51 protein-coding genes and 1 riboswitch (2 of these 52 cut by a window edge) are annotated in these 57671 nt (G+C 47.6%); of the genes, 33 read left to right on the top strand and 18 right to left on the bottom strand.

Features of this window, described 5'->3' with window-relative positions; all coding sequences use genetic code 11:
- Positions 1 to 839, top strand: the 3' portion of a protein-coding gene (locus ACYVGO_RS14560; protein ID WP_460969889.1) for a DUF1501 domain-containing protein. It extends 733 nt beyond the left edge of the window; only the last 839 of its 1572 coding nucleotides appear in the window; the start codon falls outside the window, past its left edge; the stop codon is at positions 837 to 839.
- Positions 840 to 847: 8 nt separating this feature from the next.
- Here ACYVGO_RS14560 and ACYVGO_RS14555 read toward each other — a convergent pair whose 3' ends face one another.
- Positions 848 to 1762, bottom strand: a complete 915-nt coding sequence (locus tag ACYVGO_RS14555) for an LEA type 2 family protein (protein ID WP_460969888.1) — start codon at positions 1760 to 1762, stop codon at positions 848 to 850.
- Positions 1763 to 1976: 214 nt separating this feature from the next.
- On the opposite strand from ACYVGO_RS14555, the gene ACYVGO_RS14550 reads away from it, so the two are divergent.
- The 4 genes from ACYVGO_RS14550 (at position 1977) to ACYVGO_RS14535 (ending at position 8981) form a co-directional block, all read left to right on the top strand.
- Positions 1977 to 2747, top strand: coding sequence for an META domain-containing protein (locus ACYVGO_RS14550; RefSeq protein WP_460969887.1), 771 nt, complete (start codon positions 1977 to 1979; stop codon positions 2745 to 2747).
- Between the two features lie 124 nt (positions 2748 to 2871).
- Positions 2872 to 6303, top strand: a complete 3432-nt coding sequence (locus tag ACYVGO_RS14545) for a ThuA domain-containing protein (RefSeq protein ID WP_460969886.1) — start codon at positions 2872 to 2874, stop codon at positions 6301 to 6303.
- Between the two features lie 118 nt (positions 6304 to 6421).
- Entirely contained in the window at positions 6422 to 8059 is a 1638-nt protein-coding gene (locus ACYVGO_RS14540; protein ID WP_460969885.1) for a CotH kinase family protein, read from the top strand.
- A gap of 52 nt (positions 8060 to 8111) precedes the next feature.
- A complete protein-coding gene (locus ACYVGO_RS14535) occupies positions 8112 to 8981 on the top strand; it encodes a glycosyltransferase family protein (RefSeq protein ID WP_460969884.1) in 870 nt (289 codons plus the stop codon).
- 94 nt (positions 8982 to 9075) lie between these two features.
- On the opposite strand, the gene ACYVGO_RS14530 is transcribed toward ACYVGO_RS14535, so the two are convergent.
- Together ACYVGO_RS14530 and ACYVGO_RS14525 are read right to left on the bottom strand one after the other, a co-directional pair.
- Positions 9076 to 9957, bottom strand: a complete 882-nt coding sequence (locus ACYVGO_RS14530) for a hydroxypyruvate isomerase family protein (RefSeq protein ID WP_460969883.1) — start codon at positions 9955 to 9957, stop codon at positions 9076 to 9078.
- Between the two features lie 93 nt (positions 9958 to 10050).
- Entirely contained in the window at positions 10051 to 10818 is a 768-nt protein-coding gene (locus ACYVGO_RS14525) for a 3-keto-disaccharide hydrolase (protein WP_460969882.1), read from the bottom strand.
- Positions 10819 to 10983: 165 nt separating this feature from the next.
- Between ACYVGO_RS14525 and moeB the strand changes: the two genes are divergently transcribed.
- From moeB to ACYVGO_RS14500, 5 genes are all read left to right on the top strand, one after another.
- On the top strand, positions 10984 to 12123 hold the full coding sequence (moeB, locus tag ACYVGO_RS14520) for a molybdopterin-synthase adenylyltransferase MoeB (protein WP_142775034.1): 1140 nt from the start codon (positions 10984 to 10986) through the stop codon (positions 12121 to 12123).
- A gap of 161 nt (positions 12124 to 12284) precedes the next feature.
- A complete protein-coding gene (locus tag ACYVGO_RS14515; protein ID WP_460969881.1) occupies positions 12285 to 13337 on the top strand; it encodes a lysylphosphatidylglycerol synthase transmembrane domain-containing protein in 1053 nt (350 codons plus the stop codon).
- A 4-nt stretch (positions 13338 to 13341) separates the two neighbouring features.
- Positions 13342 to 13821: a D-glycero-beta-D-manno-heptose 1-phosphate adenylyltransferase gene (gene rfaE2, locus ACYVGO_RS14510; RefSeq protein WP_460969880.1), complete on the top strand. Its 480-nt coding sequence runs from the start codon at positions 13342 to 13344 to the stop codon at positions 13819 to 13821.
- 187 nt (positions 13822 to 14008) lie between these two features.
- Positions 14009 to 14431 carry a DUF2147 domain-containing protein gene (locus ACYVGO_RS14505; protein WP_460969879.1) on the top strand — a complete coding sequence of 141 codons (423 nt, stop codon included), beginning with the start codon at positions 14009 to 14011 and terminating at the stop codon, positions 14429 to 14431.
- 214 nt (positions 14432 to 14645) lie between these two features.
- Positions 14646 to 15311 carry a zinc metallopeptidase gene (locus tag ACYVGO_RS14500; RefSeq protein ID WP_460969878.1) on the top strand — a complete coding sequence of 222 codons (666 nt, stop codon included), beginning with the start codon at positions 14646 to 14648 and terminating at the stop codon, positions 15309 to 15311.
- Between the two features lie 90 nt (positions 15312 to 15401).
- On the opposite strand, the gene ACYVGO_RS14495 is transcribed toward ACYVGO_RS14500, so the two are convergent.
- Positions 15402 to 15800 (bottom strand): phage holin family protein, encoded by a 399-nt coding sequence (locus ACYVGO_RS14495; RefSeq protein WP_460969877.1) that lies wholly within the window; start codon positions 15798 to 15800, stop codon positions 15402 to 15404.
- 77 nt (positions 15801 to 15877) lie between these two features.
- Between ACYVGO_RS14495 and ACYVGO_RS14490 the strand changes: the two genes are divergently transcribed.
- Both ACYVGO_RS14490 and ACYVGO_RS14485 read left to right on the top strand, forming a co-directional pair.
- The gene (locus tag ACYVGO_RS14490; RefSeq protein WP_460969876.1) at positions 15878 to 16606 is read left to right on the top strand and encodes a class I SAM-dependent methyltransferase; all 729 of its coding nucleotides are present in this window, start codon (positions 15878 to 15880) and stop codon (positions 16604 to 16606) included.
- 95 nt (positions 16607 to 16701) lie between these two features.
- A complete protein-coding gene (locus ACYVGO_RS14485; protein ID WP_460969875.1) occupies positions 16702 to 17511 on the top strand; it encodes a hypothetical protein in 810 nt (269 codons plus the stop codon).
- Between the two features lie 37 nt (positions 17512 to 17548).
- Here ACYVGO_RS14485 and ACYVGO_RS14480 read toward each other — a convergent pair whose 3' ends face one another.
- Entirely contained in the window at positions 17549 to 19213 is a 1665-nt protein-coding gene (locus tag ACYVGO_RS14480; protein ID WP_142775043.1) for an amino acid permease, read from the bottom strand.
- Between the two features lie 144 nt (positions 19214 to 19357).
- On the opposite strand from ACYVGO_RS14480, the gene gldA reads away from it, so the two are divergent.
- On the top strand, positions 19358 to 20275 hold the full coding sequence (gene gldA, locus ACYVGO_RS14475; protein ID WP_142775044.1) for a gliding motility-associated ABC transporter ATP-binding subunit GldA: 918 nt from the start codon (positions 19358 to 19360) through the stop codon (positions 20273 to 20275).
- A gap of 79 nt (positions 20276 to 20354) precedes the next feature.
- Here the strand turns inward: gldA and ACYVGO_RS14470 are convergent, their stop codons facing one another.
- The 4 genes from ACYVGO_RS14470 to ACYVGO_RS14455 all read right to left on the bottom strand — a co-directional run bounded on the left by ACYVGO_RS14470 (position 20355) and on the right by ACYVGO_RS14455 (position 26727).
- The gene (locus ACYVGO_RS14470; protein WP_210422410.1) at positions 20355 to 20888 is read right to left on the bottom strand and encodes a DUF4136 domain-containing protein; all 534 of its coding nucleotides are present in this window, start codon (positions 20886 to 20888) and stop codon (positions 20355 to 20357) included.
- Between the two features lie 120 nt (positions 20889 to 21008).
- A complete protein-coding gene (gene aroB, locus ACYVGO_RS14465) occupies positions 21009 to 22049 on the bottom strand; it encodes a 3-dehydroquinate synthase (protein WP_460969874.1) in 1041 nt (346 codons plus the stop codon).
- A gap of 134 nt (positions 22050 to 22183) precedes the next feature.
- Positions 22184 to 22993, bottom strand: a complete 810-nt coding sequence (locus ACYVGO_RS14460) for a gasdermin (protein WP_460969873.1) — start codon at positions 22991 to 22993, stop codon at positions 22184 to 22186.
- 20 nt (positions 22994 to 23013) lie between these two features.
- A complete protein-coding gene (locus tag ACYVGO_RS14455) occupies positions 23014 to 26727 on the bottom strand; it encodes a CHAT domain-containing tetratricopeptide repeat protein (RefSeq protein ID WP_460969872.1) in 3714 nt (1237 codons plus the stop codon).
- Between the two features lie 297 nt (positions 26728 to 27024).
- Between ACYVGO_RS14455 and ACYVGO_RS14450 the strand changes: the two genes are divergently transcribed.
- The 8 genes from ACYVGO_RS14450 (at position 27025) to ACYVGO_RS14415 (ending at position 36911) form a co-directional block, all read left to right on the top strand.
- Entirely contained in the window at positions 27025 to 27375 is a 351-nt protein-coding gene (locus ACYVGO_RS14450; protein ID WP_460969871.1) for a winged helix-turn-helix transcriptional regulator, read from the top strand.
- Positions 27376 to 27456: 81 nt separating this feature from the next.
- Entirely contained in the window at positions 27457 to 28698 is a 1242-nt protein-coding gene (locus tag ACYVGO_RS14445; protein WP_142775048.1) for an MFS transporter, read from the top strand.
- A 33-nt stretch (positions 28699 to 28731) separates the two neighbouring features.
- Positions 28732 to 29244 (top strand): hypothetical protein, encoded by a 513-nt coding sequence (locus ACYVGO_RS14440; protein WP_460969870.1) that lies wholly within the window; start codon positions 28732 to 28734, stop codon positions 29242 to 29244.
- A gap of 287 nt (positions 29245 to 29531) precedes the next feature.
- On the top strand, positions 29532 to 30089 hold the full coding sequence (locus tag ACYVGO_RS14435; protein ID WP_460969869.1) for a hypothetical protein: 558 nt from the start codon (positions 29532 to 29534) through the stop codon (positions 30087 to 30089).
- A 349-nt stretch (positions 30090 to 30438) separates the two neighbouring features.
- Complete coding sequence (locus ACYVGO_RS14430) at positions 30439 to 31131, top strand: response regulator transcription factor (protein ID WP_142775049.1); 693 nt, start codon at positions 30439 to 30441, stop codon at positions 31129 to 31131.
- Between the two features lie 106 nt (positions 31132 to 31237).
- The gene (locus ACYVGO_RS14425; protein ID WP_460969868.1) at positions 31238 to 32506 is read left to right on the top strand and encodes a TolC family protein; all 1269 of its coding nucleotides are present in this window, start codon (positions 31238 to 31240) and stop codon (positions 32504 to 32506) included.
- 94 nt (positions 32507 to 32600) lie between these two features.
- Positions 32601 to 33680: an efflux RND transporter periplasmic adaptor subunit gene (locus ACYVGO_RS14420; RefSeq protein WP_460969867.1), complete on the top strand. Its 1080-nt coding sequence runs from the start codon at positions 32601 to 32603 to the stop codon at positions 33678 to 33680.
- 105 nt (positions 33681 to 33785) lie between these two features.
- On the top strand, positions 33786 to 36911 hold the full coding sequence (locus ACYVGO_RS14415) for an efflux RND transporter permease subunit (RefSeq protein WP_460969866.1): 3126 nt from the start codon (positions 33786 to 33788) through the stop codon (positions 36909 to 36911).
- A 98-nt stretch (positions 36912 to 37009) separates the two neighbouring features.
- Here the strand turns inward: ACYVGO_RS14415 and ACYVGO_RS14410 are convergent, their stop codons facing one another.
- Positions 37010 to 38152: a pyridoxal phosphate-dependent aminotransferase gene (locus ACYVGO_RS14410; RefSeq protein ID WP_460969865.1), complete on the bottom strand. Its 1143-nt coding sequence runs from the start codon at positions 38150 to 38152 to the stop codon at positions 37010 to 37012.
- Positions 38153 to 38555: 403 nt separating this feature from the next.
- Between ACYVGO_RS14410 and ACYVGO_RS14405 the strand changes: the two genes are divergently transcribed.
- The gene (locus ACYVGO_RS14405) at positions 38556 to 38903 is read left to right on the top strand and encodes a hypothetical protein (protein WP_460969864.1); all 348 of its coding nucleotides are present in this window, start codon (positions 38556 to 38558) and stop codon (positions 38901 to 38903) included.
- On the opposite strand, the gene ACYVGO_RS14400 is transcribed toward ACYVGO_RS14405, so the two are convergent.
- On the bottom strand, positions 38898 to 39908 hold the full coding sequence (locus ACYVGO_RS14400; RefSeq protein ID WP_460969862.1) for a glycosyltransferase family 9 protein: 1011 nt from the start codon (positions 39906 to 39908) through the stop codon (positions 38898 to 38900). The two genes, ACYVGO_RS14405 and ACYVGO_RS14400, sit on opposite strands and share 6 nt — an antisense overlap.
- 43 nt (positions 39909 to 39951) lie before the next feature.
- Here ACYVGO_RS14400 and ACYVGO_RS14395 point away from each other — a divergent pair, with 43 nt between their 5' ends.
- A complete protein-coding gene (locus ACYVGO_RS14395) occupies positions 39952 to 41187 on the top strand; it encodes a M16 family metallopeptidase (RefSeq protein ID WP_142775056.1) in 1236 nt (411 codons plus the stop codon).
- Positions 41188 to 41279: 92 nt separating this feature from the next.
- Positions 41280 to 41606 (top strand): nucleotide pyrophosphohydrolase, encoded by a 327-nt coding sequence (locus ACYVGO_RS14390; protein ID WP_142775057.1) that lies wholly within the window; start codon positions 41280 to 41282, stop codon positions 41604 to 41606.
- Between the two features lie 89 nt (positions 41607 to 41695).
- Here ACYVGO_RS14390 and ACYVGO_RS14385 read toward each other — a convergent pair whose 3' ends face one another.
- From ACYVGO_RS14385 to bshA, 3 genes are all read right to left on the bottom strand, one after another.
- Positions 41696 to 42343, bottom strand: a complete 648-nt coding sequence (locus tag ACYVGO_RS14385) for a sterol desaturase family protein (RefSeq protein WP_142775058.1) — start codon at positions 42341 to 42343, stop codon at positions 41696 to 41698.
- Positions 42344 to 42428: 85 nt separating this feature from the next.
- Positions 42429 to 43766, bottom strand: coding sequence for an NAD(P)/FAD-dependent oxidoreductase (locus ACYVGO_RS14380; RefSeq protein WP_460969861.1), 1338 nt, complete (start codon positions 43764 to 43766; stop codon positions 42429 to 42431).
- A gap of 155 nt (positions 43767 to 43921) precedes the next feature.
- Complete coding sequence (gene bshA / locus ACYVGO_RS14375) at positions 43922 to 45061, bottom strand: N-acetyl-alpha-D-glucosaminyl L-malate synthase BshA (protein ID WP_142775060.1); 1140 nt, start codon at positions 45059 to 45061, stop codon at positions 43922 to 43924.
- Positions 45062 to 45242: 181 nt separating this feature from the next.
- On the opposite strand from bshA, the gene ACYVGO_RS14370 reads away from it, so the two are divergent.
- From ACYVGO_RS14370 to ACYVGO_RS14360, 3 genes are all read left to right on the top strand, one after another.
- Positions 45243 to 46118, top strand: coding sequence for a geranylgeranylglycerol-phosphate geranylgeranyltransferase (locus ACYVGO_RS14370; protein ID WP_142775061.1), 876 nt, complete (start codon positions 45243 to 45245; stop codon positions 46116 to 46118).
- Between the two features lie 159 nt (positions 46119 to 46277).
- Entirely contained in the window at positions 46278 to 46982 is a 705-nt protein-coding gene (locus ACYVGO_RS14365; protein WP_142775062.1) for a TapB family protein, read from the top strand.
- Positions 46983 to 47138: 156 nt separating this feature from the next.
- Positions 47139 to 47519, top strand: coding sequence for a MerC domain-containing protein (locus ACYVGO_RS14360; protein WP_142775063.1), 381 nt, complete (start codon positions 47139 to 47141; stop codon positions 47517 to 47519).
- Here the strand turns inward: ACYVGO_RS14360 and ACYVGO_RS14355 are convergent.
- The 3 genes from ACYVGO_RS14355 to ACYVGO_RS14345 all read right to left on the bottom strand — a co-directional run bounded on the left by ACYVGO_RS14355 (position 47516) and on the right by ACYVGO_RS14345 (position 50490).
- A complete protein-coding gene (locus tag ACYVGO_RS14355) occupies positions 47516 to 48622 on the bottom strand; it encodes a cytochrome-c peroxidase (RefSeq protein ID WP_460969860.1) in 1107 nt (368 codons plus the stop codon). The genes ACYVGO_RS14360 and ACYVGO_RS14355 overlap by 4 nt on opposite strands.
- Complete coding sequence (locus ACYVGO_RS14350) at positions 48619 to 49422, bottom strand: MbnP family protein (protein ID WP_460969859.1); 804 nt, start codon at positions 49420 to 49422, stop codon at positions 48619 to 48621. Before ACYVGO_RS14350 ends, ACYVGO_RS14355 begins: the two co-directional genes overlap by 4 nt.
- A gap of 222 nt (positions 49423 to 49644) precedes the next feature.
- Positions 49645 to 50490: a sugar phosphate isomerase/epimerase family protein gene (locus ACYVGO_RS14345; protein ID WP_460969858.1), complete on the bottom strand. Its 846-nt coding sequence runs from the start codon at positions 50488 to 50490 to the stop codon at positions 49645 to 49647.
- Between the two features lie 678 nt (positions 50491 to 51168).
- Here ACYVGO_RS14345 and ACYVGO_RS14340 point away from each other — a divergent pair.
- From ACYVGO_RS14340 to ACYVGO_RS14330, 3 genes are all read left to right on the top strand, one after another.
- Complete coding sequence (locus tag ACYVGO_RS14340; RefSeq protein WP_460969857.1) at positions 51169 to 52179, top strand: ScyD/ScyE family protein; 1011 nt, start codon at positions 51169 to 51171, stop codon at positions 52177 to 52179.
- A 302-nt stretch (positions 52180 to 52481) separates the two neighbouring features.
- On the top strand, positions 52482 to 53333 hold the full coding sequence (locus tag ACYVGO_RS14335; protein WP_460969856.1) for a DUF6597 domain-containing transcriptional factor: 852 nt from the start codon (positions 52482 to 52484) through the stop codon (positions 53331 to 53333).
- Between the two features lie 70 nt (positions 53334 to 53403).
- Positions 53404 to 54021, top strand: coding sequence for a hypothetical protein (locus tag ACYVGO_RS14330; protein ID WP_460969855.1), 618 nt, complete (start codon positions 53404 to 53406; stop codon positions 54019 to 54021).
- A gap of 305 nt (positions 54022 to 54326) precedes the next feature.
- Here ACYVGO_RS14330 and ACYVGO_RS14325 read toward each other — a convergent pair whose 3' ends face one another.
- Entirely contained in the window at positions 54327 to 55628 is a 1302-nt protein-coding gene (locus tag ACYVGO_RS14325) for an alpha/beta hydrolase family protein (RefSeq protein ID WP_460969854.1), read from the bottom strand.
- A 111-nt stretch (positions 55629 to 55739) separates the two neighbouring features.
- A riboswitch (TPP riboswitch) is annotated at positions 55740 to 55842 on the top strand.
- Positions 55843 to 55888: 46 nt separating this feature from the next.
- On the opposite strand from ACYVGO_RS14325, the gene thiM reads away from it, so the two are divergent.
- The 3 genes from thiM to thiD all read left to right on the top strand — a co-directional run.
- Positions 55889 to 56695 (top strand): hydroxyethylthiazole kinase, encoded by an 807-nt coding sequence (gene thiM, locus ACYVGO_RS14320; RefSeq protein ID WP_460970085.1) that lies wholly within the window; start codon positions 55889 to 55891, stop codon positions 56693 to 56695.
- Positions 56692 to 57333 (top strand): thiamine phosphate synthase, encoded by a 642-nt coding sequence (gene thiE, locus ACYVGO_RS14315; RefSeq protein WP_460969853.1) that lies wholly within the window; start codon positions 56692 to 56694, stop codon positions 57331 to 57333. The genes thiM and thiE overlap by 4 nt, the downstream gene beginning before the upstream one ends.
- Positions 57334 to 57456: 123 nt before the next feature.
- Positions 57457 to 57671, top strand: partial view of a bifunctional hydroxymethylpyrimidine kinase/phosphomethylpyrimidine kinase gene (gene thiD / locus ACYVGO_RS14310; protein WP_460969852.1) — the 5' portion only. The gene runs 592 nt beyond the window's last position; only the first 215 of its 807 coding nucleotides appear in the window; the start codon lies at positions 57457 to 57459; its stop codon lies off the right edge, out of view.

Here is a 57671-nt window from a genome sequence, read left to right as displayed (position 1 = left end):
AGATTAAAACGGCGGCTGGCAAAGGGAAAAATCTGGCAACCTATCCTACCGCAAATGCCCTCGGCGATCAATTGAAAATCATTGCCCGGCTTATTTCGGGTGGCCTGCAAACCAAAGTTTATTACGTAACACTAGGCGGTTTCGACAACCATGCTGCTCAGGTAGTTGCTACTGATACCACCACAGGCACTCATGCCAACCTGCTCAAAACGCTCTCCGACGCCGTGTCGGCTTTCCAGAACGACCTGACGCAGTTGAAAGTAGACGACCGAGTGGTAGGCATGACCTTCTCGGAGTTTGGTCGACGGGCAATTTCAAACGGCAGCTACGGAACCGACCACGGTACTTCAGCTCCGATGTTTGTCTTTGGCACGGCCATTAAATCGCCAATGGTGGGGAAAAACCCAAACCTGAGCGATCTGGATAACAACAACCTGAAAATGCAGACCGATTTCCGGCAAGTGTACGCAGCCATCCTAACCGATTGGTTTGGTACCGACGCCAGTACTGAAACGGCTACCTTGTTTAAAGACTTTCCAGTTGCTACCGTGTTCCGCGCACCAGCGGTGGTTACCGCAATTGATCCCGGCGCAACCGAAGCAAAGCTCTTTCCAAATCCCGCATCGGCAGAAGTCGTACTGGAATCAGACTGGCTGGTACAGGGGGTAAAATCGGTGCAGGTGGCCAACATGCAGGGGCGGTTTTTATCGATAGATAGCTCGCGTCCAACGCCAACATCCGTGTTGTTAAATGTAGGCAGTTTACCAACCGGCGATTATGTATTACGGGTTGAAACGGCGCAGGGATTACTGACAAAACGGATGGTTATAGCGCGTTGAGGGTTCGTTCACTTCTTCAGCTTCTTAAAATCATCAAGAGTACCTGTTATCGTCGAGACGAACTTGCTGTGCTGAATCATTGGGTTATTTTTGGGATCGATGAGTTTGCTTCGGAACTTAACTTCATAAGGAGTGTCCTTTTTATCGAACAGCATTTTGGGGAGCACACTCAATGTTTTACCGGGTCGGGCTGTTACAGGGAAAACGACGGGTGTAGTGGACTGGGCTTTTATCAGGATCGGCTCCGGCTGATAACCATCCGCAATGGTCTTCCCTGCAATTGTGACGGTATAATGTGCATCTGTAAGATTGAATGGGAATTTGTTCTTGTTCGTAATACTAACTTTAGCCGCGATATCAGTTCGTTTTAACCCCAATTTCCCGAAGTCAATATCATCGATTTTAACCTTTGGTAAATAAAAAGTCGGCATTCGCTTGTCAACGGTTGTCTCTAATGTTTTTTGTCCCAGAATGGGGATATCCAGGGCAAATTTTGTCCGCATTTTATAGTTGGTACTATCAATATCCTTTCGGTCAAGTGTTTCAAGGACTTTTGTCAGCTTCTTTAGCAGTAGCTTGGCTGGCAACATCACGACCGTACTATCACCAGCTTTCACCTCAATAGGCTTTTTATAGGCATCAACCATCACTGGCGTATTAGCGATATAGAATGTATAATCCATATTGGGCGACTTAAAGCCAACTGGCAAAGGATTATCAATCAGCATATACAGATTCATTCGGACGGTATCCTCACTAATATCTGTAATCGCAAAGCGGGTCATCTCTAACCTGGGTTTCAGCGTATTATCGTACGCACCACCTTCGGCAGCAGCCTCATGCTTTAAACGACTATACCATATATACGCTCCCAGTGCCCCTAGTAACAACAGAGCCAGTGCAATAATCCATCCTTTTTTCATAACGTTCTGTCTATAAGACAATGTAACTTATGGTAGAATCAGACTGTTCATAAAACCGTTTTATACTGAGAATCAGGACTTATTCCATCAACAAGTCGAAAGTCTGTGACCAAACAGCTTTTCTGATCGTATTCACGACAAAGTATGCTTTTATGAAACTAAACTTTTTCAGGCAACGGGTGTCTTATTGAAAAGAACTCTGATATAAATAGCCATGCGAACGCTCCTGGTTGGCCTATTATTCCTGACAGTAGCCTGTCGCCGTCCTTCTACGCAGTTGGCAGCAATGTTGACCCCTGTCAATCAACCCTCCGACTTCAGCCAATACCTGAAAGCAGGCGATGAACTCATTGCCCAGGGCAATGATCCCTCCTGGTCACTCACTATCAATTCCTCTAAAGGCGTTTTGCGTTTTAAACCGTTGGCTGGAGATAGCCTGATAACCGCCGTTCCCGATCGTCAGACAGACTCCGACGGGACTTTCCGATACAATTCTGTAGGCGGGTCAGAAAAAATCAGTGCCTTGTTTCGGCCAGAAAGTTGCGTCGATAAACTATCGGGGCAGCGGTTTGATTACCGGGTTGAAGTCAATTTCAAAGGCAAGAGCTATACGGGCTGTGGGGCTTCCTTACAGCAACTTGCTTTACTTAACGACATATGGGTACTAGCGAGTTTTCAGGGAAATCCAATTGCCGCTGGTGGTCCTCGCAACGAACTGCCCCGCCTGGAAATATCCCTTTCCGAAGGTCGCGTTACGGGTACAACAGGCTGCAACCGGCTGAGCGGAACCATTAAAGCCGATACCCAAAAAATATTGTTCGGCCCACTGGTTACAACCAAAATGGCTTGTATGGGCGAAGTGGGTCAGTTTGAAAGTAAGTTTCTACAGGAATTTACAGAACCGCTTGCGTATCAGGTAAATGAGGGTAAGCTAACCTTACTGCGCGGAGGTAAATCTATCATGGTATTCAGGAAAGTAGATTAGTGTCAATTTAACCTTTATTTTAAGCGAACGGCTACAGTGTAGCGTTCGCTTTTTCGTTACTTTTGTTTCCCAATAAAAGTCTATTGAATCATCAAATAAGTTAAGCGGCAAAAATCCAAAACCTATGAAAAACTTACGGCTTCACTCCCAGGCATTGTTGCTGATGGGCGTGCTGGCAACTGCCGTGTCTACACCGATGAATACGGTCTGGGCGCAAACGACGGCCAAACGAACGGTCAGTAAACCGGCTATGGCTTCGGCAGACAACCCTATGGCCCTGAACCGGGTATTGGTCTTTTCGAGAACGAAAGGGTTTCGGCATGCCTCTATTCCTGTTGGAAAGATGGCCATTATGAAACTCGGCCAGGAAAACGGTTTCGGTGTTGATACTACCGAAGATGCAACAAAAATTAATGAGGCAAACCTCAAACGCTACAGTGCCGTCATCTTCCTGAGCACTACGGGCAATATTCTTGACGATGTCCAGCAGGCCGCTTTTGAACGATATATTCAGGCAGGCGGTGGCTTTGTCGGTATTCACGCAGCCGCAGACACCGAATATGACTGGCCCTGGTACAACCAGTTGGTAGGTGCTTATTTCTTAAATCACCCGAAGCAGCAAAACGCCGAAATTGACATCATCGACAAAAGTCACCCATCAACTAAAATGCTGCCGGACGTATGGAAGCGCTGGGATGAGTGGTATAGCTACAAGAGTATCCAGCCTGACCTGAAAGTCTTGGGTAAACTGGATGAGAAAACCTACGAAGGAGGCAAAAACGGCGACAATCACCCCTTTATCTGGCATCACGATTTTGATGGTGGGAAGGCGTTTTACACCGGTGGTGGCCATACGGATGAGTCATACAGCGACCCACTCTTTTTGCAGCATATTCTGGGCGGTATCAAATCCGTAATGGCAACCAGTCTGAAATTCGGACAGGCTAAAACACAACCCTTTCCTGAGGAAAACCGCTTTGAGCAACAGGTGTTGATTCAGGGGATGGATGAACCAACGGAATTGGTTGTATTAGACAATGGCAAAGTACTGTATACGCAGCGCAAAGGTGAGCTGACGGTGTATGACCCCAAGAAGAAATCGAAGAAAGTAGTCGCTAATTTCCCGGTTTTCAGCAAGTTTGAATACGGCCTGATGGGACTCAACATCGACCCAAACTTCAAGCAGAATAAGTGGATCTACGTCTATTACTCCCCATCAACCGGAAAAACCGTTGCCGATACAGCCCAACACTTATCGCGCTTTGTGTATGATGATGTGAAGGATACTGTTCTGCTCAATACCGAAAAAGTACTGCTCACCATTCCTGTAAAGCGTGACGGTTGCTGCCATACAGGCGGTTCGATTGCCTGGGATCGGAAAGGCAATTTGTACCTCTCGGCAGGTGACGATACCAACCCATTTAACTCCGATGGCTATGCGCCTATCGACGAGCGGGCAGGTCGCGGTGGTTGGGATGCCCGGTTGACCTCAAGTAACACGAATGATTTGCGAGGTAAAATTATGCGGATTCATCCCGAAGCTGATGGCACATACACCATTCCCGAAGGAAACCTTTTCCCCAAAGGAACGCCAAAAACCCGGCCCGAGATTTACGTAATGGGTAACCGCAATCCGTATCGTATTTCGGTGGATCAGCGCACGGGGTTCCTGTACTGGGGCGAAGTTGGCCCGGATGCCGGTAACAACAGCACTAAATACGGCCCACGTGGTCACGACGAAATGAACCAGGCCCGCAAGGCAGGCTATTTTGGCTGGCCGTTGTTTGTGGCTGATAACCGTCCTTATAATCAGCGCACCTTTGCCGATAGCACAACGGGCCCTCTGTTCGATCCGATGAAACCGATCAACAATTCGCCCCACAATACCGGCCTGACGGAGCTGCCACCAGCGCAAAAAGCGTTCATCTATTACCCTTACGCAGACTCACCGGAGTTTGGCGAAATTGTTGGCAAAGGCGGTCGTAATGCAATGGGTGGCCCCGTGTATTACTACGACGATTATCCGGAAACTGCGGTAAAATTTCCCCGTCATTTCGATGGCAAATTCTTTGCTTACGACTGGATTCGCGACTGGATTCATCCGGTTACGATGAAAGAGAACGGCGATTTCGTGAAGATGGAGAACTTCATGCCCAGCACAAAGTTTTCACACATCATCGATATGCAGTTTGCCAATGATGGCTCACTCTATACGATTGAATACGGCCAGAAATGGTTCGGCGCCAATGCCGACGCCCGCCTGTCGCGCATTACCTACAACGCCGGTAACCGTAAGCCGGTTGCGGTGGCTAGCTCGAACAAAACAGTTGGTGCTGCTCCGTTAGTGGTGAAGTTCGATTCGAAAGGATCCATGGATTATGACGGCGATGCCCTGAAATATGAGTGGTCATTTGGAAATGGTGCGCCAAAGCAAATGACGGCTAACCCAACGGTTACGTTTAGCAAACCCGGAACCTATCCGGCTACCCTGAAAGTGACCGATGCTGCCGGAAACGTAGCGACGAAATCCATGGAGATTAAAGTCGGTAATGACGAACCTAAAGTAGAAGTCGCCGTTGCCGGAAACAAGACCTTCTATTTCGCTGACAAACCGGTGAAGTATGCAGTAAAAGTGGTTGATAAAGAAGACGGAACCCTTCAAAAAGGAATCAATGCCGACGATGTTACGATGACAATTGACTACCTGGAAGGCTTCGATAAAACGATGCTGGCACAGGGGCACCAGGCTAATCTGGGCACGTCTACAGGCAAGCGGTTAATGGAGTTAAGCGATTGCAAAGCCTGCCATGCCATTGACCAGAAGTCGATTGGACCCGCTTACATCGAAGTGGCCAGGAAATACAAAGGTGCTCAGGTTGAAGGAAAACTGGCGCGGAAGATTATTTCTGGTGGTGGCGGTGTTTGGGGCGAACAAGCCATGAGCGCTCACCCACAGTTGAAAGAAAGCGAAGCCACAGATATGGTTCGCTACATCCTCTCCCTGGCCGATGAGAAAAAGGCAAATCGTCAACCTATTGCAGGCGATTACGTACCCGCACAGCAGAAAAAAGACGGTTCCTACATCCTGACGGCCAGCTATACCGATCGGGGTAACGGTATTATCGGGCCCCTCACAGGCTCAACGTCGTTGGCATTGCGGTCGCCAATGGTAAAAGCGATTTCAGCAGATGGTAAGCAGGATATTTTCCAGTACGATATTCCAACGCTGGGCCCAGCGGCTATCGGTACCAAATCGGGTAGTTTTCTGGAATTTAACGACATTGACTTAACTGGTATTCAGGCGCTTACACCTTCCGTATTTGCCTCAAATGATCAGGTTGCTGGCGGTAAACTCGAAGCAAGACTTGACTCCCCTACGGGCACGTTACTAGGCGAAGCCGATGTAAAACAAGGAACAGCGGGCCAGGTTAAACTTCCCTTCCGGCAGCCGGTTCAGGGAGTACATAAACTATACCTCGTATTTGTAAACCCAAGTGCCGGCCCAAAAGCACTGTTTGCGGTCGATAAAGTACAGTTCAGCACGCAGGGTATGTAAATTGTGTAGGATTAAAAGAGGAGTAGAAAGACCCCAGCCGATTTCGGCTGGGGTCTTTTTATTGTCGAAAGTCCAAGAAAATAGCCGTATTTTTATACACAAAAGCGACTCCACTCTTATGCGATTTTACTGTCTGGTTTTACTTCTCAGCGTTAGTTTACTCAACCGTCCCGCATCTGCGCAAACGCTCACCTCATCCAACCTGCCTATTTTGATCATTAATACGAACGGGCAAACTATTCTGGACGAACCAAAGATTGTAGCCAGTCTTCAGATTATTGATAATGGCCTTGGTAAACGCAATAACGTGACCGACAAACCGGCATTCATCAGTAAGATTGGTATTGAAACGCGGGGAGCTACGTCGCAACAGTTGTTTCCTAAAAAGCCATACGGGATTGAATTGCGTGATACATCGGGGCTGAACTCAATAAACGCGTCCATCCTGGGCATGCCCTCCGAATCAGATTGGGTTCTCAATGCCACCTATAACGACAAAACGCTGATTCGGGAAACGCTCACCTACGATCTGAATCGGCAACTCACTAAGTACTACACTCCTCGTTATCGCTACTGTGAGGTAATCCTGAACGGTAGCTACAACGGCATTTACATTCTGTTCGAGAAAATAAAGCGTGACAAAAACCGCGTTGACGTTTCCAATATCAAGAAAACCGATGTATCGGGCGATGCATTGACGGGTGGCTATATTTTCAAAATCGATAAAACAGAAGGCTCTGCTTCACGTACCTGGAATTCGCCCTACAAAAGCAGTGGAAAAACAATTCCGATTCAGATTGACCGACCCAAGATAGAAGACCTCGCCGAGGAGCAATTCCAGTATGCTAAAAAATTCGTAACAGATTTTGAGAATACACTTGCCGGGCCTCAGTACCAGGATTCCACGGCTGGTTATCGAAAATACATTAACGACGATTCTTTTGTAGACTACTTGTTGCTGACTGAAGTTTGTAAAAATGTGGATGGCTACCGACTTAGCTCGTTTTTCTACAAAGACAAGGATTCAAAGGGAGGCAAGTTAGTAATGGGTCCCATCTGGGATTATAACCTAACCTACGGCAATGCGAACTATTGCAACGGCAATTCGTATCAGGACTGGGCCTATAATTTCAACCGCGTCTGCTCGGACGATGGGTATCAGATACCCTTCTGGTGGGATCGTCTCCTCACCGACCGTCGATTTGCCAATAATGTGCGTATCAAATACCAGGCGCTTCGCAAGACAGTTCTGAAAACGGAGCGAATTCAAGCTTACGTCGATTCAGTAGCAAACGTGCTCACCGAAGCCCGCACCCGAAATTTCCAGCGCTGGCCGGTTATCGGTGTGTACGTCTGGCCAAATGGCTACGTAGGGCAAACCTACCAGCAGGAGGTCGACTATTTGAAAACGTGGGTTAAAAATCGTCTGGAGTGGATGGACACCGCCATTATACCCTTCGGCTCCGAAATCCTGGCCACCGAACCAACCGATCCGTTTAAACTCACTATTAGCCCAAATCCGTCATCGGGAGGTGACATCATGGTACAATATCAATTACAGCAGCGAGCCAATGTTCGCCTAACCATAACTGATGCCACCGGACGAGCAGTGCATGCACTCGCCTGGCCAAACCAATCAGCAGGCGACCATCAGGAACTACTACCAGCCCGTTCGTTACCTAGCGCGTCGGGCGTATATTACCTCCAATTGGATGCGGATGGGAAACCCGTTAGCCGCAAGATCATACGATTTTAAGGACGAAATCTACCTTATCTTTACCGGCTCGTAGTCAACTCGACCCGTTTCCATGAAAGTAGCCGGATTCAGCTTTATCCGAAATGCCATTCAGTTCGATTACCCCATTGTAGAGGCTATTACATCGGTATTGCCACTCTGCGATGAGTTTGTGATTGCCGTTGGCGATTCGGACGACGACACGCTGGGGTTAATTAAGGCCATTCCGTCTGAAAAAATTCGAATTATACGTTCGACCTGGGATGATAACGCCAAAGCGGGTGGACGAGTCTTAGCCCTAGAAACCGACAAAGCTCTGGCGGCAATTTCACCAGACGCCGACTGGGCGTTTTATATTCAGGGAGATGAAGTATTGCATGAGCAATATATTCCGGTTGTGAAGGAAGCCATGCAGCAGTATTTAACCGACAAAAACGTTGACGGTTTACTGTTCAAGTACCTGCATTTTTACGGTTCATACAGCTACATCGGCGACTCCCGGCGGTGGTATCGGCGAGAAATTCGGGTGATTCGCAATACAGGGAATGTGGTTTCTTACAAAGATGCGCAGGGATTTCGGAAAAAGGATAATCGGAAGTTGAAGGTCAAATTGATAGATGCCTACATTTACCATTACGGCTGGGTAAAGCCTCCCGAAACGCAGAAAAAACGGCTTCGGAACGCCAATCATTTCTGGAACAGCAGCGAAACCATTGCCCAGGCCAATGCCGGTGTCGACACATTTGAGTACAGCCACATCGACTCACTGGCCCACTTCACGGGTACGCACCCTGCCGTTATGCAAGCCCGCGTTGATCGGCTCAACTGGCCATTCACCTTCGATACCAGCCAGAAACGCTACTCGCCAAGAGTCCGGTTTCTAACATTCATCGAAAAGCTAATCGGCTGGCGGATTGGAGAATACAGGAATTACAAACTATAAAAGGAGTAAAGGGAGGAAAGAGGAGAGGGAGTAAAGGAAATGCAGTATTAATCCCTTTACTCCCTCTCCTCCTTCCTCCCCCTACTCCCTTTTTTTAAACATCACACAAAACCACCGCTTCTTTCAGGCTTGTTAGTGGATCACGTTTGGGAATGAACTCCTGGGCGACAAAGCCTTTGAAACCCGTGTCGACAATGGCTTTCATAATGGCTGGGTAATAGAGTTCCTGGGTTTCGTCGATTTCATTCCGCCCCGGATTGCCGCCTGTATGGTAGTGTCCAAAGTATTTATTATCGGCACGGATCGTACGGATAATGTCGCCCTCCATGATCTGCATGTGATAGATATCATACAGCAGTTTGAAGTTATCAGAGCCTACTTTTTTGCAAAGCTCTACACCCCAGGCGGAGTGATCGCACATGTAATCTTTATGATCTACTTTGCTGTTGAGCAGTTCCATAATCATCGTGATACCGTACTTTTCGGCACTAGGCATCAGGCGTTTTAGGCCAACCGCACAATTTTCCATGCCCTGCTCGTTGCTCATGCCCCGGCGGTTACCCGAAAAACAGATAACTTGCGTCAGGCCTGCTTCTTTCATTTTCGGAAAGATAGCCTCGTAACTGGCAACCAGTTCTTCGTGAAACTTCGGGTCGTTAAACCCATCAGGAATACCTTTCCCGGCACCCTGGGCCATCGAACAGGTCAGGCCATATTTTTTCAGGGTAGGCCACTCGGCTGGACCGGTCAAGTCAATGCCTGTGATACCCATGTCCTTAGCAGCTTTGCATAGGTCATCCAGCGAAATTTTACTGTAACACCACCGGCAAACCGCGTGATTGATGCGTCCTTTTAATAGTGAGGCAGCTTGTTCAGATTGAGTCATAGAGCTGGCAAAGGAATTAGTCAGAGCAGGTAGGGCCAATGCACTGCCTGTTAACGTTTTAAGGGCCGTTCGGCGGGAGGATGATTTCATACAATTTTGACTAACAGAACGATGGAATGAGTGAATGATAGACCAATGAACCGACAATCGTATTCGATCATTCACTCAGTCTATCACTCAAAATTATAACTCACGAATCCGAATATTACGATACCAGACTTTGTTGCCGTGATCTTGCAGGGCGATGTGCCCAGTCGAATATTTACCAAAGCCTTCCCACCCCTTAAATTTACTCTCGGATACCATTTTATCCCATTCGGGTCCGCTGGTTGGATACTCGGCAGTCTTCTTGCCATTCAGGTATTGCTCCGCTTTACCGTCTTTGATAACCAAACGGGCTTTGTTCCATTCACCAGCGGGTTTGGCGGCTCCCAGGTTAACCGGCTTTTGTAAATCATATAGCGCGCCAGCTGTCCGGTTATTATCCCGACCTTGCTTTGCATCGGGATGCTGCTCATTGTCAAGAACCTGCATTTCGGGGCCCGTCTGATAAGTCGCCTTGTATTTAGGATCTTCGTGGACGTGATAGATAATACCGCTATTGCCACCTTCCGCAATTTTCCACTCCAGTTCCAGCTCAAAATCACCGTACTCTTTATCCGTTACCAGATCACCTGCCCCACCGGCTGTCAGGTGGATGGCACCATCATTAACGGTCCATTTTTCTGGAATGGGTTGTCCCGCTTTTAAATAGGTATGCCAACCCGTTAATGTTTTGCCATCGAACAAGGTCTCCCATTTCCCTTTTTTCGGCATAAGCTCATGCAATCGTGTAGCAGGAGTGTTACCGGGATTGTCAGATGCCAGCGTAAAATTGTAAGTACAGGTCATAGCCAGTGCCAAAAGACCAACAGTCAGGGGTTTGCTGACCGTAACATGCGCATTGTTCATAGTTGAGAAACGTTTGGATTTTGCCGGGGCAATAGTACTAAAAAAAAGTACATATCGAGCGTTTACTAAATATTTACGTTTGATCTTAGTTTAACGCAATTTTAGTGATGAAAAATCTGTTTGTTTATAGCGCTATAACCTCACCCAACTCAATCAACTAAGTTTATGGAAGCAACAACGCTGGTACCTTCCGAAAAGCAACGCTATCAGAAGCACCTGAATCTCCCCGAAATTGGCTCTGTAGGCCAATTAAGGCTCAAAAACGCCCGTGTACTGGTTGTGGGCGCGGGTGGGCTGGGGTGCCCGGTATTGCTTTATCTGACAGCCGCTGGCGTTGGTACCATTGGCGTTATTGACCCCGATGTTGTTGATCTAAGCAATCTGCAACGTCAGGTACTTTATACAACCGATGAGATTGGCAAACCCAAGGCAAAAATCGCTGTTAATCACTTAAACCGGCTCAACTCCGATATCACCTTCGATACCTACACCATGTCGCTGGATATTAGCAACGCCCGCGCCATCATCGAAGCTTACGATATTGTCGTTGACTGCACCGACAATTTTAAGGTACGCTATTTAGTGAATGACATATGTGTCACGTTGGGAAAACCGTTTGTGTACGGTGCCATTCATCGTTTTGAAGGTCAGGTAGCAGTGCTGAACGCCGATCTCGGCGACGGCCGACGCGGCCCAACCTATCGGTGCCTGTTCCCTGAATATCCGAATGAAATTGAAATTCCGAATTGTAACGATACCGGCGTATTAGGCGTACTACCTGGCGTTATTGGTACCTATCAGGCCAATGAAGTCATCAAGCTCATTACAGGCATTGGCCAGTCGCTAAATGAACACCTGCTGATGGTTGATCTATTAACGATGGTCCAGCAGAAAATCAAAAACAAACGTCGGGCTGATGCCCTCGAACTTGCTAAACAAGGTTTAGCGGCAGCAGGATTGCGTCCTACACTCAGCGAATCAGGCCCACAGAAAATGTCGGTTCAGGAATTAGCAGAACGAATGGCGCTGGGTAACGATATTTTCCTGCTGGATGTTCGCGAACGGCCAGAATATGACCTATGCCACCTTGAGGGTGCGGTGTTGATTCCTGTCGGTATGATTCCGAACAACCGGAAGCGCATTCCAACCGATCGGCCTGTGGTTATTTATTGCCATCATGGTATCCGCTCAGCCAATGTGGCGCAGTATCTGTATGCACAGGGCGGACTGACCAATCTGTATAACCTCGACGGTGGTATTAACGCCTGGGCACGCGACATTGAACCTGAAATGGCCATCTATTAGCTTATAACGCAAAGCCTTTTGGTTCCTGTTACATCCATATCAACGAAACTCCGTTACTTTGTAGCGGAGTTTTTTAGTTAACGCTGCCCAAAGGCTGCAATTTTTAGTACTCTCAGCGCGGCTTTCCATCGGAACGCCGAACCGACCGCATTACACGCTATATGAATATCAAGAATATTCTCAAATACCTTGTTTCCCTATCTATTGCCGGGGGATTACTTTGGTTTACATTTCAGCAAAGCCACCTTGATGCTGCCGGTTTGTGGCAAAAAATCAAAGCCGCCGATTATAGATGGGTGCTACTGTCGGCCGTTTTTACAATTATCGCCCACTGGAGTCGGGCCGAACGCTGGCGTATACTACTGGAACCTGTTGTTCCACAACGGCCTACTTCGCTCGATACAACGGTTAGCGTTCTAACCGGTTATCTGGCTAATATGGCCTTACCCCGCGCTGGTGAATTTGTTCGCTGTGGTACACTTTACCGCCTGTCAGGCGTACCCGTCAATGTCAGTTTCGGTGCTGTAGTAGCCGAACGACTCTTCGATTTACTTATGCTGGTGTTGCTTCTGGCGGCCACATTTATACTGGAGTTTGATCGTATCAGTCAATTCTTTCTGGACTTTTTAGGCGGCAAGATGCCCAAAGGCTCCAGTGGCTCAGGGGTATTAGTACTGGTAGGCGCTGTACTGCTAGGGCTAGCGCTATTGAGTTGGTTTCTATTCAATCGTTACCGTGAAGCATTAGGTCGCCATCCATTGTATCTAAAGGTCAGCGGCTTTCTAAAAGGGCTACTGGATGGACTGCTTAGCGTTCGAAAAATATACAGACCAGGGGCATTTGTGTTTCACACGCTACTTATCTGGACAATGTATTACCTGATGTCGTATACCTTGTTTTTTGCTATGCCCGCTACGGAAAACCTCGGCCCACTGGCTGGACTAACGATTCTAATGGTTGGCACATTGGGTATGGCAGCTCCTACGCCGGGCGGTATCGGTTCGTTTCACTTGCTGGTTGGGCAGGTCGCGTTGCTGTATGGTCTTACCAGCCAGGATGGGCAGATTCTGGCCACATTCATTCACGGTGTTTCCACAATTATGATTATCATTCTGGGAATTCTGGCTTTACTATTCGTGCTGCTCCGGCGCAATAAGACAACCAATTTACCCGATGTACTGGACGATCCTAAAGCCGTAAAACTGGAACCGTAACGTTATGACTGAATCCAAAATCCTCACCCGTGAAGAGGCCATCCGTCAGGCCAGCCAATGGCGCGCCGAAGGGCAGCAAATCGTTTTCACCAACGGTTGCTTCGATATCGTTCACCTAGGCCATATCGACTACCTCGAAAAAGCGCATGCCCTCGGCGATCGCTTGATTCTGGGTCTTAATACCGATGCGTCGGTGAGTTGTATCAAAGGTCCACTACGTCCTGTTGTGAACGAATACGCCCGGGCGCGGCTTATGGCAGCTCTCGAATTCATCGATGCCGTTGTCTTATTCGGGGAACCCACCCCTCTCGAACTAATCGAAGCCGTGCAGCCAGATATTCTTGTCAAAGGAAATGATTATAGCGTCGCAACCATTGTCGGCGCTGATTTTGTGCTGGCTCGGGGGGGCCGTGTCGAAACGGTTGCGCTTGTACCTGGCTACTCGACAACCAAGCTCATCGAACGAATCAAGCAAAGCTATTAGCCTTATACAAAGGCACTGAACCTGATTACTTAGTAGTCAGGTCAATTATTTGCAGATTAATCTACTTTGTTTATGGATTTAGAAAACTATTTACTAGTTTTAGATTCTGTTACGAAACAACGTTGGCTACTGCCTGGATTGCCGGAGCTGTTTCAGTTGATTTTCACCTTATAAATCAGCGTCCTTAATGACTTTATTACGCAGCCAACGTTATTTTGGGGGCTTAAGCCTAGTAGTACTCCTCTTATGGCCTATCGCGGTCAAGTCATCGGCAGATCATACCGGAGACCAGATTCTAGGACGTTGGCTGTTTCCGGCCAGAGGCTCGAGCGTAGAAGTATATAAGTCTGGTGATCGTTATTTTGGTCGCATATTCGAGGTTAGTCCCACCGGTAAACATCAGTTTGGCGTGGCCAAAAATCAATTATTAATGCAAAATTTATCATTCGACGGAAAAGGCTGGTCGGGTGGCGAATTGATTCATCCGAAAACGGGGAATCATTTTGATATTGAACTTCAACTCCTCGATTCGCAGACGCTCACTGCCCGAGTTTATAAAGGATTCAGATGGCTGCATAAGGAATATGTGCTAACCCGGGCTCCCCAATAACCGTCTTCTTTTTTAAGTTTTACATTCGGCTCTACTCCTTCAACGGGTAGAGCCGAATGCATATTAGGCGTTTAAATGGCTCGCAGGGTTGATAAATGGTCAACGTGCGGGGATACTTTTTTGGGCTAACTGTTGTTTTACTACTAACGACCGAATACATTGGCCGTTTAATTGAAACCACAAACCTGACTAATTGACGATGATCTGGTTAATTATGATTCTCATCTTCGGCGCTAGCGCATTCGTGAGCTGGCGATTACGAAGTAAATTCAATGAATACTCTCAAATTGGCCTTAGTAATGGCTTAAGCGGTGCAGAAGTGGCCCAGAAGATGCTAAACGAAAATGGCATTTACGACGTCCGCGTTGTTTCCGTTGAAGGTATGCTCACTGACCACTATAACCCGGAAGAAAAAACCGTGAATCTCAGTGCCGATGTCTATTATGGCCGGAGTGTGGCAGCTGCAGCTGTTGCTTCTCACGAATGTGGGCACGCTGTTCAGCATAAATTAGCCTATGCACCCCTAAAATTCCGGTCGGCCATGGTACCTGTTCTGACGGTTTCGTCGCAGTACATGCAGTGGATATTGCTGGCTGGTGTTTTGCTCCTCCGGACAACGCCAATTCCACTGGCTGTTGGGGTCGCTTTATTTGCGCTGACAACGCTGTTTAGCTTTGTAACCCTACCCGTAGAATTCGACGCCAGCCGCAGGGCACTGGCCTGGATTCAGACACGGGGCATCGTGAACCAGCGTGAATACGGTTTCGCAAAAGATGCCTTATGGTGGGCCGCTATGACCTATGTAGTTGCAGCCTTGGGTTCATTAGCCACCTTGCTTTATTACGCCAGCCTCTTACTGGGTGGTCGCCGTAGCGACTAATCAGTAAATAGTTTTTACAATTAAAAAGCCGGATCAGTTACGATCCGGCTTTTTAATTGTAACGCCGACCGTTCCGGTCGGTGCTACACATCAAGCTAATCTCAAATACGAAAGTACCATAACTACATGTCCGGATTCAACCATTTCTGGCGTTGGGGCCGAACGGTCAATCAGCATACCTGCTATAGCGACAGAGACGGCAATCACGAGCGCAGGCCAGAAACCAACGATGGTAAAACTGTCCATAAAATTGTCGATCAGTTTCAGTAACAGCGCCGTCACCACGATCCGAACGAGGCCTGTCAGCAGAAAAAACGTGACCAGATTGAGTGGAAAGCGAATCAACCAGCCAACAAAGAAGTTCAGTAAACCCAGCAGCAGCGCGATTAGAACGGCTGTTCCAAAGTTTTTGACATCAACCTGTGGCATGAGGTAAGCCAAGCCGAAAATGACGGCCGCATCAAGTAATACGTGTAAGATAAGATTCATAAAGTGATCTAATTGGTTAAATTGAACAACCGTTTGGGTTTGAGATGGTTTAGAGACTGTACCCAATTAACGTAGCTATGCAACAGCTCTGGATTTTATGTTTCGTATTAATTTTGGGTGGTGGTCCTGGCTTTTCTCAACAACCAGCTACCTCCTCTCCAGCCTCTTCAGCAAAGGTATATAACCTCAGGAAACCTAGTCGAGACGGGACCGGCAAAATTTATCAGGGCCGAGAAATTGCGCAGGTCATGGGGCACCTTGGTGCGTCGTGGCTTGAACGGCCCGAACGGGAACAGGAAGAACGTACCGATCTATTATTAAAAGCATTACAGTTAAAACCCACCGATGTGGTGGCCGATATTGGCGCTGGAACAGGCTATTTCACATTCCTGATGGCCCCTAAACTTTCCAAAGGGAAAGTACTGGCGGTTGATATACAACCGGAAATGATAACTTACCTAACCGAAGGGAAAGCAAAACACAAAGTCAGTAATGTAGAGCCCGTGCTTGGCACTGAATCCAATCCTAAATTAATGGCGAGCAGTATCGATATAGCCATTCTGATTGATGCCTATCATGAGTTTTCGTATCCACGCGAAATGATGGAGCACATTACATCAGCACTAAAACCAGGCGGACGGGTAGTACTGGTCGAATACCGCGCCGAGGACCCATCCGTACCGATCAAAGAGCTCCATAAACTAAGTGTAGCTCAGGCAACAAAAGAAATGAAAGCCGCTGGCCTGAAACTATTAAAAAACGACGATCGGCTACCCCAACAGCATATCATGTTTTTTGGGAAGTGATTAGGTTGTACCACCAGTCAATTTTCTTCAATAAATTACAACCATTTGACCTGTATTAGAATCTCTCAGGAAACTGCTATTCATTATTGGTTCGTATGCGCACTTTCTACCTTTTTGCTGGAGCGATCATATTTCTGCTAGGTTGCCAGGATGGCAATAAAGTTGACCCCTTTAATGCGCCAGTGCAATCCCTGGCGGATTTACCTGCCGATTATCAGCCAATACAGAATGGCAGTTCGGTTGCTGGCCGACTAAAAAGTGAGGTTCATGCCGGACAATTAAGTGGTGAATGGCTATACAATCAGCAGGGCAAGTTAGTTGAAGGGAGACGATATCTATCCGGACAAATCACGACAGCCGATCAATATCGATATGATGCCGCTGGACAGTTACGGTATGTGCAACACTTTACGAATGGCTGTGCCTTTTCAAGCCTTTCCACTTGCAGTGGACCTATTACCTGGATAAGTTATGATGACATCAATACAGACAATCTTGGCCGTATTCGGGAGAGTCATACATTTTTGAAACAGTCGGGCCAATGGGAATTACAAAGTATAACTGCCTATGAGTACGATAACCAAAACAAGCCACTGAAGATATTGCGTTACGATAGCTCGCGCAAATTAGGCTCAACTCAGGAATTCACCTATGACAATAAAGGCAACATCATTTCGCTACGGGAGCTAAATACGACAGGAACACCCGATCTCGCTGACCGTACATTTACCTACGACTACGATCAGGGACTAAACCCATATGCGGGTACAGTCCACTATATCTCTCCTTTTTTCTCAAGCCGACACATGCTACGTACCACTGGTGCAACCTACGAATACGCACCGAACGGGTACCCCGTCCGAATTCAGCAAAACAATCTGGTAACGGAGTTGTCATACTATTGATTGTCGAACCAGCTACTAGAAACGCGTCTATAGGGTTCTATTTACCGGCTAATTTACTTTTCCTGAACCCGTATGAGAAATAAATCACAAGCCCAATAACCAGCCAGATACCAAAAATTTTCCAGTTGCTGGCACCTAATTCCGTCATGAGATAGAGGTTGGTGAGTACGCCGATTACGGGTAACAGGGAGAAGTTATACCGAAAACCTTGTACGGCTAATAGTACCCATACGCCCCAGAATACAATTAACAGCGGCTTATCCTCAAGCGTTTGGATTAGGTTAGCACCCGTCAGCGCATAAGCCACTACAGCTAATAGAACAGCCCCAATAATGTATTTTCCATTGATGTAAGGCACCTTGAACTTCGATTGTGCCGTCAATCCCTGGGCATCTAAATACAAAATTCCGGCACAGACGAGAATAAATGCAAAAAATGTCCCTACGCTGGTCAGATCTACGAAGAATTTCAAGTCCATAAACAATGAGGGAACGGCCACCAGAAAACCCGTAACTATTGTAGCAAATGAAGGCGTTTTATAGGTAGGATGAATTCTCGAAAATCGCTTCCAGAGCAACCCATCCCGGCTCATGGTCATCCAGATACGCGGCTGCCCAAGTTGGTAAACCAGCAACGCACTTGTAATGGCAACTACCGCACTGACAGAAATCACACCAGCCACAAAATCAAGGTTTACTTTCTGAAACACATAGGCCAGCGGATCACTCACGCCCAGCTCTTTATAATTAACCATTCCCGTTAGCACGAGTGTGATCAGAACATACAGAACTGTGCAAATTCCCAGACAGTAGAGCATGGCGCGCGGCAAATCGCGCTGGGGGTTTTTACATTCTTCGGCCGTAGTTGAGATAGAATCGAACCCAATGAAGGCAAAAAAGACAGAAGCCACTCCGCTCAACACGCCCGATACCCCATTTGGCGCAAACGGCGACCAGTTGGCAGGTTTGACATAAAAAGCACCTACGCCAATCACCAGGCCTATTACGGCTAACTTTAACACAACCAGAATATTACTCGCCGTACGTGATTCTTTTATACCGATATAGACCAAGGCCGTAATCAGTACCGTAATGGCACCTGCGGGCAGGTTGGCAATTAGTTTGAGATCGCCAAGCATGGGAGCATTGGCAAACGCATCGGCTAGTACGCGTGTGTTTTCGGGTAACGTAGTCAGGCTCGTTCCGGCTTGCTTCGTCTGTTGAACCAGATCAAAAGCGCGAGACGCTGAACCGTAATCAGTAGCAAAATATTTGGGAAACGTGATGCCAAAGCCACTGAGCATAGACGTGAAATACTCCGACCACGAAATAGCAACGACCATATTACTAACGGCATATTCGAGAATAAGCGCCCAACCAATGACCCACGCAAATATCTCCCCAAAGGCCACATACGCGTACGTATAGGCACTGCCACTCACAGGAACCGTGCTCGCAAACTGTGCGTAACTTAGTGCCGTGAACACGCAGGCAATGGCCGTAAACACAAACAATAAGGACACAGCTGGACCACCGTTATAACTCGCCAGACCAATCGTACTGAAAATACCGGCACCAATGATAGCGGCAATGCCAAACGAGGTGAGGTCACGAACACCCAGCGTCTTGACCAGCTTGCTGGATTCACCCTCGGCAGCGTCACTTAAAATTTGAGTTACGGTCTTTTTGCGTAAAAGGGACATAAGTTGGCGGAAGAAAAACAGTGTCTATTGATGTTAAACAGCTAAAATAGAAATTCTTTCCGGTTTTTAATCTCTTAGGTTTACATTCGCCTTATGCCAATTAGCCATCGGCTGTCGTTCATTGTTCAGTATTACCTGTAAACTATGTCCATTCGGGTTCAGAATCTTACGAAAGTATATAATCAGCAACGAGCTGTCAATCAGATTTCACTCCAGGTAAAACCGGGCGAAATTGTTGGATTTCTTGGCCCCAACGGTGCAGGAAAATCGACAACCATGAAAATTGCTACGGGCTACCTCACTCCTACCGAAGGCACCGTAGAAGTGAATGGCTTTGATGTCAGAACCCATTCCATGGATGTTCGCCGGAGCGTTGGTTATTTGCCGGAGCACAATCCGCTTTATCTGGACTTATACGTGAAAGAATACCTGCGCTTTGCGGGTTCGCTACACGGCCTGCGTGGGTCTGACCTGAGTCGGCGTATTACAGATATAATTGAATTGGTAGGTCTGGGACGTGAGCAGCAAAAACGAATCGGGCAATTGTCCAAAGGATATCGGCAACGGGTTGGCTTGGCTCAGGCACTGTTGCATAACCCGCCAGTATTGATTCTCGACGAACCAACAACCGGCCTGGACCCCAATCAGTTAGCTGAAATCAGGCAAGTCATTCGAAATGCCGGGCGCGACAAAACGGTCTTGTTCTCCACGCACATTATGCAGGAAGTTGAAGCCATCTGCGACCGCGTTGTCATTATCAATCGGGGACAGATTGTTGCTGATGGGCCACTAAGTCAGTTGAGAAGTACGTCTTCGGGAGAAAACGTAGTGGTTATTGCCGAATTTGAAGGTGAATTAGCCAACCCTGATGTGCTCACGGCTATACCCGGTGTGGAGCACGTCGAACCTATAGAACGCGGTCAGTACCGAATTACAGCCAAGCCAAACACAGACTTACGAGCCACTATCTTCCGCCTTGCCGCCGATCAGAATTTAACGCTGGTGGGACTGCGCCAACAGGAAAATTCACTGGAAACGATTTTTAAGGAATTGACCAGGTAATGTAAAATGAATAATGGGTAATGTATAATGACCGTCTAGGCCGTTATACATTACCCATTATTCATTTTACATTACCTGGCTATTTCGCTGTAGCCATCAAAGGGTACTGGTCAAAAATAGACCTGACAATCCCTTTAAAGTAGTTGTTCTTAAAGTTCTGATTACGCATCATTTTTGACGCATACCCTTTCCAGATCACCTGATACGACTCTGCATCGATGAGAGAGATCATCAGCGTGCCTTCATCGAGGTTATAATCGATACGTTTGTAGGTAGCATCGTCATCTTCCCGTACCACCCAGTCTTTGATAACGGGTTGCTGATACCCCCGAAAACGAAGGTCAGACCGGAAGATATTATAAGAGATTAGCAGATTCGGACTGCGGTTACTAACCCGATACCCCCGGGCTTCCATTTGGTGCCGAATTGCATCCTGAATATCGGAGCAAAGAAGCGTCGAATCGACGAATTCACACTCCAGAAAATTGAAAGATTCGTAGTTTTTAAAATGGCCTTCGTAGCTATAATCATGCTCGACAAATAGCCTGCTCGACGAACAGCCTGCCATAACAACCGCGGATAGCACAAACAAAATACCAATGCACTTTTTCATACTCCAGTTTGTAAAAGTTTTTAATGATATACCAGGATGCGTTAGTAGTGAGATCAATCTTTGGGGTTGAACCCAAATATAACCGTAATTGTTTGGCAAACAATAGCGTATGGCAAATTTTTAATTCTTATTGAGCCCCCGGTAAAACTCCAGTCCCCGGCGCATTTCGGAAGGTGTAACGAGTACATCAAAGGCACAGCTACCCGGCCCATCGAGCAGGGACATCCGCACCTCCCGGCCACGATTCTTTTTGTCTTGTAAGGTTAATGCCAGAATGGGTTCAATGTCGTCGTCTACTAGTCGCACATTACCATATACGGAAAATATGTACTCTTCGGTTGCGTTCAGTAGCTCCTGATCAATCATTTTTTTCTGAAAGGCAATAAATGCTTCAGCTACCATGCCTACCGCAATCGCTTCGCCATGTAAAAGCCGTTTCCGATGCTGGGTTAAAAAGTACGTTTCGACGGCGTGGCCCAACGTATGACCAAAATTCAGGATCTTACGTAATCCTTTCTCGGTCGGGTCTTCGGCCACCACCCGTTGTTTAATGGCTACGGAATGCGCTACCAAAGCTGGCCAGTCCTGTTCATCCAGGTCACGCCGACGGATTTCATCCCACATACCGGCATCGGCAATCAAACAATGCTTGATGATTTCGGCAAACCCGGACCGGAGTTCACGCTCGGGTAGTGTTGTCAGAAAAGAAGGGTCGATCAGCACCGTGTTGGGCTGTTGAAATACGCCTATATGGTTTTTGTAGCCTCGGAAGTCAATACCCAGTTTACCACCTACGCTGGCATCTACCTGAGCGAGTAGTGTAGTTGGCAGTTGTGCAAAGGCAATACCACGCTTGTAAGTAGCTGCACAAAAGCCCCCCATATCGCCAATAACACCACCGCCAAGATTCAGCACTAGTGAATGTCGATCAAAGTTAGCCCGAGTCAGCGCATCCCAGATCAACTCACAGGTAGCAATGTGTTTTTGCTCCTCACCCGCCTTAATCCGAACAAGCGTATGCTTCGGCAACATGGGTTTTAATTCCGGATAGCAAAACCGGAAGGTGTGATTATCGGCGATGACGGCGATGGCCGAGAAGTCGTAAGAATCCAGAAAAGCAGGTAGGCTTTCGGTAATAGGGGCGATGGTTACTGTTGACATACTGTAAAAGTACGGCAGGGGCGGCTTGGGATAACGAGAGAACGAGAAGATTTTTTTCTGACCCGTACTACAGCATCGAACGTTGCCAAACTGGACTGACAACACAGTTTAGCAACGTTCGATGCTGGCGTTCGCTACCAATCCAGATCAAGTAACGTTACGCCTTCTGAAAGGGGTTCTTTTTCATACTCGGCGGGGGCTGTACTGAACATGGGCAACTTGCAGGCGGGTGGCATACCCACAATACGACCCGCTTCGTCAAGCTCCAACTTGAGGCAGGTGAAGGCAAAGGGCAGCGGAATTTCTCGCTTAAAACTAATCGTAGATTGGGCAATTTCTTCCACCTTGAGGGTGGCACTGGCCTTGAACAGTTTTTCGATCTCGGCGGCTTTGCCCGAAAAATTGACCTTGTCTTCATCGGCTACGTGTATCCTGAAATTGTCGCTGGTAATGATGCTATCGACCACCAGCAAATCGGAGTTTTTAAAGAAACCAGCTGTAGCGGGGTTCCCTTTATCGATAGTTTGGTATTTCAGAGCATTTCCCAACAGGCCATTATCGAACGTGCATTTGTAAACGTTGCTGAAGCTAAACGATAGCGCAGTGGCTCCCGTCATGATGCTTTCGATGCCGCTGTTTACGCCAAATCCTTTCAGGAAATTATTAGCGATTTTGACACCCACATCCAACCCCGCGCTCCGACTCCGCACTCCCGACAAATCGGCCAGGTACTCTTTTTTAACCTCCTCATCACCCACCAGAAACCGATCTGGGTGTGTTAGGAGCCTACGCAGTGTGCCGCGTGGGTGTAATTGTTTGTTCGTACGCTCAATGACCAACAAGGGCTTAACCTCGCCATTGGGAACGCGCAGAATCTCGGCCCGAAGCCAGTCTTTTAATACCAGCACCAGTGGGTCAACTTCTTTACAAAATAAACGGGTCATCTGCTTGGGTTTATAAAGGGTTAGTCTTTTTGCTCTTCTTCCAATTGTTGTAAACTGTTTAAAACCATTTGCTGATAGCGGTCATCCTTAGCCTCTATGAAGATTTTCAATGCGGTCTGGTAATAAATTTCAGCTTGTACTAAATCCTGCTCCTCTTGAGCTACCGCCCCTAACTGATGATAGGTGCCTGCTTGGTTATGACGCTCATTAAGTTCAATATAAATCTTCAGCGCTTCTTGGTAATAATCTTTAGCTTGTGCCAAGTTTCCCTCTTTTTTGGACACAATGCCTAACTGATGGTAAATACCCGCCTGATGGTAACTGCTATCAAACAAAGTGTAAATGTGAAGTGCTTTCTGATAATAATCTTTAGCTTGTGCCAAATCCCCTTCTTCAACAGTTAGGGAGGGTAACTGTTGATAGGTAATTCCCTGCTCAAGTTGTTTGTTAAAGCTAATCTTGATCTCCAAGGATTGCCCATAATAAGCCTTGGCTTGTTCCAAATCTGCCTCTTCTTCAGCTACCATACCTAATTGATGATATGTGGCTGCTTGTTCATATTCCAGTCCAAGCTCATTACAAATAGCTAATGATTGTTGGTAATAGGTTTTGGCTTTATCCCAGTTCCTCTCCATTAAAGCTACTGTGCCCATCTGATGATAGATAGCCCCCTGTTCATGACGTTGATTAAACTCGGTATAAATCTCAAGAGCGTTTGTATAGTCTTTCATAGCCTGAACCCAGTTCCGCTCCTCAAAGGCCACATAACCTAACTGGTGATAGATGGCTCCCTGACTCTTTCGATCATTAAACTCAACCAGGATATCCATTGTCTTCTCGTAGTACATTTTGGCATCCCCCCACTTCCGCTCTCCCTCGGCCACCATACCCAACGGATGGTATACATCTGTTGATAGTTCTTTTATCTTCTTAGCTGAGAGTACCTTAGACGATTGTAAAATTGAGAGTGCTTTCAGGTACGCATCTTTCGCCTTTGGGTAATTTTGAGTTAGCAAAAAACGTTTCCCAACATTATGGAACACAAATACTAATTCAGTACCTATTAAGCCAGATAGGATATCCTCAGGGTAAGTACTCAGTTGACTTAACACAGATTGGGCTAACAGCAAACCAAGTGATTCATCATATAATGTGTCAATGTAGGCGGAAAGGCAAGAAAAAGCATTGCCAACGCTCAAATGTCGACTCAGGGATATTTGCAAGGCGTTGTAGATGTTTTCATACTCTACTCCCACCACCTCCTTTCCCACCTTCTTTTTCTCTGGCTCTTTGGCCTCTAGAAGTTGACCGAGTCCCTCACTTACTACTTCATAGTAATTTCGAAAGGCGGTTTGTAGGTCGTGTTGGGCGGTAGTGTCTAGGTTGGTTTGTAGTTTTTGTTTCAGAAAATAAGGGAAAACAGGCTGTAAACTCAGGATACCTCTCACTTCGGCGATGGGTTCCATAAGACCCCACTTTACGGCTTCATCAATCACCTCAGCCCAACGCTCAAACGAATAATTCTGAAAACTAGGTTGTTGCTTCAATTCATCGAGATAGTCTTCGATACTCGCTAGGTTAACGTAGCCAGAAAAGGGGGCAAGGCACAACAATAGCTTTTGGGCATCGGACGAGAGGTTGCTGTGGGAATAGTCAACACAACGCAGAATGCTGTTTGTTTTGTCGGTGCCCTCCTTTCGGTCAAGATTTACGTCGCCAGCGCGGAGATCGGCAATGATTTGGGTGGCTGTTTTCTGGCGTAGGTTGGGCAAAATGACTTCCATTACCAATGGGTAACCCGCCAGCAGGTCCATTAATTTAGTAAAATCAGGGTCCTGGTACACGTGCATCAAGTTGGCTTGTTCCAGAATTTGGCGACCTAAATCGGTGCGGGCTTCTTTGTCCAAACCGGGTAGGCTATACGTATTGGTGATAAAGGTTGCGGGAGCCAGCCAGCCTTCATTACTTCGAGACCCAAACAACACCACCGATTTAACGGCCCGACCAGCCTGTTTTTGGAGCCGACCCAGAAAGTCCCGTAATTCGGCTTGCTCATTGGCGGTCAACGTATTCGGAATGGCTAACGAGGTACCTGTAATGGATTCGCAGTTGTCCAAAATCAGGCAATAGGCTCTCGTCTTCAATCGGTCTTCAATTTTGCCACACTGCACAACTGGACTACTAGCCTGAAACTGGGCGTATTCCCACTTATCGAGTAACTGGTGCGCTATTTCATGCAGCATTTGCTGGAGGGTGTAGGATCGCTTGTCATAGCCAAAATAAAACGATTTCTGCACCCATCCGGTATGTTCCCACCACTGGGCCAGGTACTCGAGCAAGGTCGTTTTTCCGGTGCCGCCCATGCCCCTCACCAACAACATATTGTGCCTGAGCAACCGTTTTTCAATGGTCAGGATGTCCAAATCTCGCCCTATAAACCCATAGGCTGGCATGGACACAGGTCGGTAAGAAGCGGCCCGTTGCTGGTAGTATTGTTCTTCTTCATCGGCGGTAAGGGCGCGTAACTGAAACTGTACCGAGCGATTTTGGTAAAAGACAGGTAAGAGCCAATCCTCAAGCTCAATGGTTTGGTTGTAGTAGGCTCTACGGTTTTTGTACATTGCCAATTCGCGTCGACCATTGGCTATTGCTCCGTTCAAATTTGCCTGACTAAATAGTGTTTCATAGAGCCGTTGCATCAGCAGTTTTGCTGCCGATACCGTAATGGAATATCGTTGTCCCAACACAGCCTGTATCCCAGCCTCCATTAGTTTGGCAGCCAGGCTGGTTTGGTAATGGCCATTCTCCTCGTCGGCCTGCCCTTCTTTGGCCGATTGACAGGCATTTAACAAACAAACGGGTATGTGTCGGGCGGTTAGGAGTTGAGCTAGTTCGTCGGCACTAACGGGTACGGCCTGCCCTTTTTTTTCTCCTTCAAAAAACAAAAAAGCTCGTTTCCCTTTGTAGGGTTCCGGGTCGGGCAATCCCCAACGAGCCTGCATCTGGTAGCGATTGTGGGCTACGGCCTGTTGTAGCTGGGCGTGTTCGAGCAAAGCTCCGTGTGTATCGAAATGAATCAGGTGATAAAATCCGGCGGGTTTTTCATCCAGATGCCTTCCCAACTGCTCGTAGGTACCTGGCCGTAAAATATGCGCATCAACCCGAAGTTTAGCTGATTCGATGAGGTCTATAATGGGCCGGACAATAGTTCGGTAATTAACATCATCTTCCCAATCGGGGCGAGCCGTCACCATCAGCAAGTTAAGCATGGACGACGGTTGCAGTTGGGCTTCAAATCCAGCCGGTCTGTTATTCTTCCGAAACACATTGGCCTGCCCCGCCGAAAACGCTTGTGGTAGCGTTGGGTCTCTGAGAGCTTCCCAATGAATAGCATGAAAGCCTGTGCTTTTGCCGATAATGGCAAATTCAAGCTGATTTAGCCCACTATTCATACAGGTTCTGTATTCGTAAAAGGTAGCAGGAGCCTGAAAGAGAGTCGCAAAAAGAGCTTCGCCATACTGACGAATTGTGGCTACAGCCCGTTTGGCTCGTTCGCCATCCAGAAAGGGCGTGCAAAGGTGTTCTTCAAAGTACCACTCAAACTCTTTTTCCTGCGCCTTATCAATAGGGTTAGGCAACTGCACTTCATACTCGGGGCCGTTATTGAACGAAATTTTCAGATGAAAGACTTGCTCATCAAAACGATCTTCACGAATGGTGATGGTATTTGGCATGGTAGGGAAAGAGCTACGGTTTGTGCCGAAATATACCATTTTTCAATATATGTGCATATCCACTATTGAGCTATCGGCAGTGCCTGCCCGGCGCAAAAAATACAGAGCGGATGAATGGCACCAACAGGACCTGCCGCTTTAACCGCCGACGGCCTGCTGTCAACGTAGCCTCATCTACTATCTGAAGCCAGTTGTTTTTTTGCCGGGCAAAGCTACCTTTGCCTCACCATACTTTATACACTAATATACTTTTGTATACTAGTACTATACAGACAACTACCCCTGATAATCAGTACAATGAAAGGTAACGAAGACCGTATTGGACTCCGGGCGATACCAGATGCCCTCTGTGTGGTGGGCGGTAAGTGGCGTTCCCCTATCATTTTTGCCCTTTGCGATCAACCGCTCCGGTTCAATGAGATGCAACGTATTGTAAAAGATACTACCTCCCGAATGCTCATTAAAGAGTTGCGCGAACAGGAAATCAATGATCTGGTAAAGCTAACTGTATACGATAGTTCGCCCCTTATTGTCGATTATGCTCTAACCAATCGTGGCACAACACTCAAACCCGTATTAAGATCACCAGGCCTTTGGGATAAAATCCATCGCGACCATATTATTCAGCAAACTAAAACCAGCTACTGAGCAAACCCCAAAGCTAGTGGCTGAGCTCTTAGCGCAGTAGATTTCCTTTCCGTATTATCGAACCCTCTCCTCTTCCATTGCATGAAAGTCCGCTACCGTGTTCTCTCCGGTTTATTTCTGCTCTCAACCATTACCTACCTCGACCGCGTTTGCATGAACGTAGTGAGCAAATACGTTAAAGCGGACTTACACCTCGACAATCAGCAATTCGGCTGGATTCTGGGCGCGTTCTCCCTGTCGTACGCGTTGTTTGAAATACCAACGGGTTCACTCGGCGATAGCATTGGCCCCCGGCGGGTACTTACGCGGGTGGTGCTGTGGTGGTCGGGGTTTACGGCACTTACGGGCACGGCCTTTAATTTTCTGTACCTCCTGATTGTACGCTTTCTATTCGGTATTGGCGAGGCCGGTGCTTACCCAAATGCATCCATCGTTATTGCCCGCTGGTTTCCGGCCGTTGAAGTAGGCCGGGCGCAATCCGTAATCTGGGCTGCCGGTCGACTGGGTGGTGCCTTAACGCCTTTGCTGGTCATTCCGTTAGTACACTGGGCTGGCTGGCGCTGGGCGTTTGGATTGCTGGGCCTATTAGGTGTATTGTGGGCTATAATCTGGTACATCTGGTTTCGCGATGAACCCGCCGAAAAAGCAGGCATCAGTGAGGCCGAAGTGCAGGAAATTGAGCAGGGCCGACGGATCAAACAATCCGACCATCGAATTCCCTGGACAACCATTATCCGCAACCCCGATTTATGGGCCCTGATGCTGATGTGCCACCTGTTTTTCTATGGCTCGTACTTCTTCACGAACTGGTCGTCGGTTTATTTTCAGGAAGGGCGTGGTTTGAGCGAAGATCAAACCAAAAACTTCATCTCCTTCTCCTACTTCCTCGGCGCGGTAGGTTGCCTGGTCGGTGGTATACTCAGCGATTCGCTGACGAAACGATATGGGCTCAAAATTGGCCGTCGGGCGGTGGGCGTTGGTGGACTGGGGCTGTCGAGCCTGTTTTTCCTGCTGGCGGGGTTAACGACCGATAACGAGCTAGCGGGTTACCTGCTCGCCATATGCGTGCTCACGAAAGACCTGGCCTTGCCCGTGGCCTTTGCCGTGTGTGTCGACATTGGTCAGCGCAACGCGGGTACCGTAACGGGCTCCATGAATTTCGCAGGGCAGTTGGGAGGCTTTTTCATTACCATTCTGTTTGGTATTATTGTTGAGCAAACCAAGAACTTCAACTACCCCCTGTTCATGATTGCAGGCTGTTTGCTGGTGAGTGCGCTGCTGTGGTTGCGTATTGATCCCACAAAGCCGGTAACGATCAAGTAGTACAGTATCTGTTTAAACCATAGTGACATAAGCTTGACTTCTATAAATCAACTACTTCTACTTTTTGCTTTCATTGGCCTACTAGGTTGTGAGCCAGACGACAAGTTTACGGGTGTGGCCGCCGGAGCCAGGGGCCGCTATGTGGTTACAGCATACATTGTATCTGGTGATACCTTATTCTCATTATTGCCCGGTTCTACGGGTTATAAGCCTGGCATCAATAAGATTGGCATTACTAATTTCACGATAGCAATTGATGTTATTGAGCCAGATCAGCTAAGCATAAAAACCGTTTATTGGCGAAAGGGCTTACAATCTACATTCAGCAAAAAGGTAGTTGTCAGGCTAACCAACTACAACTACCAGTTTTCCCTTATCGAAACCAATCCTCCTTCCGCTTACGAAGGAAGTGTAGGTAGATTTTCAGGGTTCTTCTACGAGCGTACACTAGGTGGAGGGCTCTTGATACCCCTTGCCGATTCCTTAACGAATTCCAGTCAGTCACCTTCACAGGATGTTGTTATCATTGCGCAGCCAGTTAGGTGATCCATAAGCTGACTATTTTCAAGAAAAAACTTGTAGGGCTTTATAATGTACGGGCAGTTATAAAATCAAACGGGATATGTATTGGCCCAATAAAACCTATGGCGATAAAATAAACGAATCTGAAGTATGATACTATACAGTCGCTAACGCACATCACCGTTTAGTATGCTAATCTTCTCTATACAATAGAAAAGTAAGTGTAAGAATATAATTTAACACATATTTATCTGTATTAATAATTTCTTATATTTACAAATATTACAAATTAACTTACTTAATTAAAATAGATGAAGTTCGCTCTATTTTCTTCTCTTATTTTATTTTCTATTGGCATTTTCGCGCAAACACATAAAGCTCGTTCAACGCTGTTTTTGGCAGTAACGCAGACTTTTACGCAATCAGATTCAGTAAGGGCCGAACAACTAAATCAAGATCCCGTATTTAAAAAGGTTTTATCCCGCCGAATATCCTACCCTCCTTTGGAGGTTACAATAAGAAGGACAAAATTGGTTTATGCCCAATTCGATATTGATACAATGGGACATATTCAGGATGTCATAATTCTTAATCCTACCTTTGGCTATAGAATAGGAGGACGTGTTGATGATTTTGACATAAATGTAAAAAAAGCGATAGGAAAACTACCTCCATTAAATCCACACTATTTAGGTAGGTATACTTTGCCCGTTATGTTTATTATAAATGATGGACAAACAGGAAAAGTAATAAAGCCTATAGATACTATTAAAGACTATTCATTTGGCAACTTATTATTAGCAACTATATACGTAGAAGGTTATTATATTTATGAGAATAACCCTAACAAAGGAGTTCTTAAATTTTAAAAGAACAGTCTAATTCAATCTAAGTCTTATAATCATTCTGTCCTCCAAAGTGACAACATCATGATGTTGTCACTTTGGAGGACAGAATGATTATAAAAAGCGGGTGAAACCCGCTCTACAGCATCTTCTAGCAAGAGAACAGGCAAATACCTGTAATCCTTGTTCACGGAACGATAAGCCCCCTCCTTTCCCTATTAGAAAATCCTTAAAAAGTCATTAGAAATCTTTAATCTGATTGTACCTGCCTGAATGATTAAGTAACTAGCGTTGAGTTAAGTGAGTAATCGCCTAACTAACTGTCTCATTTGTTAATCATTATTCCACTCGTGGATGCTGTTTCATAGCCTGCATGGAGAACATAGTAATCGTTGAAGACGACCGACGCATTGCACAGACTATTAGCCGGGGTCTCCAGGAAGAAGGCTATTCTACCGAAGTCGTTTACGAAGGTCACAATGGCCGGCAGGCTGCTCTGAAGGCTGGTGTTGACTTACTGATTTTAGACCTTAATCTGCCGGGCATCAATGGTTTCGAGGTATGCCGAAGCGTACGAATCGCTAAACCCCGCTTACCGATTATTATACTGTCGGCGCTGGGCGAAATAGAGGATAAGGAAGAAGGACTGGCCTTAGGCGCCGATGATTTCCTGGTGAAGCCGTTTGATTTTCGGGAGCTGATTGCCCGTGTAAAGACCTGCTTACGGCGATCAGCCATTATGGGCGGCACAATCATCGAAACAGAAAAGGTGTGGCAGGCCGCCAATTTAACAGTGAATACTGTCACCAAAGTTGTTCGGCGGGGTGAAGCCATAATCAATCTCACCGCTCGTGAATTTACCCTGCTGGAGTACTTAATACGGAACCAGGGGCGGGTTCTGAATAAATTAGACATCGCGGAGCAAGTGTGGTCCAGCAACTACGATTCAAATTCTACAGTTGTAGAAGTCTATATTAATTACCTCCGCAAAAAGATAGACCGTGACTTTACCCCCAAACTGATTCATACCCGACTTGGGTTGGGATACGTACTGAAGGAGGAGTAAGCCCTCTCTAATCTATTTCTAATTATTTTCTATAGGTATTATAAGTTTTCATTAAGCCTCCTGTAACCTGCCCAGCAGACCTTTGTAGCCGTACATCATTTACCGCATGCGGCTGCTTAGTTCATTGTTTTTTTTCCTCGTAGGTTTCCATTCTGTACTGGCGCAATCCGTTGCCAGCCAGGATTCCCTCCTGCTTACCCTTCAACAGGCCGACAGTCTGTTCGTAAAAAATAACGTACTTCTGTTAGCCGAACGATTTCGGGTCGACGCCAGTCAGGCGCAGATTTTACAAGCCAGCTTATATGATAACCCAACCGTAACGCTAGAGGTTAGTAGCTACAATAATGAAACCCGGCGGGTCCTGGATGTGGGTGGGCAAGGCCAGAAAACCGTTGCCATCCAGCAATTGCTGTACACGGCTGGCAAACGCAACAAACGAATCGCCTTAGCCTCAGAAGCTGCTCAACTGACTCAATTCGAATTATTGGATTTATTGAGGGGGCTTCGCTTTGACCTGCGCAGCCGCTTCTACTCCATTTATTTCCAGCAAAAAACACTGGCCCGATTTGATCAGCAACTGGCTACACTTCAAACCACTGTCGCGGCTTATGAAGTACAATATAACCGAAATAACGTATCGCTTCGTGAGTTGCTTCGGCTAAAAGCTCTGCTGTTTCAACTAAGCAATGACCGAACGGCTATACTGTTTCAACTGGCCGATGACCAACGTGCCTTACGAACGTTACTGTCAATTGATCAACCAATTAAACCAGTGGTGGCGGATGAAACGCTGGCGCGTTATCGTTTGCCCACCCAGACAGAAGACACACTCCAGCAACTGGCGATTCGTAACCGTCCCGACCTGAAGGCCATAGAATCCCTCACCCGCCAGGCCGAACTGAATTATAATTTACAGAAAGCCTTAGCGGTGCCGGACATGCGCGTAGGCGGCACCTACGACCAGGCCGGAAGCTATATTCAGAATTACGTGGGCCTGTCCGTCTCAGCCGATATCCCTGTCTTCAACCGGAACCAGGGTGCCATTCGGGCGGCCCGCAGTCAGATTCAGTATCAGGGTCAGCTACAGCGGCAAAAAGCGATTCAGGTAGGCAATGAAGTGGCCACCGCCCTGCAAAAAGTACGGGAAGTGGAACGCCGGGTACAGTCTGTTGAACAGCCGTTTACCGACCAGTTCGACCAGTTGAACCGGGGTGTAGTTACCAGTTTTCAAAAGGGCAACATCACCCTCCTGGAGTTTGTCGATCTGATCGAAGCCTATAACGACAGCATCAGTCAACTCAATCGACTGAAAGCCGACCGGGTGAGCGCCTACGAAGAGCTCAATTACCTGGTTGGCGAAGACCTGTTCAGGTAGCACCCGTTTGGTACCGGACGTCCTCGTCCGGGTGAGACAAGCTTCTGTCAAATCACTCTTACTTACAAAGCCGGGCGGGTCGCCCGGTACTACAATGAAAATAAACACTTTATCATTACTCAGCATCGTAACAATCGTTACCTCCTGCGGCCCTAAACCTACCCCCGAAGTAGCCGGGGCCTTTATGCTCTCCGATACGATGATGCACCGCATCCGGCTGGATAGTGCCACCGTCCAGCCCATTCGAAGCGAGCTAACGCTGGTGGGCAAGGTGGTAGCCGACGAAAATCGGGTCATCAAAGTGTTTCCTCTGGTAGGTGGTAACGTGGAGGACGTGAAGGTGGAGTTGGGCGATTATGTCCACAAAGGGCAAACGCTGGCGTCTATCCGGTCGGGGGAGGTAGCGGATCTGGAACGCCAGGCGATTCAGGCGCAATCGGATCTGTTACTGGCCGAAAAAAACCTACGGGTAGCCCAGGATTTGTTTGAGACTAAACTTACCTCCCAACGCGAAGTAGTAGCCGCTCAGAAAGAGGTGGAAAAAGCGCAGGCAGAAGCCAACCGAGTAAAGGAGGTATCACAGATTTACGGTATTGGCAAATCGTCCATGTACACCGTAAAAGCGCCCATTGACGGCTATGTAATTGAAAAAAACATCAACCGCGATATGCAACTCCGCTCCGACAATGCGGATAATCTCTTTACCATTGGCCAGATCAGCCAGGTGTGGGTGCTGGCCAACGTCAACGAAAGCGATATCGGCCAGGTACGCACGGGTATGGAAGCCAGCGTCCAGACGCTGAGCTACCCCGACGAGAATTTCAGTGGGAAAGTCGATAAAATCTATACGGTACTGGACCCCAATACAAAGGCAATGACCATCCGGATTCGGCTCAACAACCAGGGCTTGAAACTCCGGCCAGAGATGCACGCTACCGTAACCCTGCGCTACGAAGACGGTGGTCAACTGGCTACCGTACCCTCAGATGCGGTCATCTTCGATCGCTCTAAACAGTACGTCATGGTCTTCCGAAGCCGCTCCGATATTGAGACCCGCGAAGTGGATATCCTCAAATCGCTGGGCGACCGGGCCTACGTCAAGCAGGGCATTAAAGCCGGCGAAAAAGTCATTTCCAAAAATCAGTTGCTGGTTTACAACGCACTTAATAATTAAAAAAGGAGAAAGGAGGAAAGGGAGGAGGGAGGAAAGGGATACAATACCAAAACTGTTTTCTCTTTTCCCTCCTCCCTTTCCTCCTTCCTCCCTTTCCTCCTTCTCATGAATAAATTCATCCGTAACCTGGTCGGCTTTTCGCTCAAGAACCGCTTCTTCATTTTCTTCATGACGGCGGTGCTGATCATTGCTGGTATTTTCAGCTATTTACGTACCCCGCTGGAAGCATTTCCTGATGTAACGAATACCCAGATTATTGTCGTGACGGAATGGAGTGGCCGTTCGGCCGAAGAAGTCGAGCGTTTCGTAACTGTACCGATTGAGGTGGCCATGAACTCTGTACAGCGGAAAAGTAACGTCCGCTCAACCACCATGTTCGGGCTATCGGTCATGAAAATTATCTTCGAGGATGGCGTCGAGGATTTTTTTGCCCGCCAGCAGGTGAATAACCTGTTGCGAAATGTGTCATTACCCGAGGGTGTCGATCCTGAAATACAGCCCCCTTATGGCCCAACGGGTGAAATTTTTCGCTACACACTCGAAAGCAAAAAACGCGATAGCCGAGAACTTCTTACGCTGCAAAACTGGGTTGTTGACCGCCAGTTACGGAGCGTACCGGGCGTGGCCGATGTTGTTGCCTTTGGGGGGCGCGATAAAATGTACGAGTTACGCGTTAACCCGACGCAGCTGACCAAATACGACATTACACCGCTGGAAGTGTATCAGGCCGTTACCCGCAGCAACATTAACGTAGGGGGCGATGTCATCGAGCGAAACGGGCAGGCCTATGTGGTGCGTGGTATTGGGCTACTCACGTCTATTCAGGATATTGAAAACCTGATTGTGGAAGATTTGGATGGCAACCCCGTACTGGTTAAAAACGTAGCGGAGGTCGCTGAATCGAACCTGCCGCGCGTGGGTCAAGTGGGGCTGAATGACAACGACGATGTGGTGGAAGGCATCGTGGTGATGCGGAAGAACGAAAATCCCAGCGAGGTCCTGGCGCGCGTCAAGGATAAAATTGAGGAATTGAACACTCAGGTTCTCCCATCGGATGTCAAGATGGTCACCTTCTACGACCGGGATAACCTCATCGAATTCTGTACGCAGACTGTCCTGCATAACCTTACGGAGGGAATTGTACTGGTAACGGTCATCGTGTTTCTGTTCATGGCCGACTGGCGAACCACGCTGATCGTATCGATCATCATTCCTCTGGCGCTATTGTTTGCATTCATGTGTCTGAAACTACGGGGCATGTCGGCCAATTTGCTGTCCATGGGCGCGGTTGATTTTGGTATTATCATCGACGGGGCCGTAGTCATGGTCGAAGGCATCTTTGTCTCGCTGGATCATCTGGCGCATCGCGTCGGGATGGAACGTTACAACCGCATGGCCAAACTCGGGCTAATTCGGAAAACGGGTGGCGAGCTGGGGAAAGCCGTCTTTTTCTCCAAGCTGATAATTATTACCGCCTTGCTCCCCATTTTTTCCTTCGAGAAAGTAGAAGGGAAAATGTTCTCGCCCCTGGCTTGGACGCTAGGGTTCGCCTTGCTGGGAGCGCTCTTATTCACCCTCACACTGGTGCCGGTATTGTGTTCAATGCTTCTTCGGAAAAACGTTCGGGAGAAAAATAACCCTATCGTCAATTTCTTTAACTGGATTGTCATGGCTGGTTTTGGCTGGTGCTATCGTCACCGTCGGATTAGTCTGGTTGGAGCCATTGCCTTCATGATGGCTACATTTTTCTCTTCCAGCATGCTGGGAACCGAGTTTCTGCCTCAGCTAAACGAAGGGGCACTTTGGGTAACCGCCGAATTGCCCATGAGTATGTCGCTACCCGAAAGCGTTGATATGGCCAAAACCATTCGCCGGGACCTAAACACCTTTCCTGAGGTCAAACAAGTGCTTTCGCAAGTGGGGCGCTCCAACGATGGTACAGACCCGAATGGTTTCTATTTCTGCCAGTTTCAGGTTGATCTGAAGCCTAAAGAAGAATGGCCCGAACGTCGGGCCGGACGCAAGTTTACCACCGAGCAGTTGACTGATGAGATGGACGCCAAACTCAAGAACTACGCGGGTGTCCTGTACAACTACTCACAACCGATCATCGACAATGTAGCCGAAGCCGTAGCGGGGTACAAGGCCAGTAATGGCATCAAGATTTTTGGGCCGGATGTCTATGAACTGGAAAAGTACGCCAACCAGGCTATGGACGCCGTCCGGGACGTTGACGGAATTAAAGACTTAGGCATTATTCGAAATGTGGGCCAGCCTGAAATAAGTGTGCTGTTTCACGATCATAAAATGGCACTTTATGGCGTTTCGACCGCCGACGCCCAGGCGGTGATTGAGATGGCCATCGGCGGTAAAACGGCGTCGGTCCTGTACGAAGGCGAACGAAAGTTCGACATTCGGGTTCGGTTCCTGCCTGAGTATCGAAAAAGCGAAAACGACATTATGCGGTTGATGGTACCGACGATGAGTGGCGGAAAAATTCCACTAAAAGAGATCGCCACCATCCGGCAGATTACGGGTCCGGCATTCATTTACCGCGACTTAAACAAACGCTTCATTGGGGTAAAGTTTTCGGTACGTGGTCGTGATTTGGGCGGTACCATTGCCGAAGCACAGCAACGGGTCCTTCAAAAGCTTCAGACAGCCAAAGGGTATTCGGTGGAGTGGGTCGGTGAGTTTGAGAATCAGGTACGGGCCACCGAGCGGCTGGGCCAGGTTGTACCGATCAGTATTGCCGCTATTTTCGTTATCCTGTTTATCACGTTCGGCAACGCCAAAGATGCGGGTCTGGTCTTGTTTAATGTACCTTTTGCGCTCATTGGTGGTATTCTGGCGTTGCACGTAACGGGTATGAACTTCGGTATCTCGGCGGGTGTGGGCTTCATTGCCTTGTTTGGCATCTGCGTCCAGAATGGCGTTATCCTGATTTCGGTCTTTAACCAGAATCGAAAAGATCGAATGCCACTCGACGAGGCTATTCGAGAGGGTGTTCGATCCCGCATTCGGCCCGTGGTTATGACAGCGCTCATGGCGGCTATCGGCCTCCTGCCAGCCGCCGTCTCGACCGGCATTGGCTCCGAAACCCAAAAACCTCTGGCTATAGTCGTTATTGGCGGATTGATTACCGCAACCGTATTAACCCTGCTGATCTTCCCGATTATTTACCGGCTATTTAACCGGCACCACATACACCGGCTTAGCGACTTGGATTAGGCGGGATTAGCAAAAAATAAGTGGTGACATAGCATGTCACCACTTATTTTTTTGTCTGTTAACCTACCTTCGTGGCTAGAAACCCACGCGACAAGGGCTTACGAAACCAATTTCAGGCCATCGGCAAATGCCTGCATCTGGGGCATGGTACCCAGCGACACGCGGCACCAGTACTGACCGTCGAATTTCCACTGCCGGATGCTTACCCCCTGCTCCATCATACGGGCAACGAAATCTTCGCCCTTCATCCGGATCGGGAACATTACGAAGTTAGCGCCCGATGGCAGCGGCTCGTAGTTATGCTGTTTCAGAACACCCAACAGATAATCTTTCGATTCCTGCGCCTTACCGAGCGAGTATTTGATAAAGTCTTTATCCTGCAAACTAACACTAGCAGCACGTAGGGTCGTTACACTGATACAGCCTCCACCCGTTGAGAATTTAGTGATCTGCTCCAGCAACTCAGGTTTTGCAATCATATAACCCGTCCGCAAACCAGCAAAGCCGTGTACTTTCGAGAACGTCTTGGTAATGATGACGTTGTAGCCCTTCTTCACCATATCCACCATCGTGTAAGCTTTCGGATCAGGCGTGTAGTCGATATACGCTTCATCGACCAGGATCGGGGTCTTGGTACCAACAGCTTCGCAGAAAGCACGAAGTTTAGCCGGATCGACCGTGATAGCTGTTGGGTTATTGGGATTACACATATAAACCATACCCGTCTGACTACCTATGCGCTCGTTGAGCTTATTCAGGTTTATGTCGTACCCATCAGCCGCTACCAGTGGAACACGATCCATAGTGATACCATGTTTGATAGCTGCCCGTGGCAGTTGGTCAAAAGTTGGATCGGGAGCAACAATAGTACGGCCAGCGTTTGGCCGATAGGCAGCCCACAGGGAAGCGGCCGTCAGCAACTCGCCTGAACCGGCACCTAACAATACATAGTCTTCAGGAACACCTTCAGTATCGGCAACTAATTTGCGAAACTTTCGGGCCGACTCCATGGCGTAGAGATAGCCATCGGGAGCAGCCTCCGTAATGGTTTTAATCGCCTTGGGCGAAGGGCCATAGGGGTTTTCGTTCGCCGATAAACGAGCCTTCAGCACACCGTCTTTCGGCAGTTTGAAGCCTACTGGCATTTCGGGTTCTGGTTCACAGAATGCAGCAGGCGCAGCTGCCAAACTTAAGCCTGATAACATACTGGCCCGAAGCCAGTCACGACGATTGAGAGACATAAGCGAAGGTTATTTTTATCGCATGAACAAATGAACTGACGACTAGACTTTAAAGGAAGGAACGGCTTCCAGAAGCACTAAAGAGGAAGTCGTAAATGATTATTTTGTTGTACTCTATCGAGTAGACCAAATATATGGCCCAAAATAACGTTTTCAAATTATATTTTAATATAATTCATCAGCTAGTAAATAAAATTTTAATAAATATAAAATTCACCAAATAAAACTAAACTATTCAAAGTCAGATTACTCCTGTTGAACAATTTGCGCCAACTCCTTCACTTACATGTTCCAGGCGCTTTAAAAATAGCCTTATGGAGCCGCAAAATCCATACCCTACATTTCTCGCAAAGAATAGTAACCAATTTTTCATTTTCCGTGAAATAGCCAGTAGATTTGGGGTATGAAAAATGAAGACCGGATTATAGAATTGTTAGCTGAAACGCTTCAGCGAATAGACCGTCATAATGAAGAAATTGCTCGCGTTAACAAAAAATTTGACTTGCATAGTGAGCAGTTTGAACAGAATTTTGAACAGTTGGAACATCAGCAGGAACAAATAGGCGCTATCATAGGCCAAATACAGAAGCATCAGGAACGTCTGGACAGACACGGGGAGGCATTCGGCTCCTTACGTGAGCGTACTGAAGCCATTCATCAAAGTGCACTTGAACAGCAGAAAGCATATCAGGCAATGACCGAATTATTGATGCACCACAATCGCGCTCTGGTAGCCAAAGGAATTCTATAAATCCAGTTGTGCCAATTCCTCTACCCGAATACCCCAGGCGCACTTAAAATGACCGAGCGGGCACGCCTTCCGCCCATGCAGGTTACAAGGCTTACAATCGAGCAGTTCCGGCGTTTGCACCACCCGCGATACATCAGCCAAAGGACCAAATCCAAACTCAGGCACCGTTGAACAGAAAATAGCCGTTGTCGGTGCGTTCATAGCCGAGCACAAATGCAAAGGTGCTGAATCGTTGACGTAGTTCATAACAGCACCCTGCTGCAAAGCGGCCGATTTCAGCAAACTCAATTTGCCCGCCAGATTAACCACCTCCGCTCGTTCACTCAACGTTTTTAGTATTTCACAGGCGGCCATATCGGTTGGTGCCCCCAATAAATAGATCGTGAGGTTTTTGGGTAAAGACTTTATCAATTCTACCCATCGCTCAGTCGGGTATTGTTTGGTAAACCAGACCGACATTGGGGCCATGCACACATAGGACTGACTTTGGTAGCCTTTCACAGCTGTATAATCGGCAACGGACGGGTAGAGCTTAGGTCGATGCCGGGGAGGCTCTGCTATTCCTAGTACTGGTAACATTCCGGCATTGCGATCAACCTCATGAACACCCGGCTCAAACCGGTGATCAACCTGATGCGTAAAAAATCGTGCGAATGGATTTTTAGTAAAACCAATGGTAACCTTCGCTCCCGAAAAAGCCGTCAGCAGCCCCATGGTGCCATAGCGTTGCAGGTTCAGAACCGCATCGTATTTCCGTTCGCGCACGGTTCGTAATAACCGCCATAAATCCCGATATTTGGTACCCTTTTTCTGCCAAACCAGCACGTCGGTCAAAAACGGATGATTAGCGAGCAGGCTCTCATTTCCCTGACGAACCAGCACATCCAGCACGGCATCGGGCCGGGCTTCGTGAAGTTGTTCAAGCAATGCCGTAGCCAGAATCACGTCGCCGATGAAAGCGGTTTGGATAATCAGGAACCGGGGCGGTTTGGTTGCGGTTATCATGAGTACGCTCAATACGTCGTTACGACTGCGTAAATAAATAAGAATGGAAGATTACGAAGTTTATACTCTGCCCAACGGAATTCGGATTGCGCACAAACAAATACCCCATACGCAGATTGCCCATTGTGGCATTATGCTCGACATCGGTAGCCGCGACGAACAGCCTCACCAGCAGGGACTAGCCCATTTCTGGGAGCATATGGCTTTCAAAGGTACGGAGAAACGAAAATCGTACCACATTATCACTCGACTGGAAAATATTGGTGGCGAATTAAATGCCTATACCACAAAAGAGAAGGTTTGCTTTCACGCATCTGTTTTAGACGCTCATTTTGACAAAGCGGCTGAACTACTGGCCGATATTACCTTTCACTCGGTCTTTCCCGAAAAGCAGATCGAGCGGGAACGTGGGGTTATTCTGGAAGAAATGGCGATGTATTATGACTCGCCCGAAGACGCTATTCAGGATGATTTCGATGAATTAGTCTTCCCAAACCATGCGCTGGGTGGAAATATCCTCGGTACCGCCGAAACGGTTGGCTCCTTTGGACGCGAAGATCTGCAACGATTTATTGCCGAAAATTACGACACCAGCCGGATTGTGTTTGCCTCCGTCAGCAAATTGCCGTTTAAGCAAGTGGTGAAAGTGGCCGAAAAATATTTCCAGGACGTTCCCGCGCAACACTCGGCCCGGCAGCGCAAAAAACCAACGGATTACGTGCCACGCCAAACGCGTGTCGAGCGCCCCATTACGCAGGCGCAATGTGCTCTCGGTCGTCCTGCTTACGGATTGACCGACCCCAGACGGCTTCCTTTTTTTATGCTCATCAATCTACTAGGTGGACCGGGCATGAACTCCCGACTAAACCTAAATCTGCGCGAAAAATATGGTCTGGTGTATTCAATTGATGCCAGCTATACGCCTTATTTAGACACCGGTTTTCTGGGTATCTACTTTGGCACCGATCCTAAAAAAGTAGATAAGGCACAGTCGTTAATTATGAAGGAGTTGAAACGCCTGCGCGAACAGCCGCTGACAACCCTGCAACTTCACCAAACGAAAGAGCAATTGATTGGTCAATTGGCGATGGCCGAGGAGAGTAACAACAGCTTTATGCTAATGATGGCCAAAAGCTTGCTGGATATTAATCGCGTTGAATCGTTAAATGACATTTTCAACGACATTAAAGCCGTCACAGCAGAACAACTGCAAACGCTGGCTCAGGAGTCGTTTGATGAGAGCCAGTTCAGTACATTGACGTTTATACCTGAAAAATAGTTTTGATTTACGGTTTGAGGTTTACGGTTAGCTGATGCAGAAACAATTGACGTGTCAGCCAACCGTAAACCTCAAACCGTAAACCTCCACTTATGACTATAAAAGACGCCCAAACCACTGTTGACGACTGGATCAAAACTGTTGGGGTCCGGTATTTCAACGAACTGACCAATATGGCCCAGCTAACAGAGGAAGTTGGTGAGGTAGCCCGCATCATTGCCCGGCGTTATGGCGAACAGTCCGAAAAAGAATCAGATAAAAACAAAGATCTGGGCGATGAACTGGCTGATGTACTTTGGGTGCTTATCTGCCTGGCTAACCAGACCGGCGTTGACCTGACGGACGCGTTTCAGAAAAATCTGGATAAGAAGAATGGGCGGGATGCCACCCGGCATTTGAACAATGAGAAATTGAAGTAGCCTGTACCTGGGGGCTCAAGCCCGTGGGTATACCAAAAATCCCCGCTGAAACTGGTTTCAGCGGGGATTTTTGTTGGAAGGAAAGTCAATTATTTCTGAAACGATCCAAAGATATAATCCCAGAACGGCGACGATACACCGTAATTGCTTTCTGGATTCTTATAGTGGTGAACACTGTGGTTTACCCAAAGCTGCTTGAAAAAGTTCTTCGGTGGCGCATACGCATGCACAATGAAGTGCGTCGCTAAATAGCCCGAATAACCGACTAAAAAGCCCGGAAAGAACGCATAGGCCGATTCTCCCATCAGTAAAAAGAAAACACCAAAGAAGAAAGCAGCTACGAAAATAGCCAGTGCGGGCGGCATAGCTAAGCGCGTTTTGTCTTTTGGATACTCATGGTGAATACCGTGAAACGTGTACTGGATTTTGGCGCGCTGAGGAGTGCTCGGCGTCAAATGATACAGGTAACGGTGCAGAATGTATTCAAACAACGTGAATCCAAACAAACCCGCTACAAATAATAACCCAATGGTTCCATTGCTCATATTGGTATACGTAAAGGCATACCAACCCAAAAACGCCGACAAAATAAGCCACATGGAAATAGGAACCATGATGTGTGTCCGCGACAAAGCCTCTAGAATCGGGTTATCAAATAATTTTTTGGTGCCGCTATTTTTAGGCCGGGTTTTGCCATGACCGGCCATAGTATGCAGCTTTTCAGTAGTAGATTCCATAAGTTGTACTCAATTAGTAGTGCGAAATTACAACGAAAATTAATTCTATAGACGTAGATAGTAAATTCAGTTTACTATATTTTACTTACGTCTTACTAACCTCTAGCTGATCAGAAAGTTTCTCCTGCATCGCTTTCACATCACCTTTAGGCAGTTTTGGTCGGATAATCAACCGAAGTGAGTTACTATAGGTTACGTAATTAGCCATCCAGTTCAGGAAAATTGCTAATCTATTTTTAACGCCAACAATAGACATCAAGTGAACAAATAACCACGTAAGCCAGGCAAAAAATCCCTGAAACTTCAAAAATGGCAGATCAACTACGGCCAACCCACGGCCAATGGTAGCCATTGTGCCTAAATCCCGATACGTAAACTCCTCTGGCTGTTCGTTACGCACCCAGTGGATGAAATTTTTGGCTAGTTGGCCTCCCTGTTGAATAGCAGGCTGTGCTACCTGAGGGTGTCCGTTCGGCCATTTTTCTTCTGCCATCATTGCTACATCGCCAATAGCAAATATATCCGTAAAGCCCTGCACCTGGCTGTAACGATTTACGATGACTCGTCCTCCACGACCAATTACTTCCGCTGGCAAACCTGCTAATGGATTAGCCTTCACACCAGCCGCCCAGATCAGGTTGTTCGTACGAAGTGTCGATCCGTCATTCATGGTAACCAGGCGTCCGTCAAAATCCTTCACCCGGGTATTCAACCGAACAGTAACACCTAGCTTCTGCAAATAGGCCAATGAATGCTCCTGCGACTGAACCGACATAGGACCTAGCAGTTCAGCGCCCGATTCGATGAGGTAAATGTCCATCATCTTGAAATCCAGCTCGGGATAATCTTTCGGCAGAACGGTTTTTCGCATCTCGGCCAGCGTACCACAGAGTTCAACACCCGTTGGTCCTCCCCCAACAACAACCACATCCATTAAGCCCTCGCGCTCATCCTGTGTTTCAACACTCAGGGCATCTTCAAAATTTTGAAGCATCCGATTTCGCAAAGCGATGGCTTCTGAGACCGATTTCATCGGCAGTGCTTTTTCAATGATGTTTTGCTGGTTGAAAAAATTGGTATCGGCACCAGTAGCCATCACTAAATAATCGTACGTAATCGGTCCTAACTCCGTATCAACTGCTTTATCAGCCGTGCGAACACCCGTAACGTTGGTTACACGAATGTGTACATTTTTGCAATCGCCAAATACGGCTCGTAACGGAAAAAGAATAGAGTTTGCCTCTAATCCAGCAGTAGCAACCTGATAATAAAGCGGTTGAAACTCATGGTAATTCTGCTTATTGATCAGGACTACCTGAAACTCCTTTCGACGCGATAGCTTACGGGCCAGTTTCAGGCCACCAAAACCAGCTCCGACAATAACTACGCGTTTGCGGTCGGTTTGAGGTATGTTTGGGTTCATTCAACTTTATGATTTACACCGGGCCGTTGATGATCGGCCATTGTTACGCGGTGTGCATTTTTAGTAATGAGCCTTTCCCCGACAAGATTCGGCAAAAACTGACTGTAAAAGGCTGACAATTGTAACATTAAAGACTGATATTTGTTAGGATCAGGTTATGAGACTACCGGTTGCGCGGCTTGCAGCACCCGCTCATAATGGGCTTCGTAGAGGGGCAAGATACGCGATAACTCGAATTCTTTAGCCCTTGCCAGTGCATTTTCTTTGAACGTAGGCAAGTTAGCGTCATCTAACACATAGAGTGCGTTTTTGACCATATCGTCAACATCGCCCACTGGACTCAGGAAGCCCGTAACCCCCTGAATGTTCAACTCAGGCAGTCCACCCGCATTTGATGTAATAAGTGGCACCTCACAGGCGAGTGCTTCAAGTGCTGCCAGGCCAAAGCTCTCATTTTCGGATGGCATAATAAACAGGTCGGCAACCGACAGCACTTCTTCAACCGCATCCAGCTTACCCAGAAACCGGACCTGATCGTAGATAGCCAGATCGCGAACGAGCCGCTCGATACGGGCCCGTTCGGGACCATCTCCTACCAGCAGAAGTTTGGCAGGTGTTTGCTGCTGAATATGATAAAAAGCCATTACGGCATCGTCGATGCGTTTTACCCGCCGGAAGTTTGATGTATGTACAATCAACTTTTCGCCGTTAGGACAAATGGCTTTTTTGAAATGTTCCTTCTGCTGACGTTTGAAACGGCTCAGATCAATGAAGTTCGGAATCACTTCAATCTCGCGATGAACCTTAAAATGCTTATAGGTATCCTGGCGCAAATTCTCGGATACGGCCGTAACTCCATCCGACTCGTTGATACTGAACGTAACAACCGGTTCGTAGGAGGCATCTTTGCCTACCAGCGTTATATCGGTACCATGCAAGGTTGTTACAACGGGTACATTTCGGCCCTGCGAACGCAAGATCATCTTTGCCATATACGCAGCCGATGCGTGCGGAATAGCATAGTGAACATGCAGTAAATCAACGTCTTCATTCAATACCACATTGACCATTGCACTGGCCAGGGCCGATTCATAGGGAGCGTACTGAAAGAGTGGATACGAAGGTATATTTACTTCATGGTAAAAGACATTTTCATTAAAAAAATCGAGTCGGGGAGGCTGCTGATAAGTAATAAAATGAATTTGATGGCCATTTTTGGCCAAGCCCTTACCGAGTTCGGTAGCCACTACACCACTGCCCCCAAAAGTCGGGTAGCACACAATGCCAATTTTCATGCGTGAGAGAACGAGTTTGTACCTCAACAACAAAAGGGAGTAAAAAGAATCCCGAAGCACGTGCAGTAAGTAAAGTATGTGGAGTAAGTTGACCGGTTCTACTCACGCTATATACTTCACCGACTACACACACTTCACTTACTGCACTTATTACACTATTTTTACAGAAAATTCCACCCCAATGGTTGCACGCCAGTCAATGACTTTTTCGGCATTTACATCCGGTTTCCTGCGGCTTATTCGGGTGCAGAATCTGCTGATTGTAGTGCTGACCCTATTACTGGCACGGCTATTTTTAGTAGGACCGCGGCAGGACAGTCTGCGCCTTTTAGTTGATAATGGTATCTGGCTCCTTGCCTTCTCAACAGTCTGTATCGCAGCTGCCGGTTATATCATTAATGACTATTTCGATGTAAAGATCGACCTGATTAATAAACCCGAACGAGTCATTATTGGGCGCTACCTGAAACGTAGGGTTGCCATGGGTATACATCAAGCCTTAAATGTAATAGGCTGTCTAATTGGACTTTACTTAAGTAAGTGGGTCTTTTTAGCCGATGTGCTGGCGGTGTCGTTATTGTGGTTTTATTCGGCCAATTTCAAACGACAACCACTTATTGGCAATATTGTCGTTTCGCTGCTAACGGCGCTCTCATTTATTGTGCTGGCTATTTATTACCGGCACAACACTACTATGCTGCTCATCTATGCCCTGTTCTCGTTTGGCATTTCGCTCATTCGCGAGATCATCAAAGATATGCAGGATATTCGGGGCGATGCCCGTTTTGGTTGTCGGACAATACCTATTGTGTGGGGATTACGTCGGACTAAATATCTACTCTACGTTTTGATCGGGGTATTTGTCTGTACGCTTTTCTTTTTTGCTGGTTCATTACACAATAGCCGACTCATTAGTATCTTCCTGTTACTCCTTCTACCTATCGGGTGGCTCATTTACCGGCTCGTACTGGCCGACACCCGACGCGAATTCGGTTATCTTAGCAACCTCTGTAAACTCATCATGCTGTTAGGGGTAATGAGTATGATATGGACGTAAAGGGAAGGGGATGTAGGATATATGATGTATGAATTATAGCCAGAAATACATCCTACATCATATATCCTACATCCCCTTCCCGTTCCCTCAAGAATTTAGACGCTGACATAAATTAAAATTTACCTTTAGTTTCATATAAACCACTTATCGTTTGTTCGCATGAAAACGTTTGTTTTTTCGTTGCTCGCTGCTGTATTCACAATCAGCCACACTCAGGCTCAGGATTGTCTGGGTATGACGTTTAAAACGGGTATGAACTTTGAACTTACTCACTTTAATGCGAAAGAAAAGCCCATTGGGAAGGTGCTTTATCAGGTCAAAGATGTTCATAAAGAAGGGAGTTCAACCGTAATGGACATTTCGGCACAGTTCGAGAATGATAAAGGCAAACAACAACCTCCTTATCTTATTCATTACACCTGCACAGGTACCGAACTGGTTGCGGATATGGCAGGGATGATGCAGGCTATGCAGGCAGGGGCCATGAAAGACATGGAAATGAAGCTGAAAGCCAATAAGCTCGTTTACCCAGGTAAATTAAGCGTAGGACAGAAACTAAGTGATGGACAGATGGAGGCCGAAATGAGCAGTGGTGGTGGAGGCCCCATGGCGACTATGAACATGACAATGGCGAATCGGCAGGTAGAAGGCAAGGAGTCAATTACAACACCCGCTGGCACCTTCGATACCTACAAAATCTCGTCGGATGTTAATTTCGAGAATCGGGTTATGGGCATACCTATTCGAAATACGATGCGTGTTGTTACGTACCGAACCGATAACCAGCTATTTGATATAAAATCGGAATCTTACAACAAGAATGGCAAGCTTATGGGCTACTCGCTGCTGACAAAAGCGAATTAACAAAAAGATGTATGATATAGGATGTATGCTATATGCAATCAACCCTACATCCTATATCTTATACCATATATCCTATATCAATTCGCAACTTTGTTGCAAAAAAGTGGGTTAACCAAAAGAATCAATGCCCCAGGCATTGTACTTTTGCGCTTGCTCATGAAAACAGATAGTCTCTCTCGTAAAGCGGATTATATTGGTATTACCGGTTCGGTGTTGTGTATTATCCACTGCCTTATTACACCGGTTTTACTGTTAACGACCTCTGTACTACAGGATTCAACCCTTCGTATTGGCTATCTGAGCCTCGATTACGTCTTTATTGGAGTCAACATGGTAGCCGTCTATTTCGCTACCCGGCACTACGCTCCAAAAGCGATCAAGATGGCTCTTTGGGGATTTCTGAGCCTATTCAGTATCGCATTGCTTCTGGAAGAAACCGCTCCCGTTTTTGAATACCTGGCCTACGCATCATCGGCGGGTTTAGTAATCACTCACTTGCTCAACATCCGGCAACATAGAGTGAGTCACACGCATTAGTTCGCGCTAAACGCCCGATTAGTCATAAACGTGTTGTCTGTTAAGGTTAGCAGAAAGGCGATTACCTGCTTCTTTTCCGTATCAGTCAGGGCAATACCAGGCTGCCCATTCGCTTTAAGGGCAGGGTCGAGCGTTGGGCTGTCTTTAACCCCAGTTCGGTAATGGTCAATTACCTGTTCCAGCGTTGAGAAACGTCCATCGTGCATATACGGAAACGTTTTCTCTACATTTCGCAGACTCGGCACCCTGAATTTCAGACGATCAGCTTCGTTAAGGGTTATGGTGTAGCGCCCCTGATCGTTAATAGCGCCAACAGGAAGACCGTTATTCCGGTAACTCTTATCCGTAAATAAATCGGTTGCATGGCAGGTTGTGCACTTCTGCTGGAATAGGGCTAAGCCCGCCAGTTCATCAGATGACAAATCGCCCCCGCTCTCTTTCCGAACATATTTATCATAGCGCGAATCGGCAGAGACGAGCGTCAGTAAAAATTGCGAGATCGCTTTTAGGAAACGGGCTGTTGTTACGGTGTCGGAACCGAAAGCAGCTTTAAACATGGGCGTATATTTGGGGCTTTTCTGAATGCGATTGAGCGCATCTGAGAATTTCAAATCCATCTCAACAACGTTTTGAATGGGCGAAATAGGCAGTTCGTCCAGATTCGTTACACCCCCGTCCCAGAAAAACTCACGATCCCACCCTAAGTTTTGCAATCCCGGCACGTTACGCGTCCCGAATTTACCGCCAATTCCATGACTCAACGGATGATCGGAATGCCCGAAGCCAGCAAACTGCTGATGGCAGAATCCACAGCTAATGGTGCTGTCGCGCGACAGCATCGGCTCATAAAACAGCGCTTTCCCCAACGCGACGCCCTCGACCGTGAGCGGATTTTGGGTCAAATCGTAGAGTTTTGTTGGGAAATTAGCAGGTTGCCGAAGGGTGACCGGCGTTGTTTGGTAGTCAATGCCACCACCCGGATTTGTTGGACCAGGATCCGGGTCAGGATCTTTCTGCGTTTGGCAGGCAATTACCAACACAAACAGAAGCCCGCTGGCCACCAGCCCAATGCGTTTTGCCGATATGCTATTCTGTAAGATCATGGATTGGCCAGAATCCGGTCGTAACTAAACATCTGGACATAATTATCGGCAATGTAGGTTGAATATGGATCAAACATGACCGACGAATTTTTGGCAATACTCAATTTCGTTGGCCCATCGAATATCTTCATTACGTCTGTAGCAATCCGAATTGATGGTGTAGAGCCTGTCTGTACAGTAGCAACGCTGTTCGTAAATGGGAGCGTTACAGTCCGCAAGTTGTTAATCTTAACGTTAGATCGGCCAAAGCCGCCAATATGATAAAAGAAGGCATTATTTTGTAAGACTGGTGCCACGGTTGACGTGCCTTCCAGTTTCATAAAAATATAGCCGGAATTCCAATCCCAATACATCCCATTATTGAGTGCAGGATCAAGCACCCCGGTTCGCTTACTAACATCGGCCATGCTGCGTAAGCTATCTACCCCAATCAGAAAGGTCATGGCCGTGTAGTCTCCCGTAGGCACGTTCGATAAAGTGATCGTTTGCGAAGCTGGTTTTTCTTCCTGAATCAGAAAATAGCTGCTATCCTGCGGCACCACATAGTCACTACCATCTTGTTTGCGAAGCCGGATATTGCTCACAAAATAATTGAATTTCGTCACGACAAAGGGCTCGCCGGATGCATTCTGATACGAGCCTGTGCCCAGCTTCAGGTCTGAGGCACCCACTGTATTGTCGAATACGATACGCATCTTTCCAGTAGAAACCGGACCAGTCTCTGTGTCGGTTGTATCGCAGGAAAGAACAAGGAAGCCTATAAACAGTACGGCCAATAGCCCAACAGTAGTCGTTTTCATAGTGCAGTCGGTATCACTATCATAGAAAGATACACTATTCTGTAACGAAAACAGAGCCTAAAATCATCTAGGCTCTGGATTAAATCTGTATTATGAAGGCTACTTTTCCAAAATGGATTCTATTGATTCGAATAGATTCTCTTGAGTTTATTCTGATTAAATCAGTGGTTGATCAGGCAACAAACGCTAGCGAATCAATAGGATCTTGATTTGCCATTTACTTTACAAGCTCTTTAAATAGGCAATGCTCTTTGGCACTTGTTGTTCAACGGCTTTACTCTCATCTTCAATATAGAAGTGGTCGATAGACGTCTTACGGGCGGCTTTAAGGACGGCGGGCCAGTCGATTTGCCCCGTTCCCAATACAACCGAATTCTCGTTAGGCATACCGCCTTTATCGCTATGCGGAACACCTTTCTCCACATCTTTCAGGTGAATAAGCCGGAAGCGCTTGGGGTATTTGGTCAGCAAAGCGGCTGGGTCCTGCCCTGGTAAGAACGTCCAGGTTACGTCCATTTCATAGCCCACGTATTCTGGGTTGGTTTCCTTCACCAGATAGTCGAACAGGGTGCCGTTCTCATAGGGTTGAAACTCAAACCCATGATTATGGTAGCAGAACATCATGCCTTTAGCGTGCGCCAGTTTTCCGAAGCGGTTAAATACTTCGGCTGCTTTCTGCATCATTTCCAACGTGGCTGCGCTCTTATGCGGAATTGAACCAATGCGTATGTATTTAACTCCCAGAGCCTGGGCATTTTGCAGAATTGAATCCGGTTTTTGATCAATGGCATCATAACTAACGCCATAACTGCTGCAATGCAAGCCGCGCTGATCGAGGAGGGCCCGTAATTCGGGAGCTGTTTTCCCAAACAGGCTTGAAAATTCGATATCCGTAATTCCCCAGGCTTTAATCTTATCCAGGGTTCCCGGAACATCTTTACTGAAACTATCCCGCATTGTATACGAGACAATACCAGGTGTTTTCTGAACCAGTTTACCAAAAGGCTGCGCCTGTACAGCTGATGTTCCGGCCAGAAGCGCTATCAAAAATAAGGTTGTACGTTTCATGCTGAAAATAAATTGATGAACTCTTGTTAACGACAATGTAAGTTGATTGTGTTTCGTGAAAAAGCAAAGCGGACACTCGCCAAAAGAAACTGATGTGCTTATTAGTTCACGACCATAAACGCCACAATCCGCAACTTGATACATCCATAAGGAGTGAATGTTAGAGTTTCTACTTTATTGGGCACGCCGACTCTACCAGATGTTCGTTCCATGGGACCAAAGGAGCGCGACTGGCGATATAGAGCATGGAGTGGCTTTTGTTGTTCCTTAACTGAAGCAGCTGTCACGGTCCGTAATCAACCCTACGATATAGCCGTGAATCGCCCTTTATTCGTAGCCTCCTATCTAGCTATGATCGTTTACTACTCCACAAAAAAATCAGCCGCTTACTCAGTAAATCAAGCCGTTAACTCAATATCATCCCTATTTTTCTGTTCAATCTTGTACGTTTGAAACCTTAATAAAGAGCAAGGTAATCCTGGCCCATGAGTAGTCATTTTCGCCATTTTCGAACGAAACAACCTGTGCACGTTTACTTGATTGACTCCCATAAATTTTCCTGACTCTCTGGACAAATCCAGTAACCGACTATCCACTCTATTCTTAAGACTCATCATACATCGACGCTACTATCCTCCCTTTCCATTCACCTATTAGTTCCATCTAAAAACAATGATTATGAATTACAAACTACCTCTTTTAAGCTGTGTATTAACGGGATTGCTGGTTACTAGCTGCCAGGATCACCGAATTCCAGTTCCAGAATCGATCAAAGTAACCACATTGGCTACGGGTTTAGCTTCCCCAATTGGAGTCGATCTGGATGCCAGTGGCCGCGCCTGGGTAACGGAGGCCGGGACAGGAAACAACGACGGAAAGGTATCCATGATTACGTCGGATGGCAAAGTATACCCGGTTATTACAGGGTTTGATTCGCAGGTGTTTCAGCCAGGCGAACTGGATGGATTGAACCATCTACTGTTTGCCGATGGTGTGCTGTACATACTCGGTTCGCAAAGCCGCTTGTATATTGCCAATGTAGCCTCGTTTAAACCCGGCGATGCTCCCCTGCTGGCAAAAAATCTTACGCTGGAAGACAAGAAGCAGTTTATCCTCGACTACGTATTTCCGACTGGTCAGGATACGGAAGACACGCACTTGTATAACATGAGCGTTGGCCCAAATGGCGATCTCTATTTTGCCGATGCCGCTGCCAATGCCATTGTCCGCCGAACCAAAGCGGGTGTATGGAGTATATTTGCCAATATCCCAAGACTGCCCAATCCAACCCCGGTGGGCCCTCCGTTTATTGACTCGGTACCAACGGGCGTTGTGTTCGACGGGCAGAAATTCCTGGTCAGTACGCTGGTTGGCTTTCCTTTCCCAGTAGGTGCCTCAACCATTTATCAAATCACTCAGGCTGGTGTTGTTTCTGTTTATAAGCCCGGCTTTACCAGTTTAGTCGATATCAATCTGGATACAAACCTGGGCGGTCTTGTACTACAACATGGTGTATTTGGTCCTCAGGGATTCGGAGCTAAAACGGGTGTGTTAACGCAGGTAACCAGCGCTGGAAATTCAATACTAGCCTCTGGGTTAAACCTGCCTACCGACGCTAAATCAGTAGACCCTCACACGATCTATGTCACTAGCTTAGGGGATGGGGCTTTATTGAAAATTACGTACTAATTAGCTTCTGGAACTCTACCCTGTTCATCAAACAGGTATTTCAGTGTAACCCTTCTTTTCAGCCTGGTTTAGTCATCGACTTACCAGGCTGAAAAGAAGGGTTACTCTTTATTATAGTCTAACAGACAGGTGGTTTCTGCACGACCTACACCTAGGCCCGTATATATTTACTGGTTATTAAACGGGTTTCGCCCGCCAAAGTGGCAATCGCTACAGTCAGGCAAGCATGCTCAATCCTAGTTGCCTACCAAAAAATAAGTATATTCATTTTTAGAACGTTGAGAAATTAGCTCGCCATTCCTATGGTCTTCTTTCGTGAATACGCTCCGCATCCGGCCCTGAAGTCTTTTGTCCGGCATTACTGGATCATCCATATCCAGCTTGACCCAGGAATTCCAGGCGAGCAATTACCCAAAAAGCCCTATCCTCCCAGCACAGAGCAGTGCCTGTACTTTTACCCCTATGATTTACCACACAGCGTAAAAGCAGGCAATCAGAATCCTGAGGGTGCTACATCGGGTATCATAGTTGGCCAGGCACTTACCCGAATGAATATTACCATCAATCCAAACTACCTGATGCTGAAAGTCAGCTTCCAGCCGGGTAGCCTGTTTCGGTTACTGGGCGTACCAATGAATCTATTAGTCGACGACCACGCCGATCTGGAAGCGATTACGGGCAAAGCGGTAAAGGAACTCTATGAACGATTACCACAGGCAACAGACTACGCAACGATGATTCGGCTTGTCGAAGAATTTCTCTTAAAAAAAGCTGCTCAATGCCGTCAGCCAGTGTTACCAATTGATAGAGTTGCCCAACTCATGCTTACTCCGGCAGCTTACCACCAACTCGACCAGTTGGCTCACGATGCCTGCCTGAGTATGCGCCAGTTTGAGCGCAAGTTTCGCGAACGGGTTGGCGTTAGTCCTAAGCTCTTCTCCCGCATTGCCCGGTTCAGGCAAGCCTATAAACTCCGCGAAGTCGATCCAACCCGCTCCTGGCTCGATATTGCCTATGGCTGTCATTATTATGACCCAAATCATTTAGTCAAAGACTTTCAGCAGTTTGCAGGCACAAGTCCAGGCCAATTATTTGAGGAGGAGTTGGCTCATCAGCAACGAATCGAGCGCTTTCATAAGCGCGGGCACCGATAGTAAAGTTGTCGTTTTTTTACTATGCTCTTCGTATGCGCTTTGCTCAATTTTGCTCATAAATCACACGATTATGAAAAATACGAGTAGTCACCTCCGCCGGGCAGCTTTCGCTTATTTATTAGCTGGAATAGGTCTTTTAGCCTTTGGATTCCAATTTTGGTTTTTAGGTGCCGTTGAAACAGAAGCGAAAGGTCGTTTGCTGGCACCATTCATTTTTTTGGCTGATGACGCCTTTGTTCCAACCGAACAGGGAGGCTGGATGGGGCTTATTTCTAAGGTGGCGATGTTCATTGGTGCCCTTTCTCTCTGGGAAGCAGGTGAACCTACCGGCTTCGGCAAAAAACGATCCTTGTTATTCATTCCCATGGCCGGAGCCATTGCTTATGTGCTGGGTCAGTGGATGCCGTTGCCCTTTGCGCCAATGGGTGCTTTCCTGAGCGGGGTTGGCATGATTGTAGTCGGAATTGCCACTCTGAAGGCCAACATATGGATGGGTTGGAAACGCTACGTACCCCTAATGGTGGGTAGTTTTCCATTTGTTTTTATGTTCCCAATACTTCTCCTTTCAGGTTCAAGACCGGCAGAATTGATCGGTCTCTGGGGCTTCCCCTGGATGGCGCTGGGACTAGCAGCCTGGCAACGAGCAAATGAAGTTACAGCTAACTTCTCACTAGAGAAGCCCCGTTAATCGCCTTTTCGGTGGAATGCCCTTACTATACAGCACGTGAGGCCTCATCAGGTGCCCTTGGGGTAACTTAGGATGCTCAAAATCATCGATTGGTTTATGTGTCATACCCAGCCGTTGCATTAATCGCCACTAGTGGACAGTAACTGGAGTAGTAAAGGAAGTAATTTTGTCCAGTTCAAGGGTATTAAACCCGAAGTTCAACACAGCCAGAGCCGCTTCGACTGCACAATCGTTTTCCTGAAGGAGACTTTGTTTAGGCATGAGCAAAGTCCCCTTCAGAGATTAAGGGCTTTTAGACTACAACCCTACGGCTTCGCATGCCGCATTTCCAGCCCGACCGACATGCGGGGCTTGAAGCCGGTCCACGTTCCAGCAGCGTCTGTTTCGGGTAGATCCAGGTACTTAGCGTACTCCATTTTCTTGAGATGAATACCCAGAAATGCCGTAACGAAGTGCTGGTTGATGTTATTGATCCGGCGCTCATTCCAGGCTGGTTCGGCATAATGCATGTACTCATCAACAGACACGCCGGGCTGGAGTGAGGCTACGGGTGGTGGGTTGGGTGCTACATTGTGCCGGGCATTTACGTAGGTAAGCAGGTAGCGATCCGCGTTGATGGCTCCGTCATAAATAGCTTTGATGCCTTTTTCGTAGCCCGATACATCATCTTTACTCCCCGCCACAAACAGCGTCGGCAAGGTCAAACCCGCCAGCCCTTTGGCATCCCAGACACTGCGCTCCATGCCCCAGGGCGCAAAGGCAACAACGGCCTTAATTCGCGGATCGAGCGAAGCTTTATAGGTTGGCGAATCCATTGAGCGACTTTCAAGGGCCGTACTGCCCTGCGCCAACTGACCGAACAGCTTAACGGCCTGAGGACTGTACCCCGCCCCAACGGCATTGAGTGCGCCGTAACCTCCCATCGAATAACCAACCAACGCCGTATTGTCGGCATTGAGCAGGCCAGCCAGAAAAGTAGTACTTGACTTGGCACCCAGTCGGGCCATTTCGTTCAGTACAAACAGATCATCGAGCGCACGGTTCAGCAATGTACTTGGAAAACCAGCCGCATCGCTGTAGGTCGATTCGGTATGATCAATCGAGACAACAACATAGCCTTTCGACGCCAGATTTTCGGTTAGGTAGGTAAGCAACAGCCGAGAACCGAGGTAGCCGTGCGACACGATAACCAATGGGTACGCGCCACCACTGGCATCTGGCTCAGCATCACGAGCAGCCCGGCCAGCAAACGTGAACGGAATAAGGGGGCGTTTTGGGTCGTTGGCCCGACCAAGCACCGACTCATAGGTAACGGTGGCTGGCTTATTGGGCGAAATACGAGCCGGGTACCAGATTTCAACCGTCAGCGGACGATCATACAGTGGGCTATTTCCCTCTTTCTGGTGCAACACATCGACCTGATCTTTGTGAACTAGTTTAAGAGTTCGCACGCCAACACCGTAGGTTCCACGAGCTGCGAGTTCGGGGGCATTAGGTAACAGATCGCCATTTACGAAGGTATTGTCAGGGGTTTGGGCGATGGTCTGCCAGGTAGCTACCAGCGTAAAGAGCAGGAGCAGCAGGTAACGAATAGCGGTCGATTTCACAGATTTTAAGGAGTAGGAATATTGCCCGTAAAGCTATCTTAAACTTTCTAAAGTCAAGAGACAGACTTATTTTTTTGTCATTCTATAAGGCATTATCCCCTACCTTTGCCAACACAACTTTAGGGGTGTCAGTACCAAATCTGGACTGGCTGAGAGAATACCCTCACTACCTGATGCAGCTCGTACTGCCGTAGGGAAAAGTTACCGAGATGCGCTCCGCTCTCCTAAAGTTGCTGTTTACCGAACTCATTAGCAGCAACATGACTCAATCTCCTCAATCCATCTGGACCGATATCGAGCGTATCCGCACGCAGGCTCCGCTAGTCCATAACATTACCAACTTCGTGGTCATGAACAACACGGCCAATGCGCTATTGGCACTGGGTGCGTCGCCCGCGATGGTCCATGCTCCCGACGAAGTTGAAGAGTTTGTTTCGATTTCCAGTGCGCTGGTTGTCAACATTGGTACGCTCGACGCCACGTTTGTGGCCGGTATGAAGCTCGCGATGCGGCAGGCTAAAAACCTTGGGAAGCCTATTGTTTTTGACCCCGTTGGCGTTGGCGCAACAACCTTCCGAAATCGGGTTAGTGAAGAATTGCTGGCCCTGGCCCCACCCGATATCATCCGGGGAAATGCCTCCGAAATTATGGCACTGGCGGGATTGAATGCCCAAACCAAAGGTGTCGACAGTTTATACGGGTCCGAGGCCGCCGTTGACGCAGCAAAGCGGTTGAGTTCTGTATGGGGCAGTGTGGTCGTGATTAGTGGCGCAACCGATTACATCATCCAGGGAAAACAGACGGCCGTTGTAGCCAATGGTCATGCCCTGATGACTAAGGTAACGGGTATGGGCTGTACCGCCACCGCACTGACGGGTGCCTTCGCTGCCGTTAATACCAATTACTTTCAGGCGGCAACACACGCCATGGCCGTTATGGGCATTGCGGGTGAACTGGCCGCGGAGAAAAAGCTGGCCCCCGGTAGCTTGCAGGTTAACTTCCTGGATGCCTTGTATGAACTGACCGAATCGGAGATTGACGAACGACTTAAGCTGACATGGGCATGAGTCAGTTGTATTTAGTAACCGATAGCGCTATTGCCCAACAGGCGGGCCATACGCTGGCATACGTAGTGGAAGAGGCCTGTCGGGCGGGGGTTCGCTGGGTCCAACTCCGGGAGAAAGAGCTATCGACCCGCGCCTTTCTGGACCTCGGACTAGACTTAAAACGCATTACACAAGCCTACGGAGCCCAACTAATCATCAACGACCGGGTCGATATAGCCCTGGCGATCGATGCCGATGGCGTACATGTGGGACAGGACGACATGCCTTGCGCGTTGGTGCGTTCGCTCATCGGCCCCGACAAGATTATTGGTCTGTCGATTAACAATTTGACCGAACTGGAAGCTGCTCGTGACGCTGATGTGGATTATCTGGGCATCGCCACTATCTTTCCGACGGGTACCAAGCAGGATACATCCAGTCTTTTGGGGTTAGCTGGGTTGCGGGCCATTTGCCAGCAGACCAGCCTACCCACCTTTGCTATTGGCGGCATCAACGCAACCAACATACAGTCCATTCGACAGACCGGAGCTTCGGGTGCTGCAGTGGTGTCGGCCATTTGCGGACAACCCTCACCGTATGAGGCTAGCCGGGAACTCATTCGGCTGATGGATGATGCACAAGTGGGGTCGGTTTCTTAAAACCGACACGCGTACGGTTTCTCAAAACCTAGCGAAATCATACCAACGGTTTTGAGAAACCGTACGCGTGTCAGGTTTAGAACCTGACACCACTCACAATTGAACCTTCATTCTCAATTAAGCATGAAAACCTACACACGAGTATTAACGATTGCCGGTTCGGATAGTGGTGGAGGGGCTGGCATTCAGGCCGATCTTAAAACATTTGCCGCGCTTGGCTGCTATGGCATGTCGGTGATAACGGCTCTAACAGCCCAAAATACTAAAGCCGTAACGGGCATTCTTCCAATATCTCCGGCCTTTATTGCCGAACAGATGAAGGCTGTACTAAGCGACAT

This window comes from Spirosoma migulaei (assembly GCF_054776855.1).
Note: the sequence above shows the minus strand (reverse complement) of the source record. Positions and strands in the feature narration are given on the sequence as shown.

Excerpts from the sequence above, each read along its gene's own strand:
- ACYVGO_RS14495 (WP_460969877.1), bottom strand. The coding sequence starts at position 15,800 with ATGAATCTTATCTTACACGTATTACTTGATGCGGCCGTCATTTTCGGC.
- bshA (WP_142775060.1), bottom strand. The coding sequence starts at position 45,061 with ATGAAAATTGGCATTGTGTGCTACCCGACTTTTGGGGGCAGTGGTGTA.
- ACYVGO_RS14525 (WP_460969882.1), bottom strand. The coding sequence starts at position 10,818 with ATGAACAATGCGCATGTTACGGTCAGCAAACCCCTGACTGTTGGTCTT.
- ACYVGO_RS14400 (WP_460969862.1), bottom strand. The coding sequence starts at position 39,908 with ATGATAACCGCAACCAAACCGCCCCGGTTCCTGATTATCCAAACCGCT.
- ACYVGO_RS14535 (WP_460969884.1), top strand. The coding sequence starts at position 8,112 with ATGAAAGTAGCCGGATTCAGCTTTATCCGAAATGCCATTCAGTTCGAT.
- rfaE2 (WP_460969880.1), top strand. The coding sequence starts at position 13,342 with ATGACTGAATCCAAAATCCTCACCCGTGAAGAGGCCATCCGTCAGGCC.
- ACYVGO_RS14435 (WP_460969869.1), top strand. The coding sequence starts at position 29,532 with ATGAAGTTCGCTCTATTTTCTTCTCTTATTTTATTTTCTATTGGCATT.
- ACYVGO_RS14505 (WP_460969879.1), top strand. The coding sequence starts at position 14,009 with ATGACTTTATTACGCAGCCAACGTTATTTTGGGGGCTTAAGCCTAGTA.
- ACYVGO_RS14395 (WP_142775056.1), top strand. The coding sequence starts at position 39,952 with ATGGAAGATTACGAAGTTTATACTCTGCCCAACGGAATTCGGATTGCG.
- ACYVGO_RS14550 (WP_460969887.1), top strand. The coding sequence starts at position 1,977 with ATGCGAACGCTCCTGGTTGGCCTATTATTCCTGACAGTAGCCTGTCGC.
- ACYVGO_RS14370 (WP_142775061.1), top strand. The coding sequence starts at position 45,243 with ATGGTTGCACGCCAGTCAATGACTTTTTCGGCATTTACATCCGGTTTC.
- ACYVGO_RS14445 (WP_142775048.1), top strand. The coding sequence starts at position 27,457 with ATGAAAGTCCGCTACCGTGTTCTCTCCGGTTTATTTCTGCTCTCAACC.
- ACYVGO_RS14530 (WP_460969883.1), bottom strand. The coding sequence starts at position 9,957 with ATGAAATCATCCTCCCGCCGAACGGCCCTTAAAACGTTAACAGGCAGT.
- aroB (WP_460969874.1), bottom strand. The coding sequence starts at position 22,049 with ATGTCAACAGTAACCATCGCCCCTATTACCGAAAGCCTACCTGCTTTT.
- thiE (WP_460969853.1), top strand. The coding sequence starts at position 56,692 with ATGAGTCAGTTGTATTTAGTAACCGATAGCGCTATTGCCCAACAGGCG.
- ACYVGO_RS14545 (WP_460969886.1), top strand. The coding sequence starts at position 2,872 with ATGAAAAACTTACGGCTTCACTCCCAGGCATTGTTGCTGATGGGCGTG.
- ACYVGO_RS14385 (WP_142775058.1), bottom strand. The coding sequence starts at position 42,343 with ATGGAATCTACTACTGAAAAGCTGCATACTATGGCCGGTCATGGCAAA.
- ACYVGO_RS14460 (WP_460969873.1), bottom strand. The coding sequence starts at position 22,993 with ATGACCCGTTTATTTTGTAAAGAAGTTGACCCACTGGTGCTGGTATTA.
- gldA (WP_142775044.1), top strand. The coding sequence starts at position 19,358 with ATGTCCATTCGGGTTCAGAATCTTACGAAAGTATATAATCAGCAACGA.
- ACYVGO_RS14355 (WP_460969860.1), bottom strand. The coding sequence starts at position 48,622 with ATGATCTTACAGAATAGCATATCGGCAAAACGCATTGGGCTGGTGGCC.
- ACYVGO_RS14425 (WP_460969868.1), top strand. The coding sequence starts at position 31,238 with ATGCGGCTGCTTAGTTCATTGTTTTTTTTCCTCGTAGGTTTCCATTCT.
- ACYVGO_RS14420 (WP_460969867.1), top strand. The coding sequence starts at position 32,601 with ATGAAAATAAACACTTTATCATTACTCAGCATCGTAACAATCGTTACC.
- ACYVGO_RS14480 (WP_142775043.1), bottom strand. The coding sequence starts at position 19,213 with ATGTCCCTTTTACGCAAAAAGACCGTAACTCAAATTTTAAGTGACGCT.
- ACYVGO_RS14340 (WP_460969857.1), top strand. The coding sequence starts at position 51,169 with ATGAATTACAAACTACCTCTTTTAAGCTGTGTATTAACGGGATTGCTG.
- ACYVGO_RS14345 (WP_460969858.1), bottom strand. The coding sequence starts at position 50,490 with ATGAAACGTACAACCTTATTTTTGATAGCGCTTCTGGCCGGAACATCA.
- ACYVGO_RS14415 (WP_460969866.1), top strand. The coding sequence starts at position 33,786 with ATGAATAAATTCATCCGTAACCTGGTCGGCTTTTCGCTCAAGAACCGC.
- ACYVGO_RS14430 (WP_142775049.1), top strand. The coding sequence starts at position 30,439 with ATGGAGAACATAGTAATCGTTGAAGACGACCGACGCATTGCACAGACT.
- ACYVGO_RS14485 (WP_460969875.1), top strand. The coding sequence starts at position 16,702 with ATGCGCACTTTCTACCTTTTTGCTGGAGCGATCATATTTCTGCTAGGT.
- ACYVGO_RS14455 (WP_460969872.1), bottom strand. The coding sequence starts at position 26,727 with ATGCCAAATACCATCACCATTCGTGAAGATCGTTTTGATGAGCAAGTC.
- ACYVGO_RS14335 (WP_460969856.1), top strand. The coding sequence starts at position 52,482 with ATGGTCTTCTTTCGTGAATACGCTCCGCATCCGGCCCTGAAGTCTTTT.
- ACYVGO_RS14515 (WP_460969881.1), top strand. The coding sequence starts at position 12,285 with ATGAATATCAAGAATATTCTCAAATACCTTGTTTCCCTATCTATTGCC.
- ACYVGO_RS14500 (WP_460969878.1), top strand. The coding sequence starts at position 14,646 with ATGATTCTCATCTTCGGCGCTAGCGCATTCGTGAGCTGGCGATTACGA.
- ACYVGO_RS14555 (WP_460969888.1), bottom strand. The coding sequence starts at position 1,762 with ATGAAAAAAGGATGGATTATTGCACTGGCTCTGTTGTTACTAGGGGCA.
- thiM (WP_460970085.1), top strand. The coding sequence starts at position 55,889 with ATGACTCAATCTCCTCAATCCATCTGGACCGATATCGAGCGTATCCGC.
- ACYVGO_RS14490 (WP_460969876.1), top strand. The coding sequence starts at position 15,878 with ATGCAACAGCTCTGGATTTTATGTTTCGTATTAATTTTGGGTGGTGGT.
- ACYVGO_RS14540 (WP_460969885.1), top strand. The coding sequence starts at position 6,422 with ATGCGATTTTACTGTCTGGTTTTACTTCTCAGCGTTAGTTTACTCAAC.
- ACYVGO_RS14380 (WP_460969861.1), bottom strand. The coding sequence starts at position 43,766 with ATGAACCCAAACATACCTCAAACCGACCGCAAACGCGTAGTTATTGTC.
- moeB (WP_142775034.1), top strand. The coding sequence starts at position 10,984 with ATGGAAGCAACAACGCTGGTACCTTCCGAAAAGCAACGCTATCAGAAG.
- ACYVGO_RS14450 (WP_460969871.1), top strand. The coding sequence starts at position 27,025 with ATGAAAGGTAACGAAGACCGTATTGGACTCCGGGCGATACCAGATGCC.
- ACYVGO_RS14365 (WP_142775062.1), top strand. The coding sequence starts at position 46,278 with ATGAAAACGTTTGTTTTTTCGTTGCTCGCTGCTGTATTCACAATCAGC.
- ACYVGO_RS14330 (WP_460969855.1), top strand. The coding sequence starts at position 53,404 with ATGAAAAATACGAGTAGTCACCTCCGCCGGGCAGCTTTCGCTTATTTA.
- ACYVGO_RS14390 (WP_142775057.1), top strand. The coding sequence starts at position 41,280 with ATGACTATAAAAGACGCCCAAACCACTGTTGACGACTGGATCAAAACT.
- ACYVGO_RS14360 (WP_142775063.1), top strand. The coding sequence starts at position 47,139 with ATGAAAACAGATAGTCTCTCTCGTAAAGCGGATTATATTGGTATTACC.
- ACYVGO_RS14350 (WP_460969859.1), bottom strand. The coding sequence starts at position 49,422 with ATGAAAACGACTACTGTTGGGCTATTGGCCGTACTGTTTATAGGCTTC.
- ACYVGO_RS14470 (WP_210422410.1), bottom strand. The coding sequence starts at position 20,888 with ATGAAAAAGTGCATTGGTATTTTGTTTGTGCTATCCGCGGTTGTTATG.
- ACYVGO_RS14405 (WP_460969864.1), top strand. The coding sequence starts at position 38,556 with ATGAAAAATGAAGACCGGATTATAGAATTGTTAGCTGAAACGCTTCAG.
- ACYVGO_RS14410 (WP_460969865.1), bottom strand. The coding sequence starts at position 38,152 with ATGTCTCTCAATCGTCGTGACTGGCTTCGGGCCAGTATGTTATCAGGC.